General features: G+C 68.3%; 42 protein-coding genes (1 of these 42 only partly in view). 23 read left to right on the forward strand and 19 right to left on the reverse strand.

From position 1 onward, the window contains the following. The 14 genes from ABZ824_RS12450 to ABZ824_RS12515 all read left to right on the forward strand — a co-directional run. On the forward strand, positions 1-1,475 hold the 3' portion of the coding sequence (locus tag ABZ824_RS12450; RefSeq protein ID WP_356963503.1) for a glycosyltransferase. It extends 460 nt beyond the left edge of the window; 1,475 of the gene's 1,935 nt are visible here — the last part of the coding sequence; its start codon lies beyond the left edge, outside the window; it ends in the stop codon at positions 1,473-1,475. 74 nt (positions 1,476-1,549) lie between these two features. After that, positions 1,550-2,110, forward strand: a complete 561-nt coding sequence (locus tag ABZ824_RS12455) for a phosphatase PAP2 family protein (RefSeq protein WP_356963504.1) — start codon at positions 1,550-1,552, stop codon at positions 2,108-2,110. A 1-nt stretch (position 2,111) separates the two neighbouring features. Then, on the forward strand, positions 2,112-3,038 hold the full coding sequence (locus ABZ824_RS12460) for a decaprenyl-phosphate phosphoribosyltransferase (RefSeq protein ID WP_355073143.1): 927 nt from the start codon (positions 2,112-2,114) through the stop codon (positions 3,036-3,038). A gap of 4 nt (positions 3,039-3,042) precedes the next feature. After that, positions 3,043-4,983: a flagellar motor control protein ZomB gene (zomB, locus tag ABZ824_RS12465; RefSeq protein WP_356963505.1), complete on the forward strand. Its 1,941-nt coding sequence runs from the start codon at positions 3,043-3,045 to the stop codon at positions 4,981-4,983. A 229-nt stretch (positions 4,984-5,212) separates the two neighbouring features. Further along, positions 5,213-6,280, forward strand: a complete 1,068-nt coding sequence (locus ABZ824_RS12470) for an alpha/beta hydrolase family protein (protein WP_355073141.1) — start codon at positions 5,213-5,215, stop codon at positions 6,278-6,280. A gap of 305 nt (positions 6,281-6,585) precedes the next feature. Further along, positions 6,586-7,647, forward strand: coding sequence for an alpha/beta hydrolase family protein (locus ABZ824_RS12475; RefSeq protein ID WP_356963341.1), 1,062 nt, complete (start codon positions 6,586-6,588; stop codon positions 7,645-7,647). Between the two features lie 882 nt (positions 7,648-8,529). Further along, on the forward strand, positions 8,530-9,570 hold the full coding sequence (locus tag ABZ824_RS12480; RefSeq protein WP_356963342.1) for an alpha/beta hydrolase family protein: 1,041 nt from the start codon (positions 8,530-8,532) through the stop codon (positions 9,568-9,570). Positions 9,571-9,793: 223 nt separating this feature from the next. Further along, the gene (locus tag ABZ824_RS12485; RefSeq protein ID WP_356963506.1) at positions 9,794-11,593 is read left to right on the forward strand and encodes an alpha/beta hydrolase-fold protein; all 1,800 of its coding nucleotides are present in this window, start codon (positions 9,794-9,796) and stop codon (positions 11,591-11,593) included. A gap of 321 nt (positions 11,594-11,914) precedes the next feature. Continuing rightward, positions 11,915-12,412, forward strand: a complete 498-nt coding sequence (locus ABZ824_RS12490; protein WP_355073133.1) for a DUF732 domain-containing protein — start codon at positions 11,915-11,917, stop codon at positions 12,410-12,412. Then, positions 12,409-13,395, forward strand: coding sequence for a cutinase family protein (locus tag ABZ824_RS12495; protein ID WP_356963343.1), 987 nt, complete (start codon positions 12,409-12,411; stop codon positions 13,393-13,395). The genes ABZ824_RS12490 and ABZ824_RS12495 overlap by 4 nt, the downstream gene beginning before the upstream one ends. A gap of 170 nt (positions 13,396-13,565) precedes the next feature. After that, positions 13,566-14,609, forward strand: a complete 1,044-nt coding sequence (locus ABZ824_RS12500) for an LLM class F420-dependent oxidoreductase (RefSeq protein WP_356963344.1) — start codon at positions 13,566-13,568, stop codon at positions 14,607-14,609. 190 nt (positions 14,610-14,799) lie between these two features. Beyond that, positions 14,800-16,713, forward strand: coding sequence for a long-chain-fatty-acid--AMP ligase FadD32 (gene fadD32 / locus ABZ824_RS12505; protein WP_356963345.1), 1,914 nt, complete (start codon positions 14,800-14,802; stop codon positions 16,711-16,713). A 109-nt stretch (positions 16,714-16,822) separates the two neighbouring features. Then, on the forward strand, positions 16,823-22,084 hold the full coding sequence (gene pks13 / locus ABZ824_RS12510) for a polyketide synthase Pks13 (protein ID WP_356963346.1): 5,262 nt from the start codon (positions 16,823-16,825) through the stop codon (positions 22,082-22,084). After that, complete coding sequence (locus ABZ824_RS12515) at positions 22,081-23,625, forward strand: acyl-CoA carboxylase subunit beta (RefSeq protein WP_355073124.1); 1,545 nt, start codon at positions 22,081-22,083, stop codon at positions 23,623-23,625. Before pks13 ends, ABZ824_RS12515 begins: the two co-directional genes overlap by 4 nt. A 67-nt stretch (positions 23,626-23,692) precedes the next feature. Here the strand turns inward: ABZ824_RS12515 and ABZ824_RS12520 are convergent, their stop codons facing one another. After that, positions 23,693-24,190 carry a peptidylprolyl isomerase gene (locus ABZ824_RS12520; protein WP_356963347.1) on the reverse strand — a complete coding sequence of 166 codons (498 nt, stop codon included), beginning with the start codon at positions 24,188-24,190 and terminating at the stop codon, positions 23,693-23,695. Between the two features lie 232 nt (positions 24,191-24,422). Here ABZ824_RS12520 and ABZ824_RS12525 point away from each other — a divergent pair, with 232 nt between their 5' ends. Beyond that, entirely contained in the window at positions 24,423-27,740 is a 3,318-nt protein-coding gene (locus tag ABZ824_RS12525; protein WP_355073738.1) for an arabinosyltransferase domain-containing protein, read from the forward strand. Between the two features lie 209 nt (positions 27,741-27,949). On the opposite strand, the gene ABZ824_RS12530 is transcribed toward ABZ824_RS12525, so the two are convergent. Together ABZ824_RS12530 and ABZ824_RS12535 are read right to left on the reverse strand one after the other, a co-directional pair. Further along, positions 27,950-28,108, reverse strand: coding sequence for a hypothetical protein (locus tag ABZ824_RS12530; protein ID WP_169332658.1), 159 nt, complete (start codon positions 28,106-28,108; stop codon positions 27,950-27,952). A gap of 85 nt (positions 28,109-28,193) precedes the next feature. Further along, complete coding sequence (locus tag ABZ824_RS12535; protein ID WP_355073117.1) at positions 28,194-28,595, reverse strand: helix-turn-helix domain-containing protein; 402 nt, start codon at positions 28,593-28,595, stop codon at positions 28,194-28,196. A gap of 99 nt (positions 28,596-28,694) precedes the next feature. Here ABZ824_RS12535 and ABZ824_RS12540 point away from each other — a divergent pair, with 99 nt between their 5' ends. Then, the gene (locus ABZ824_RS12540) at positions 28,695-29,627 is read left to right on the forward strand and encodes an NADP-dependent oxidoreductase (protein WP_356963348.1); all 933 of its coding nucleotides are present in this window, start codon (positions 28,695-28,697) and stop codon (positions 29,625-29,627) included. 71 nt (positions 29,628-29,698) lie between these two features. Here ABZ824_RS12540 and ABZ824_RS12545 read toward each other — a convergent pair whose 3' ends face one another. The 5 genes from ABZ824_RS12545 to ABZ824_RS12565 all read right to left on the reverse strand — a co-directional run bounded on the left by ABZ824_RS12545 (position 29,699) and on the right by ABZ824_RS12565 (position 39,460). After that, a complete protein-coding gene (locus ABZ824_RS12545; protein ID WP_356963349.1) occupies positions 29,699-33,046 on the reverse strand; it encodes an arabinosyltransferase domain-containing protein in 3,348 nt (1,115 codons plus the stop codon). 11 nt (positions 33,047-33,057) lie between these two features. Beyond that, on the reverse strand, positions 33,058-34,956 hold the full coding sequence (locus ABZ824_RS12550) for a glycosyl transferase (protein ID WP_356963350.1): 1,899 nt from the start codon (positions 34,954-34,956) through the stop codon (positions 33,058-33,060). A gap of 102 nt (positions 34,957-35,058) precedes the next feature. After that, a complete protein-coding gene (locus ABZ824_RS12555; RefSeq protein WP_356963507.1) occupies positions 35,059-37,026 on the reverse strand; it encodes a galactan 5-O-arabinofuranosyltransferase in 1,968 nt (655 codons plus the stop codon). Positions 37,027-37,214: 188 nt separating this feature from the next. Beyond that, positions 37,215-37,976, reverse strand: coding sequence for a decaprenylphospho-beta-D-erythro-pentofuranosid-2-ulose 2-reductase (locus ABZ824_RS12560; protein ID WP_355073111.1), 762 nt, complete (start codon positions 37,974-37,976; stop codon positions 37,215-37,217). Further along, entirely contained in the window at positions 37,973-39,460 is a 1,488-nt protein-coding gene (locus tag ABZ824_RS12565; protein WP_355073109.1) for an FAD-binding oxidoreductase, read from the reverse strand. The genes ABZ824_RS12560 and ABZ824_RS12565 overlap by 4 nt, the downstream gene beginning before the upstream one ends. Before the next feature lie 119 nt (positions 39,461-39,579). Between ABZ824_RS12565 and ABZ824_RS12570 the strand changes: the two genes are divergently transcribed. Beyond that, on the forward strand, positions 39,580-40,035 hold the full coding sequence (locus ABZ824_RS12570; protein ID WP_355073107.1) for a GtrA family protein: 456 nt from the start codon (positions 39,580-39,582) through the stop codon (positions 40,033-40,035). Between the two features lies 1 nt (position 40,036). Here the strand turns inward: ABZ824_RS12570 and ABZ824_RS12575 are convergent, their stop codons facing one another. Both ABZ824_RS12575 and ABZ824_RS12580 read right to left on the reverse strand, forming a co-directional pair. Beyond that, a complete protein-coding gene (locus tag ABZ824_RS12575) occupies positions 40,037-40,876 on the reverse strand; it encodes an alpha/beta fold hydrolase (protein WP_356963351.1) in 840 nt (279 codons plus the stop codon). 307 nt (positions 40,877-41,183) lie between these two features. Continuing rightward, on the reverse strand, positions 41,184-41,399 hold the full coding sequence (locus tag ABZ824_RS12580) for a hypothetical protein (protein ID WP_355073102.1): 216 nt from the start codon (positions 41,397-41,399) through the stop codon (positions 41,184-41,186). Between the two features lie 222 nt (positions 41,400-41,621). On the opposite strand from ABZ824_RS12580, the gene ABZ824_RS12585 reads away from it, so the two are divergent. Continuing rightward, positions 41,622-42,062, forward strand: coding sequence for a MarR family transcriptional regulator (locus ABZ824_RS12585; protein WP_355073100.1), 441 nt, complete (start codon positions 41,622-41,624; stop codon positions 42,060-42,062). 70 nt (positions 42,063-42,132) lie between these two features. Here the strand turns inward: ABZ824_RS12585 and ABZ824_RS12590 are convergent, their stop codons facing one another. The 3 genes from ABZ824_RS12590 to ABZ824_RS12600 form a co-directional block, all read right to left on the reverse strand. Continuing rightward, a complete protein-coding gene (locus tag ABZ824_RS12590) occupies positions 42,133-42,765 on the reverse strand; it encodes a pyridoxamine 5'-phosphate oxidase family protein (protein WP_356963352.1) in 633 nt (210 codons plus the stop codon). Between the two features lie 232 nt (positions 42,766-42,997). Continuing rightward, positions 42,998-45,184 carry a molybdopterin-dependent oxidoreductase gene (locus tag ABZ824_RS12595; protein WP_356963353.1) on the reverse strand — a complete coding sequence of 729 codons (2,187 nt, stop codon included), beginning with the start codon at positions 45,182-45,184 and terminating at the stop codon, positions 42,998-43,000. A gap of 189 nt (positions 45,185-45,373) precedes the next feature. Then, positions 45,374-45,892: a hypothetical protein gene (locus ABZ824_RS12600; RefSeq protein WP_355073094.1), complete on the reverse strand. Its 519-nt coding sequence runs from the start codon at positions 45,890-45,892 to the stop codon at positions 45,374-45,376. Positions 45,893-46,216: 324 nt separating this feature from the next. Here ABZ824_RS12600 and ABZ824_RS12605 point away from each other — a divergent pair, with 324 nt between their 5' ends. Both ABZ824_RS12605 and ABZ824_RS12610 read left to right on the forward strand, forming a co-directional pair. Next, positions 46,217-46,780, forward strand: a complete 564-nt coding sequence (locus tag ABZ824_RS12605) for a DUF4282 domain-containing protein (protein WP_355073092.1) — start codon at positions 46,217-46,219, stop codon at positions 46,778-46,780. A gap of 202 nt (positions 46,781-46,982) precedes the next feature. Then, positions 46,983-47,858, forward strand: coding sequence for a helix-turn-helix transcriptional regulator (locus tag ABZ824_RS12610; protein ID WP_356963354.1), 876 nt, complete (start codon positions 46,983-46,985; stop codon positions 47,856-47,858). A gap of 24 nt (positions 47,859-47,882) precedes the next feature. Here the strand turns inward: ABZ824_RS12610 and ABZ824_RS12615 are convergent, their stop codons facing one another. Beyond that, positions 47,883-48,311, reverse strand: a complete 429-nt coding sequence (locus ABZ824_RS12615) for a MarR family transcriptional regulator (RefSeq protein WP_356963355.1) — start codon at positions 48,309-48,311, stop codon at positions 47,883-47,885. Positions 48,312-48,396: 85 nt separating this feature from the next. Here ABZ824_RS12615 and ABZ824_RS12620 point away from each other — a divergent pair, with 85 nt between their 5' ends. Next, positions 48,397-49,863: an MFS transporter gene (locus tag ABZ824_RS12620; RefSeq protein ID WP_356963356.1), complete on the forward strand. Its 1,467-nt coding sequence runs from the start codon at positions 48,397-48,399 to the stop codon at positions 49,861-49,863. Between the two features lie 171 nt (positions 49,864-50,034). Here ABZ824_RS12620 and rfbC read toward each other — a convergent pair whose 3' ends face one another. Next, entirely contained in the window at positions 50,035-50,583 is a 549-nt protein-coding gene (rfbC, locus tag ABZ824_RS12625; protein ID WP_355073734.1) for a dTDP-4-dehydrorhamnose 3,5-epimerase, read from the reverse strand. Between the two features lie 2 nt (positions 50,584-50,585). Further along, positions 50,586-51,458 carry a glucose-1-phosphate thymidylyltransferase RfbA gene (gene rfbA / locus ABZ824_RS12630; protein ID WP_355073084.1) on the reverse strand — a complete coding sequence of 291 codons (873 nt, stop codon included), beginning with the start codon at positions 51,456-51,458 and terminating at the stop codon, positions 50,586-50,588. 225 nt (positions 51,459-51,683) lie between these two features. Here rfbA and ABZ824_RS12635 point away from each other — a divergent pair, with 225 nt between their 5' ends. Beyond that, complete coding sequence (locus tag ABZ824_RS12635) at positions 51,684-52,673, forward strand: alpha/beta hydrolase (protein ID WP_355073082.1); 990 nt, start codon at positions 51,684-51,686, stop codon at positions 52,671-52,673. 273 nt (positions 52,674-52,946) lie between these two features. Here ABZ824_RS12635 and ABZ824_RS12640 read toward each other — a convergent pair whose 3' ends face one another. Next, entirely contained in the window at positions 52,947-53,654 is a 708-nt protein-coding gene (locus ABZ824_RS12640; protein WP_355073080.1) for a hypothetical protein, read from the reverse strand. A 307-nt stretch (positions 53,655-53,961) separates the two neighbouring features. Between ABZ824_RS12640 and rfbB the strand changes: the two genes are divergently transcribed. Beyond that, positions 53,962-54,978, forward strand: coding sequence for a dTDP-glucose 4,6-dehydratase (rfbB, locus tag ABZ824_RS12645; RefSeq protein ID WP_356963357.1), 1,017 nt, complete (start codon positions 53,962-53,964; stop codon positions 54,976-54,978). Between the two features lie 36 nt (positions 54,979-55,014). On the opposite strand, the gene ABZ824_RS12650 is transcribed toward rfbB, so the two are convergent. After that, the gene (locus ABZ824_RS12650; protein ID WP_356963358.1) at positions 55,015-56,607 is read right to left on the reverse strand and encodes a DUF2142 domain-containing protein; all 1,593 of its coding nucleotides are present in this window, start codon (positions 56,605-56,607) and stop codon (positions 55,015-55,017) included. Beyond that, positions 56,604-57,578, reverse strand: coding sequence for a glycosyltransferase (locus tag ABZ824_RS12655; protein ID WP_356963359.1), 975 nt, complete (start codon positions 57,576-57,578; stop codon positions 56,604-56,606). The genes ABZ824_RS12650 and ABZ824_RS12655 overlap by 4 nt, the downstream gene beginning before the upstream one ends. Positions 57,579-57,671 lie beyond the last annotated feature (93 nt).

Here is a 57,671-nt window from a genome sequence, read left to right on the forward strand (position 1 = left end):
CGGTCACGCTGCTGTCGGGCGGCTGGTACGCGCCGATCGAGGCGCCCGGAGAGGGCAGCATCGCGGTCGGCATGCCCACCTTCAACCGGCCCACCGACGCGGTGAAGACGCTCGCCGCACTCGGCTCCGACCCGCTGGTGCTGGAGAAGATCGCGGCCGTCATCATCCCGGACCAGGGCACGAAGAAGGTCGTCGACGAGCCCGGCTTCACGGAATCGGCGGCCGCGCTCGGGGATCGCCTTTCCATCCACGACCAGCCCAACCTCGGCGGGTCCGGCGGCTACAGCCGGGTCATGTACGAGGCACTGAAGACCACCGACGCCGAGTACATCGTCTACATGGACGACGACATCGAGATCGAGCCGGACTCCATCCTGCGCGCGCTGGCCTTCGCCCGCTTCGCGAAGTCGCCGGTGCTGGTCGGCGGCCAGATGCTCAACCTCCAGGAGCGCTCGCACCTGCACGTCATGGGCGAAGTGGTCGATCGCGGCATCTTCATGTGGACCGCGGCGCCGAACGTCGAGTACGACCACGATTTCTCGAAGTACCCACTCAAGGACCGGGACAACTCGAAGCTGTTGCACCGGCGCATCGACGTCGACTTCAACGGTTGGTGGACCTGTGTCATCCCGCGGCGCGTCGCCGAGGAGCTCGGCCAGCCGCTTCCGCTGTTCCTGAAGTGGGACGACGCGGAGTACGGCTTGCGTGCTCGCGCGGCCGGGTACCCGACCGTCACGCTGCCCGGCGCGGCGGTGTGGCACATGGCCTGGAGCGACAAGGACGACGCCATCGACTGGCAGGCGTACTTCCACTTGCGCAATCGCCTGGTCGTCGCCTCGCTGCACCTGCCGGGCAACGGGCGCGGCATGGTCGTCAACACGATCAAGGCGACGCTGAAGCATTTGCTGTGCCTGGAGTACTCGACGGTCGCGATCCAGAACCTCGCCATCCGCGATTTCCTCGCAGGCCCGGAACGGCTGTTCCAGCTACTGCCCAGCGCTCTGGGGGCGGTGCACGAGCTGCGCAAGCAGTATCCGGACGCGGTGATCCTGCCCTCGTCCACCGAACTGCCGCTGGCCAGCCACATCGGCGTCGGGGCGGTCGGTGAGCCGGCCAATCCGATCGCCAAGGTGGCGCGGCTGGCCAAGGGCGTGGTGCACAACTTCCGCTCCGCGCGCACCGAACACCACGAGACCCCGCAGCTGAACGTGCCGACGCTGGACGCGCGCTGGTTCCTGCTCTCGCAGGTCGACGGCGTCACCGTCACCACGGCCGACGGCCGCGGCGTCGTCTACCGCAAGCGCGACCCCCGCCAGGCGCTCGGCCTGTTCAAGGAAGCCATGCGCCTGCGCAAGGAGCTGGCCGCCCGTTTCCCGGAGATGCAGCAGCGCTACCGCGCCGCCCACCCGCAGCTGACCAGCACCGCGGCGTGGGAGAAGGTCTTCGGTATCGACACGAAGGATGAGCAGCAGTGAGTCTCGGAGCGAGCGCCGCCGACGACGCGGCGGTGCAGCCGCCGCTGCACAGCGCCAACGGTCACGGTGGCCCGGTGTCCGCGCACCCCGCGCCTGCCGGGCAGGCGCCGCCGGAGGTCGCGATCATCAACGCGGTGCAGGCCACCCTCGGTAGCAAGCCCGCCGTGGTGTCCGCCGCGCGTGGCCTGTCGCACTTCGGCGAGCACGCGCTCGGCTGGATCGGCATCGCCGCCGCAGGCTGGCTGGTGGACAAGCCGCGGCGCAGACAGTGGGCCGGGGTCGCGGTCGGCGCGGTCGGCGCGCACGCGGCCTCGATCGTCATCAAGCGCGTCGTTCGCCGTCCGCGCCCGAACGATCCGTCGGTGCAGGTCAACGTGGGGACGCCGAGCAAACTCAGTTTCCCGTCCTCGCACGCGACCTCGACGACGGCAGCGGCCGTGTTGCTCGGCAGATTGACCGGGCTACCCTTGCCTGCGGTGCTCGTCCCCCCGATGCTGCTTTCGCGGGTGGTCCTCGGGGTGCACTACCCCACCGACGTGCTCGCCGGTTCCGCGCTCGGCGCCGCGTCCGCCGCCGCCCTGCTCGCCGCCGAAAAGAGACTCGACAATGACCGCACAAGAAAGAGCTTTCGTTGACATGAGTGAAGAGCCGACCGGCGCCGACCTGGCCGAGGCGGTAGTCAAGGGCCCGCCCAAGACGCTGGCCGGCGGTCTGTTCAAGGCAGTCCGTCCGCGGCAGTGGGTCAAGAACGTATTGGTGCTCGCCGCTCCGCTGGCCGCGGGCACGGCGACCAACGTGGACGTGCTCGCGCACGTCGGCATCGCCTTCGTGGTGTTCTGCATGGCGGCATCGGGCATCTACCTGGTGAACGACGCGCTCGACGTGGAGGCCGACCGGGCGCATCCGACCAAGCGGTTCCGGCCGATCGCCGCGGGCGTCGTCCCGGTGAACCTGGCCTACCTGCTGTCGGCATTGCTGCTGGCCGGGTCGATCGCGGGCTCGTTCCTCGCCTCGTGGCATCTCGCCGTGGTGATGACGGTCTACATCGGCATCCAGCTGGCCTACTGCTTCGGACTCAAGCATCAAGCCGTGCTGGACATCTGCATCGTGTCCTCCGGCTTCCTGCTGCGCGCGGTCGCCGGTGGCGCGGCGGCCGACATCGAGCTGTCGCAGTGGTTCCTGTTGATCATGGCCTTCGGCTCGCTGTTCATGGCGGCGGGCAAGCGCTACGCGGAGCTGCAGATCGCGCTGGGCACCGGCGCCAAGATCCGCAAGTCGCTGGAGTACTACACGCCCACCTACCTGCGCTTCATCTGGACGCTGGCCGCGACGGCGGTGGTGGTTTTCTACGGGCTGTGGGCGTTCCAGCAGGACGGCATCAAGGACACCAACTGGTTCGCGATCTCGATGGTCCCGTTTACCATCGCAATCCTGCGTTACGCGGTCGACGTCGATGGGGGCGAGGCCGGGGAGCCGGAAGAGATCGCGCTGGGGGACCGCGTCCTGCAGTTCCTCGCAATCGCCTGGATCGGAGCGGTAGGTGTCGCTGTCTATCTCACCTGACGAGATGCTGGTGGCGGAGCGAACGGAATACGCGGCGGAGCGGTCGGCCGATGAGTCGTCCGGCTCCGCGTCGCGGTTCGCGCGTCTGTCCAAAGCCACGTTCGTCGGTGGGATCACGCTCACCGTTGTTCTTTTCGCGGTCGGGGGCTGGCAGCGGCGGTGGATCGCCGACGACGGTCTCATCGTGTTGCGCACGGTGCGCAACCTGCTGGCGGGCAACGGCCCCGTCTTCAACGAGGGTGAGCGCGTCGAAACCAACACCAGCACCGCGTGGACCTACCTGGTCTGGTTCTTCAGCTGGCTGACCCAGGCGCGGCTCGAGTACGTGGTGCTCGGCGTCGCGCTCACCGTCTCGCTGGCCGCGGTCGTGTTCGCCATGCTCGGCTCGGCGCGCCTGTGGGGCGGGACCCGCACCGGGCTGTTGCTGCCCGCGGGCGTGCTGGTCTACATCGCACTGCCCCCGGCCCGCGACTACGCCACCTCGGGTCTGGAAAGCGGCTTGGTGATCTGCTGGATCGGCCTGCTGTGGTGGCAGCTGATGCGCTGGAGCCAGGCCAAGTCGGTGCGCCTGCCCGGCCTGCTCGGACTGGTCTTCCTCGCCGGGCTGGGCCCCCTGATCCGGCCCGAGATGACCTTGGTCGGCGCGCTCGCGCTGCTGATGATCTTCTGCGCGCCCATGCCCGAGAGCAGGCTGCGGCCGATCGTGCTGCGCGCGGTGATCGTCGCGGTGGCCGGACTGGTGCCGCTGGGCTACCAGATCTGGCGGATGGGCTACTACGGCCTGCCCTACCCGAACACCGCCGTCGCGAAGGACGCGGGCGGCGCCAAGTGGGGGCAGGGCTTCACCTACCTCTGGGACCTCGTCGGTCCGTACTTCCTGTGGGCGCCGCTGCTGGTATTGCTGATCGCCGGTGTGCTCGCCGCTCGCACGGGTGCGACTCGGAACGCGCGTGCCGAAAACGAAGACGCGCGTGGCTGGTCGATCGGCCGGATCCGGGAGTGGTTGCGCTCGCCGGGCGCTGTGGTCGCTTCGGTTCTGGCCAGCGGGTTCCTCCTGACCATCTACGCGCTTCGGGTCGGTGGCGACTTCATGCACGGCCGAATGCTGTTGCCCCAGCTGTTCCTGTTCCTGCTCCCGGTCGCGGTCATTCCGATCCGGGCGCCGCAGGGCGGTGTGCGCGCGGCCACCGCCGCCGACTGGTCCTACGCGGCGCTGGCCGTGGCATTCGTCGGCGTCGCGGGGTGGGCGCTGTTCGCGGCGAACACCACCGCGATCAAGACCGGCACCAAGATCACTTCGACCGGCATCGTCGACGAGCGCGTCTACTACGTGCTCAACACCGGGCACGACCACCCGATCCTGGCCGAGGACTACTTGGACTACCCGCGCATCCGCGCGATGGTCAACGACATCACCGGCACTCCGGACGGCGGTCTGCTGCTCAACTCGCCGTCGTTCATGTTCTGGTACATCGCTCCGCCGCCCCAGCCGATTCCGGACGGCGGCGCCGGGCACACGGTCTACTTCCTGAATCTCGGCATGACCAGCATGAACGTTCCGCTGGACGTGCCCGTGATCGATCCGATGGGTCTGGCCTACCCGCTGGCCGCGCACACCGACCGGCTCACCGACGGCCGGATCGGCCACGACAAGAGCCTGTACCCGGACTGGGTCGTCGTCGATACCGGCATGGTGGACAAGAAACCGTGGATGCCCTGGTACCTGGACGAGAAGTGGGTTGCCCAGGCGCGCACCGCGATGTCCTGCCCGGACACCCAGGCGTTGTTGATCTCCTACCGCGATCCGCTCACCTTCGAGCGTTTCCGGCACAACCTGCGCAACGCGTTGCGGTTCGCGAAGTACCGCATCGATCGCGTCCCGAAGTACGAGATCCAGCGGTGCGGACTGGTCGATCCCTTCCCGCAACCGGTCGCGCAGCGCTGATCCCGTGAATCACATTGGGCCCATCGGGCACGGTGGGCCCAATGGCCCCATTGTGCGAGGTAGATAAAGTGGCGTACGCCGCTTTATCTCTTTTTGGTAACGCCACCGTGTCGATACCGATATACGCTACGACCGTATGCCCGGCCTGGCGTCCACCGGTCGTGGGCATCGACGGGTTACCGTGTGGACGGCTTGCCGCTGTCGCTGTGCAAACGAAAGGTTCAAACTGATGCGAGGCGTGATCGGGCGTCGTCTTAATTCTCGAAGAGCGGGTTCCTGGCTCAAGCGGTCCATGCTGGTTTCGCTGGCAGTTCTGCTACCGCTCGGGGTGTCGGTGGCAGGCCCTGCCGCCCCGGCGTCCGCCGCGTTCAATCCGGATGGCATGGATTTCTGGGTCGACTCCGAAATGGGGCCGATCAAGTCGCGCATCTTCCGCGCCGCCGATGGCAACACCGGCCGCGTGGTGTACGCGCTGGACGGCATGCGGGCGCGCAACGACCTCAGTGGCTGGGAGATCGATACCGAGGTCGCGCGCGAGCTGACCAAGTGGAACATCAACGTGGTCATGCCGGTCGGCGGCCAGTCCAGCTTCTATGCCGACTGGAACGGCCCGAGCGACTTCTTCGGCCTCGGCAGCGCGGGCTCGTCCTCCACCGGTTCGGCGAACTCCGGCTCCGGCCTGCTGACCGGTTCCGCCGGCGGACCGGGCAAGACCAGCACTTACAAGTGGGAAACCTTCCTCACCAACAACCTTCGCTGGGCGCTGCGCGACCGCCTCGGGTTCAACCCGAACGGCAACGGCATCTTCGGTCTCTCCATGGGCGGCAGCGCCGCGCTCACTCTCGCGGCCTACCACCCCGACCAGTTCCGTTACGCCGGTTCGTACTCCGGGTACCTGAACATCTCCGCGCCGGGTATGCGTGAGGCGCTGCGCGTGGCGATGCTGGACGCAGGCGGCTACAACATCGACGCGATGGCGCCGCCGTGGGGCCCGCAGTGGCTGCGGATGGACCCGTTCGTGTTCGCGCCGCGACTGAAGGCGAACAACACTCGCCTGTGGGTCTCCGCCGGTAGCGGTCTGCCCAGCGGGGCGGACGGCATCAGCTTCAACACGCTCAACGCGATGGGTCTGGAAACGCTGGCCCTGGCCAACACCCGCGCCTTCCAGGTTCGCATGCTCACCCTGGGTGCGAACAATGTCACCTACGACTTCCCGGCCGTGGGTGTGCACAACTGGAACTACTGGGCCGATGAGGTCTATCGGATGATCCCGGATCTGTCCGCGAACATCGGGTAGTAGCCCGGCCATAGCGAGGAAAGGCCGTTTCGCGCCATCGGCGCGGAGCGGCCTTTCGGCGTTTACCCGGGCGTCCGCGGGTACTTCGGCAACGAATACGAAGAGAAAACGGCTTCGGTAGTTGTGGTCTGGATCACCATCCAGCAACATGAAGGCATTCGTTTCCAATTGATACCCGAACAGCATGCACCAAGGTCGATTCGTCCGGTTTCTTGGTGGGCGTCTCGTCCTGGTGCCCGACGAGGGGCCGGTTGGGATTGCTAATAGTTTGCCAGACCGGGCCGCCTGAGGGAAAGGTCGATGTGATGCGTAGTGCGCGCGGGAAGCGCTGGCCCCAGAGGCCCCGAGTAGCCGGTTCGTGGTTGCGGCGGTCCGCCCTCGGCATCGCCGCGGCGATGCTGCTGCCGCTCGGGGCGACCGTCGCGGGCGTGGGCGCCACGGCGTCGGCGGCGTTCGACCCCGCGGCCTTCGATTTCTGGGTCGATTCCGGCATGGGTCCGATCAAGACCCGGATCCTGCGTGCCGCCGACGGCAACACCAATCGCGTCGCCTATGTGCTGGACGGCATGCGGGCGCCGGAGACGCTGAACGGCTGGGAGATCGAGACCAATATCCCGCAAGTCCTGGCGAGCCAGAACATCAATGTGGTCATGCCGGTCGGTGGCATGTCGAGCTTCTACGCCGACTGGATCGCGCCAAGCGAGTTCTTCGGCATCCCGGCAGGCGCGGGCTCCAGCACCGGTTCCGGCGGGCTGGACGGGTTCGCGGGCGGGCCCGGCAAGAGCTACCGGTATCAGTGGGAGACCTTCCTGACCAACAACCTGCGCTGGGCGCTGCGCGATCGGCTGGGGTTCAACCCCAACCGCAACGGCGCCTTCGGCTTGTCGATGGGCGGCAGCGCGGCGCTCACCCTGGCGGCCTACCACCCGGATCAGTTCAGTTTCGCGGGGTCGTTCTCCGGCTATTTGAACAACTCGGCGCCGGGTATGCGGGAGGCCATCCGCGCCGCCATGCTGGACGCGGGCGGCTACAACGTCGACGCGATGGCGCCGCCGTGGAGCCCGCAGTGGCTGCGGATGGACCCCTTCGTGTTCGCGCCCAACCTGATCCGCAACGGCACCCGCCTGTGGATCGCCGCGGCCAGCGGACTGCCCTCGGCCGGCGACCCGCCGAGCTTCGGCACCCTCAACGGCATGGGGCTGGAAAGCCTGGCGCTGGCGAACACTCGCGCGTTCCAGGTCCGGATGGCGACCTTGGGTGGCGGCAACGCCGTCTACTCCTTTCCGCCGTTCGGTATTCACGCCTGGAACAACTGGGCTGACGAGGCCATGCGAATGATCCCGGATATGTCGGCGAACATCGGCTGAATCTTTTGGCGGCGCCTGCGGCGCCGCGTGTTCGCGGCCCCCTATGGCTCGCGTCAGAGCGGACGAGACTCGCGCCTGCGGCGCATGCGCTTCGTCCACTCTGGCGCGAGCCGGGCCGCGAACGGCGCTCGTAAGACTCGCACCCGGGTGGGTTCGGTGTGTGGGGAACTTGCGCTTCCTGGTGTGCGGCGGGATTGGCGGGGGCATTTGTTCGCGGTTTGTGCAGTTGTCTTCCTGGCCGTTGGGGCTGCGTAGTGGTCCTTTTGAACAGGGAGGCGTTCTTGGGGTCGCCAGCTTGGGGGAGTGGGGGTAGGTGGTAGGGGGTTATGTGGGGGCGGTGCAGGGGGAAGTCCTGGCATTCCACCCAATGTTTGCTGCATGATCGCTGTCGTGCGGTCGTCGGTGCTCGGAGCTGTTTGCCCGAAGTCGCCTCTGTGGCTATCACGGCAGATCTCGGTTCCGATCACGGTTCGGCCACTGGTCTGGGAGGACTCTGCCCCGTCGCTCGGAGCCGCCGGGCCTGCGGCGAGGTCGCTGGAGGTGTCGGGATTGCGAAGATCTCGGGTCGGTGACAGTTCCCGCCAGGAGCGCGAATATCTTGCGTTCCAACACGACATCACCGCGAGAACGCGATAAGGTCACCGCACCATTACCTTGCGTGAACGGATGGATTTCGGCCAGTGGAAAGACCCGGATCTTGCTAAAGCGGGGGGCGTCGAATATCGTCCAGCGAGCGCAAGTGTGACCAGATCGTTGTAGCGCCGTCATGGGTATCGGATTGTCGGGACCATGTCCGTGACGCGCGTCTCGTTGGCAACACGGGTGCCGCTTCGCCCCTCGGGCGGCGAGTGGCACCACAACAGCAGAAAGAGAGCAGGATTCATGCGTTTCGGCAGGGCGGCCGCGCCGAAGAGAACACAGTCGGGACGGCGAGGCGCGGCTCGCGGTTGGCGTAATCGAATTCTGGCTGTCGGTGCCGCCGCGCTGGCGCTACCGATCGCCGCAGGCCTGGCAACCCCGACTCTCGCCGCAGCGGCGCCGTCGGTGCACACGCCGGTGTTGCGGGCGCCCGCGGGCGGCTTCGAGGACCTGATGGTCCCGTCCAGCATGGGCCCGATCAAGGTGCAGGTGCAGTGGGCCGCACGCGGCGGCAACGCGGCGCTGTACCTGCTCGACGGTCTGCGCGCCCGCGACGACCGTAACGCTTGGTCGTTCGAGACCAACGCGCTGCAGCAGTTCGGGAACGACAACATCACCCTGGTGATGCCGGTCGGCGGCCAGTCCAGCTTCTACACCGACTGGTACGCGCCGTCGAACACCAACGGCCAGAAGACCACCTACAAGTGGGAGACCTTCCTCACCAAAGAACTGCCCGCCTTCCTGGAGGGCTATGGCGTCTCGCGTACCAACAACGCGGTCGTCGGCCTGTCCATGGGCGGTAGCGCGGCGCTGGCTCTCGCGGCCTACCACCGCGACCAGTTCAAGTTCGCCGCCTCCTACTCGGGCTACCTGAACATCTCCGCGCCGGGTATGCGTGAGGCGATCCGCATCGCGATGCTGGACGCGGGCCGCTACAACGTCGACGCGATGGCCGCGCCGTGGAGCTCGCAGTGGCTGCGGATGGACCCGTTCGTTTTCGCGCCGCAGCTGCGCGGCCTGCCGATGTACATCTCGGCCGCCAGCGGTCTGCCGGGTCAGTTCGACCAGCCGAACTCGGCGGTCGGCGTGTTCAACACCGGCAACGGGATGGCGCTGGAAGCCCTCTCGCTGGTGAACACCCGCGCGTTCCAGGCTCGCCTGAACTCGCTGGGCATCCCCGCCCGGTACGACTTCCCGGCCGCGGGCACCCACTCCTGGAAGTACTGGGAGGGGGAGCTGTTCGCCTCGCGCAACATGATCCTGGACGCCACCGGCGCCTGGTGATCTGATCCGCCTCGTCGCAATTCAGGCCGCACCGATTCGGTGCGGCCTGAATTGCGTTCGGGGGCAGCTATGATCGCGTGACAGCGAACATTGTTTGCTGTGCAGCGCGTGTCTCCCGTAAACGTCGCTATAACGGGAGTACAAAGCTTTTGTGGCAGGGATTACGCGCGGTAGCTGTGGCATACGCGGGCGTCTCGTCGCGCGTTCGGCACGCGAGCGGCTCATGCTGCTCGCCGCCACGATGGTGATCCCGCTAGCCGCGAGCGTGTCCGTCGAGGCTCCCGCCGTCGCGGAGCCAACGGCGGCCGTGGCCGCGCCCGCGCTGGAGAAGGTCCAGTGGCTCAGCGACCGTCGCGTCGCGCTGTGGGTGACCTCGCCGTCCATGGGAGTGCCGATCCAGGTCCAGTTGCTGCTGGCCAGAGACTGGAACGCCCACCCGGAGGCCAGATTCCCCGTCCTGTTCCTGCTCGACGGTCTGCGCGCGACCGACGACGAGAGCGGCTGGACGAAGGAGGCTGGGGCGGTCGATTTCTTCGCCGACAAGAACGTCACCGTGGTGCTGCCGGTGGGTGGGCAGGCCAGCTTCTACGCCGACTGGCTCCAGCCGGACAACGGCCGTACCTACAAGTGGGAGACTTTTCTCACCAAGGAGCTTCCGCCGCTGCTGGAGAGTCATTGGCGTGCGACACCCGTGCGGGGCGTGGAAGGCCTCTCGATGGGTGGCACGGCCGCGATGTTCCTCGCCGCCCGCAATCCGGGCTTCGTACGGCACGCCGCGTCGTATTCGGGCTTCCTGACCACGACGACGCTGGGCATGCCGCAGGCCATCGAGTTCGCCATGCGGGATGCGGGCGGCTTCGACTCCGCCGCCATGTGGGGCAGGCAGACGGACCCGGAGTGGGAGGCGCACGACCCGTACGTGCTGGCCGACAAGCTGCGAGGAGTCAGTCTGTACGTCTCCAGCGGCAGCGGCGCGATCGGTCCCTACGACCACGCCCTCGGCATTCCCGGGGTGAGCACCAACATCGCGGGCATGGGATTGGAGATCCTCTCCCGGCTCACTTCGCAGAACTTCGTGACCAAGCTGTCCAAGCTGGCCATTCCCGCGCAGGTGAACTATCGCCCGTCCGGCACCCATTCCTGGCCGTACTGGGACTTCGAGATGCGTCAGTCCTGGACCCAGGCCGCGTCCGCGCTCGGCGTCGATCAGGGCAAGCCCGCCTGTCAGCCGGGCGGCGCGATCGGCCCGGTAGCAGCCGCGGCGGGCTGGCTCGGTGACTGCCTCACCGGGGAGTACGCCGTGGCAGGAGGCACCGCGCAGGACTTCAAGGGCGGCCGGGTGTTCTTCACGCCGGACAGTGGCGCTTACCCGGTCGGCGGCGTGATCGGGCCCGGTTACCAGGCGGCGGGAGGACCTACCGGACCGCTCGGGCTGCCGACGGGCGAGGAACGCGCGCTGGAAGACGGCCGCGGCCGGTTCCAGGCATTCCAACACGGCGCGCTGTACTGGACGCCGCAGACCGGAGCTCAAATGGTGCGTGGCGCAATTTACGACGAGTGGGGCAAGCAGGGGTTCGAACGCGGTCCCGCCGGTTACCCGACAGCGCCGGAGGCCAAGACACCGAGTCGCGACGGCGCCGTGCAAGCCTTCGAGAACGGTCCGTTCTACTACAGCCAGGCCACCGGCGTGCACCGCGTCCAAGGCCTGATCCTCGGCAAGTACGCCCAGCTGGGCTTCGAGAACAGTCCGCTCGGCTTCCCGGTCGCCGAAGAGCAGACGGTGAAGGACGCGGGCCGCTTCAGCCGATTCGAAGGCGGGACCATCTACTGGAGCCCGGTGTCCGGCGCTTGGGCGGTCCGCAACGGCCCGATACTGGATGCTTGGCGCGACGCCGGCTACGAGAACGGCAAACTCGGCTTCCCCACCGGCGACGAGTTCCCCATCTCCGACGGCGTGCAGCAGAACTTCCAGGGCGGATTCATCACCCTGCGCGACGGCAAAACGGAAGTACACGCCCTTTGAGCACGACCGATGCACGGCAGCCCGCAAGCTGTCACTCGACCGGCCCGACCGCGTCCCGCGCATCCCAGGCTGGGTGATGCGCCATGGTCGGCGGCGCTGAGCCTGTTCCGTTCGCGGCCCGGCTCGCGTCCGAGTGGCCGCCGCGTCCGCGACGAAGTCGCCAGCGGCGGTCGCTCGGACGCGAGCCATAAAGGGGCCGCGAACACGCCGCGCGAAGGCGCGGCAAATTCAACACCGCTAGCCTGGTGGGCGACCCGACCCCGCTCAGTGACAGATCGAGGACAAGAATTCATGCATCGGACCCGTGGAAAGGTATTCGGCGTGGTTGTGGCGATTGCCGCAACCGGCCTGCTCGCCGCGTGCGGCGACAATGATTCGACCGCGACGAGCACGCCATCGCCTACCCGCACCACGACGGCAGCGGCGGCGACCACGTCGCCGGTCGCTTCGACACCCGCCGAAACCGGCCAGCCCGCTCCCGCGCCGGAGCAGCCCACCACGACGGTGGCGCCCGAGCGTCCGCAGCCGGTGCCGACCGAAGCCGTCCCGCCCGCGGACACCTCGAAGCTCACCGACAAGGACAAGAAGTTCCTGGACGAGCTGGCCAAGCAGGGTGTCACCCCGTCAAGCCCGGACATCGCGCTGAGCATCGGCGCGTACGTCTGCCAGGGCACCGCCGCGGGCGCGTCCGATCAGGATCTGATGACCTTCGTCAACGCCATGGCAGGTTCGGATCCGTCCTTCGACCCGGCGAAGATGCCGGTGGAGAAGGCCGGGCAGATCTACATCTCCACCGCTCGCGCCACGTACTGCCAGTGAGTTCGCGCGTCCGTTCGACCTCCCGCCGGTCCAAGCCGGCGGGATGCCTGCTCGTGATCGGCGGCATCCTGCTGATCATCCTGGTGGTCCTGCTGCTGTGGTACCTGCTAGCAGGGCGTTTGCGCCCGCCCGGCCCCGGGCCGAAACCGCCGGAACGCCCGACGTCGCAGCCCGCGAGCTGTCCGGATGTGCAGATGATCTCGGTGCCCGGCACGTGGGAGTCGAACAGCGCCGACGATCCGCACAATCCGACCGCCAACCCGGTGTCGCTGATGCTCAACGTCTCCGGCCCGATCACCCAGCGGTTCCCGAGCGAGCGGGTGGACGTGTACACCGTTCCGTACGTCGCGCAGTTCTCCAATCCGATCGCGATCCCGCCGGACGGCCAGCAGTCGTACAACAACAGCCGATCCGAGGGCACCCAGCGGATGGTCGACGCCATGGCCGCGCGGCACCAGGAGTGCCCGCTGACCACCTACGTGCTCGCGGGGTTCTCCCAGGGCGCGGTGATCGCGGGTGACGTCGCCGCGCAGATCGGTGCGGGCGCGGGCCCGGTGCCCGCCGATCTGGTGCTGGGCGTGACGTTGATCGCCGACGGACGCCGTACCGGCGACAACGGCCCGGGCCAGGCGATCCAGATCGGCACCCCGCCGCCGGGTGTGGGTGCCGAAGTCGCGCTGAAGGGGTTGAACGTGCCCGGCATCACGATGACCGGTCCGCGTCAAGGGGGCTTCGGCACGCTGGCCGATCGCACCTACACCATGTGCGCGCCCGGCGATCTGATCTGTGACGCCCCCCGGGAGGCGCTGAGTCCGTGGAACATCGTGGGCAGCGTGAACACGCTGGTCCGGGCCGCGGGAAACCCGGTGCACACCCTCTACAACAGTTTCGTCGTCGACGGCGACGGCAACACCGCGACGCAGTGGACGGCGAACTGGGCGGCCGGACTCATCGAGACAGCGCCGCATCCGGCTCATTCGTGAAAATTCACAGCCCGTGAGATACCCCGCACCGGATTGGCGTGACAAGCGCAACTCGAGTTGGGTAGCACGCTGTAAAGTGCGCTGGTGATCGCGACGCCGGGCACCACCCCAGCGCGGACCCGAAGCGGGCGTCGCGCCCGTATTTTCCTTACAGCCAGGAGCATGAGTTCATGACAGAAGCCGCCGCACCGGCCACCACGGCGAGCCGTGACGCGGATGCTGCGTTGTCCGCGCTGGGCACTCCGTTGCGCCCGTTCCGCTTCGCGGCGGCCGGGGAAGGAAACAAGCAGGAGGGCGGCGCGCGGAAGTTCGTGCAGACCGCTCAGCAGGCCGAGGAGTACGGCTTCGACACCTTCGTGGTGCCCGACCACCTCGGTGAGCAGATCGGGCCGATCGCCGCGCTCGGCGCGCTGACCCAGGCCACCGAGAAGATCCGGCTCGGCACGTCGGTGCTGGCGAACGGTTTCCGCCACCCCGTCGTGCTGGCCAAGGATCTGGCGACCATCGACGTGCTGTCCAAGGGCAGGCTCGAGGTCGGCGTCGGCGCGGGCTGGATCAAGGAGGAGTTCGAGAACGCGGGCATCCCGTACGAGTCGCCCGGTGTCCGGCTGGAGAAGTTGGACGAGTCGTTGACCATTCTCGACGTGCTGCTGCGCGGCCAGGAGTGCACCTTCGAGGGCAAGCACTACCAGGTCCGCGGCGTCAAGGGGACCCCACGGCCGCGGCAGGGCCCACGCCCCCCGATCTGCACCGGCGGCGGCGGTCCGAAGATGCTGCGGCTGGCCGCCAAGCACGCCGACATCGTCTCCGTCGTTCCCGTGACCACCAAGAACGGCAAGGGCCTGCTCTCCGGTATCACCATCGAGAAGGCCGTGGAAAAGGTGAATCTGATCAAGGAGGCCGCCGGTGACCGGTTCGCCGACATCGAGCTGAACTGGGCCATCACCGCCATCGTGATCACCGACGATCGCGAGAAGACCGCGGAGATGGCGCTGTCGGCGTTGGACCGGGGACTGCACCCGAACCTGGAGGTCGATGTGCAGCTGTCCGTCGAGGACATCCTCAACTCGCCCTACGTGGCGATCGGAACATTCGAGGAGATCGCCGAGCAGATCCGCCGTGTGCGGCAGCTCACCTCGATGTCCTATGTCGGTGTATTCCCCACCCAGATGGACGCGTTCGCCCCCGTTATTCCCCTGCTGCGGGACGAGTGAGCCGGTCTTCTCTGTAACATGACTCTGGTTTGAGTACATCTAGCCGATAAGCGGTCACCGCGCAGACCGCACAAAATCTGCAGGCTGGCTCTGCACTTGGAGCACCCGCGGGCGAAAGCGAGTCGGGGCCTCACAGGTAAAAGCGGCGATCTCGCCGTCTTGCTGCGTGTGCCTCGGAGGAGAAGAAGGAATGGAAGAGACTTTCGACGACTACCTGGACGAAACCGGGAACATCCGCATTCCCGAGGATCACACCCTGGTTGATCACGTCGAGAAGCACACCCGGAACGACGCGAACACCCTGGCGTATCGCTACATCGACTACTCGCGCGAGCGCGACGGTGAGGCGCAGGAGTTGACGTGGCGTGAGTTCGGTATTCGGCTGCGCGCGGTGGCCGCTCGACTGCAGCAGGTGACCAACCCGGGTGACCGGGTCGCGATCCTCGCGCCGCAGGGCTTGGATTACGTGATCTCCTTCTTCGCCGCGATCTACGCGGGCACCATCTCGGTCCCGCTGTTCGACCCGGACGAGCCGGGCCACACCGATCGCCTGCACGCGGTGCTCGGCGACTGTGAGCCCTCGGCCATCCTGACCGCGAGCTCCTCCGCGGCCGGGGTCCGGCAGTTCTTCCGCTCGCTGCCCGCCGCCCAGCGCCCGCGCATCATCGCGGTGGACGCGATTCCCGACAGCGTCGGCGAGAGCTGGGTGCGCCCGGACATCGCGATCGACGACATCGCCTACCTGCAGTACACCTCGGGGTCCACCCGGGTGCCCGCGGGTGTGGAGATCACGCACCGCGCGGTGGGCACCAACCTGCTGCAGATGGTCGACGCGATCAACCTGGACTGGAACTCGCGCGGCGTCACCTGGCTGCCGCTGTTCCACGACATGGGCCTGCTGACGGTGATCCTGCCCGCGGTGGGCGGCAAGTACATCACCATCATGTCGCCGAGCGCGTTCGTGCGCCGTCCCTACCGGTGGATCAAGGAGTTGGCCGCGGTTTCCGACGGCGCCGGAACCTTCGCCGCCGCACCGAACTTCGCCTTCGAGCACGCCGCGGCGCGCGGTCTGCCGAAGAACGGCGAGTCGCTGGATCTGTCGAACGTCATCGGCCTGATCAACGGCAGTGAGCCGGTGACCACCTCGTCGATGAAGAAGTTCAACGAGGCGTTCGCCCCCTACGGGCTGCCCAAGACCGCCATCAAGCCCTGCTACGGCATGGCCGAGGCCACGCTGTTCGTCTCCGCCACCAAGGCCGAGGACGAGGCCAAGGTCACCTACGTCGACCGCAGGGAACTCAACGCGGGCCGCATGGTGAAGGTCGACCCCGGTCACGAGAACGCGATCGCGCAGGTGTCCTGCGGCTACATCGCGCTCTCGCAGTGGGCGACGATCATCGATCCGAAGTCGGTGGAGTCGGGCGGCGGTCGCGAGGTGCCCGACGGGCACGTCGGCGAGATCTGGCTGCACGGCAACAACATGGGCATCGGCTACTGGGGCCGTCCCGACGAGACGGCGGCGACGTTCCAGAACAAGGTCACCGAGCGCCTGTCCGAGGGCAGCCACGCCGAGGGCACCGAGCCGGACGCGAACTGGATGCGCACCGGCGACTACGGCGTGTACTTCGAGGGCGAGCTCTACATCACCGGCCGGGTCAAGGACCTGGTGATCGTGGACGGTCGCAACCACTACCCGCAGGACCTCGAGTTCTCGGCGCAGGAGGCCAGCACCGCGCTGCGTCCCGGGTTCGTGGCGGCGTTCTCGGTGCCCGCCAACCAGCTCCCGGCCGAGGTGTTCGAGCAGGGCAGCCACTCCGGCCTGCAGTTCGACGCCGACGACGCGTCCGAGCAGCTGGTCATCGTGGGTGAGCGCGGTCCCGGTGCGGGCAAGGCCGATCCGCTGCCGATCGCCGACGCGGTGCGCGCGGCGATCTCCCAGCGCCACGGCGTGACCGTTCGAGACGTGCTGCTGGTGCCGGCGGGATCGATCCCGCGCACCTCCAGCGGCAAGATCGCCCGCCGCGCCTGCCGGGCGGCCTATCTGGAGGGAACGCTGCGGGGTGGTTACACCCAGCAGGCTTTCCCCGATGCACCAGAAGAGTAATTGCCAGGGGCGGCCTCGGACCGACCATCGACGCTCGGCGCCGAGCTTCTCGAGCGCCGAGCGTCAAAGACGGTACGCCCGGTACGCAGACAGGTAGCTTGAGGAATTGATGGCTGACAACGAGGGCACGCCCACCCAGACGACCGACGCCCCACCCGTGGAGACCGTCGCCGACGCGGCGGCCCCGGCCGAGTCCGCGAAGGGCGGCGCGCAGACCGACATGTCGGTGGCGGAGCTGCGTGAGTGGCTGCGGCGCTGGGTCTCCGAGGCGACCGGGCAACCGATCGAGCAGATCACCGTGGACCGGCCGATGGAGGAGTTCGGGCTCGCCTCGCGGGACGCCATCGCCCTCGGCGGGGACATCGAGGAACTGACCGGCGTGATGCTGAACGCGACGATCGTGTACCAGCATCCGACCATTGCCTCGCTGGCCGAGCGGATCATCAACGGCGAGCCGGAGCTGCCCGCGGAGTCGTCCGACGACGCCTTCTACACGGCGGGCTACGCGCCGGGTGAGGCACACGACATCGCGATCGTGGGTCTGTCGACGCGGCTGCCCGGTGCGGGCGACACTCCGGAGTCGACGTGGGAATTTCTCATCGGACGCGGTGACGGCATCCGGGAGCGGCCCGAAGGGCGCTGGTCGGAGTTCCTGGCCGAGCCGCAGTTGGCGGAAGCGGTCGAGAACGCCAACACCAGGGGTGGCTATCTCGATCAGGACGTCGTCAAGGGTTTCGACGCCGAGTTCTTCGCCATGTCGCCGGTCGAGGTCGAGCGGGTCGATCCGCAGCAGCGCCTGATGATGGAGTTGACCTGGGAGGCGTTGGAGCACGCCAGGATTCCGGCCAGCGAACTCAAGGGCGAGCCGGTCGGCGTGTTCATCGGCTCGTCGGGCAACGACTTCATGCTGCTCGCGGCGCTCGGCCTTGGCAGCGAGCGCGATCCGAACGTGCCGGTATCGGCCGAGGCCTACGCGATCATGGGCAGCGTCACGTCCATCATCCCCAACCGGGTTTCCTACTTCTTCGACTTCCGCGGTCCGTCGGTGGCCGTCGACACCGCCTGCTCCTCGACGCTGGTTGCGGTGCACGAGGCGGTGCAGGCGCTGCGCAGCGGTGACGCCGATCTGGCGCTCGCCGGTGGCGTGAACATGTTGCTCGCGCCGATGGCCACGCTCGGTTTCGACGCCAATGGCGGCGTCGCCAAGGACGGGCACATCAAGGCATTCTCCAGCGACGCCGACGGCATGGTCCGCTCCGAGGGCGGCGGTCTGGTGGTGCTGAAGCGGCTCGCCGACGCGGAACGCGACGGCGACACGATCTACGCCGTGATCAAGGGCTCCGCGGTCAACAACGACGGGCGGTCCAACGGTCTGCTCGCCCCGAATCCCGACGCCCAGGCAGAAGTGCTGCGTCGCGCCTACCGGGACGCGGGCATCGCGCCGTCGGCGGTGGATTACATCGAGGCGCACGGAACCGGCACCCTGATCGGCGACCCGATCGAGGCCGACGCGCTCGGCCGGGTGGTCGGCCGGGGACGTGCAGCCGACAAGCCCGCGTTGCTCGGTTCGGCCAAGACCAACTTCGGTCACCTGGAATCCGGCGCCGGTGCGGCGAGCCTGGCGAAGGTGATCATGTCGTTGCAGCACAACGTCATTCCGCCGAACATCAACTACGCCGGACCGAACCCGTACATCCCGTGGGATCAGGCGCGCCTGAAGATCGTCGACGAGCCCACCGAGTTCCCCCGCTACAGCGGCAAGGCGACCATCGGCATCTCCGGCTTCGGATTCGGCGGTACCAACGCGCACGTCGTCGTCCAGGAGTACGTGCCGACCGCGACCGAGACCGAGGCCCCGTTCTCCGAACTCGAGGCCCGGCTGGACGAGGACGCGGTGGCGGAGAGCGCCGACGCGGAGACGGAATCCGCGGCAGGCGACGCCGTGGCCGAGGCGGCCGAAGCCGACGCGGAATGGACCGCCGAGCGCACCGAGCCGCTGCCGCAGATCCTGCCCGTGTCGGGTTACCTGCCCTCGCGCCGCCGTCGTGCCGCCGCCGAGCTGGCCGACTGGCTGGAATCCGAGGCGGGCGCGCAGACTCCGCTCGCCGATGTGGCGCGGTCGCTGGCCAAGCGCAGCCACTGGCGTTCGCGCGGCGTGGTGCTGGCGAAGACGCACGAAGAGGCGATCGCCGGACTGCGCGCCATCGCGGCGGGCAAGCCGGGGACCGGCGTCTTCACCGCCGACGCGCCCGCGGCCATGGGCCCGATGTGGGTGCTGGCCGGTTTCGGCGCGCAGCACCGCAAGATGGGCAAGCAGCTGTACCTGGAGAACTCGATCTTCGCGAAGGCCGTCGACGAGGTCGACGAGCTGGTGCAGGACGAGGCCGGATACTCGGTGCGCGAACTGTTCCTCGACGACAGCCAGGACTATAACGTCGGCACCTCGCAGGTCGGCATCTTCACCATCCAGGTCGGCCTGGCGGCGCTGCTGCGCGCGCACGGCGCGGAACCCGATGCGGTGGTGGGTCATTCCATGGGCGAGGTCGCCGGCGCGTACATCGCCGGTGGTCTCTCGCTCGAGGACGCGGTGCGCGTGATCTGCGCCCGCTCCCGCCTCATGGGCGAGGGCGAGCAGATGATCAGCGACGACGACGTGCGCAACATGGCGCTCATCGAGTACAGCGCCGAGGACGTCGCGAACCTGCTGCCGGAATACCCGGACGTCGAGGTCGCGGTGTACGCCGCGCCGACGAACACGGTGATCGGCGGTCCGCAGGACCAGGTCGCGGCGATCGTCGCCCGGGTGGAGGCGGCGGGCAAGTTCGCCCGGGTGCTGCAGACCCGCGGTGCGGGCCACACCTCGCAGATGGATCCGCTGCTCGGCGAGCTGGCCGCGGAGCTGGCCGGTATCGAGCCGACCAAGCTGAAGACCGGCCTGTACTCGACGGTGCACAAGGAAGAGTTCTTCCGCTCCGGTCACGACCCGATCCACGACGAGGACTACTGGGTCAAGAACATGCGCCACAGCGTGTACTTCACCAACGCGGTGAAGCTCGCCGTGGACGCGGGGCACACGACCTTCCTGGAGCTGGCGCCGAATTCCGTCGCGCTGATGCAGGTGCTGGGCACCACCTTCGCCGCGGGCGTGCACGACGCGCAGCTCATCCCCACGCTCAAGCGCAAAGAAGACGAGTCCGCCGGTGTGATCGCCGCGCTCGCCCAGCTCTACGTACACGGGCACAAGGTGGATCTGTTCTCGCTGCTCGGTGCAGGCGAGTACGCCGACGTTCCGCGTACCACGTTCGTGCGCAAGGAGTACTGGCCGAAGGTCCAGCTGTCCTCGGGCGGCAACGGCCGGGTTCCCGGTGCGCACGTGGCGCTGCCGGACGGCAGGCACGTCTGGGAGGTCCAGGCCTCCTCGGTGACCGATCTCGCCGGACTCGTGCGCGCCGCGGCGGCGCAGGTGCTCAGCGACGTGTCGCTGGGCGCGTCCATCCCGCACGCGCCGATCCCGGCCGCGGGCACGCTCACCACCACGCTCACCCCGCATCCCGGCGGCGCCTCGGTGCAGGTGCATGCCAAGGAGGGCAGCGCCTTCCGCCTGGTGTTCGACGCCGTGGTCACCTCGGGTGCTCCGCTGCCGGAACCTGTTGCGACCGAAACGGTCCCGGTGCCCGCCGCGCAGCCCCAGGGCGACGCCGACATCGAGGTCGTGGAAACCTTCGGCGACCGGTGGGATCCGAACGGCACGCAGACCGTCGAGGAGCGGCTCGCGCTGATCGTCGCGGAGTCCATGGGTTACGCGGTCGAGGATCTTCCGATGGAGATCCCGCTGATGGAACTCGGTCTGGACTCGCTGATGGCGATGCGCATCAAGAACCGGGTCGAGTACGAGTTCGACATCCCGCAGTTGCAGGTACAGGCTGTGCGGGACGCGAGCCTGCACGAGGTCGGCAAGGTGCTGCGGTACGCGATCGAGCACCGCGACGAGGTGCAGGCGATGGCGGATCAGCAGGCCGCAGACAAGGCCGCGGGCGGTACCGGCGAGCTGGCCGTCGACTCCGATTTCATCGCCACGGCCCGCGCGGCGCTGGCCACCGGGGCCGACCCGGTCGCGGCGGTCACCGGCAAGACGACCGACGCGCCCGAGGCAGCACCGGCTGACGCGCCGACGGATTCCGTGACACCGGAAAGCGCTGTGCCCGAAGCTGTTGCGCCCGCCCCCGAGCCTGCTGCCGCGCCCGCAGCCGTGTTCGGCGGCGCTGCCGAGCAGCCCGCCGACGAGGACGACGTCCCGCCGCGCGACGCCGCCGAGCGCCTTACCTTCGCCACCTGGGCGGTGGTCACCGGTAAGTCGGCCGGAGGCATCTTCAACACGCTGCCGATCCTCGACGAGGACACCGCGGAGAAGCTGGCCGCGCGCCTGACCGAGCGGGTCAAGGCCGAGGTCACCGTGGACGACGTACTCGATTGCGAGACCATCGAGCAGCTCTCCGACATCGTTCGCAACCTGCAGGACAGCGGCGCGGATGTGGACGGTTTCGTGCGTCCGCTTCGGGCTCGCGCGGAGGGCTCGAACGCGGTTCCGGTATTCGTGTTCCATCCGTCCGGTGGAAACACGCTGGTGTACGAGCCTCTGCTGAAGCGTCTGCCCGCCGACACGCCGATGTACGGCTTGGAACGGGTCGACGGTTCCATCGAGGAACGAGCCCGCCAATACCTGCCCGAGCTGCGCAAGCTCCAGGGTGACGGGCCGTTCGTGCTGTACGGCTGGTCGCTGGGCGCGGTGCTTGCCATGCAGACCGCGCAACTGCTGCGGGCCGAGGGCGCGGACGTGCGCGTGGTCGGCCTGATCGATCTGGCCATTCCGACGCAGGGCGAGGACAACAGCCCCGAGGAGCGGGTGCGGCGGATCGAGCGCTACCAAACCTTCGCCAAGAAGACTTACGGCGTCGACGGCGAATTGGACCGCGAGCAGTTGGAGACACTGGCCGCGGCATCCGACGAAGAGCAGTTCAAGATGATCAGCGACCTGATCAAGATCAGTGGCGCGAAGATTCCCGGTGGCGTGCTCGAGCATCAGCGCACCTCGTGGATCGATAGTCGCCACCTCGCCCGTACCCAACCGTCCCACTACGACGGCAACGTCGTGCTCTACCTCGCCGATCGCTACCACGACGGGATGATCGAGCTCGAGCCACGCTTCGCCGACCGGGTGCCGAACGGCGGCTGGGACGAGTACATCCCGAATTTGGAGGTCGTCCACATCGCGGGCGACCACCTGCAGATCATCGACGAACCGCGGATCGGCAAGATCGGAGCCGACCTGACCGCGAAGCTCGCCGCGATCGAGGCGAAAGGGGCCAAGTGAGCACTACTGCCGAGAAACTCGCCGACCTGCGCAAGCGCCTGGATTTAGCGCAGGAGCCGGCGGGTGAAGCGGGCGTGGCCAAGCGGGCGAAGAAGGGTATTCCCAGCGCCCGCGACCGGATCAACATGCTGCTCGATCCGGGAACCTTCGTGGAAATCGGCGCGCTGGTCCGCAAACCGGGCGACTCCGCCGCGCTCTACGGCGACGGCGTCGTCACCGGGCACGGTTTGGTCGAAGGCAGGCCCGTGGCGGTGTTCTCGCACGACCAGACCGTCTACGGCGGTTCGGTGGGCGAGATGTTCGGCCGCAAGGTGGCCGGGATCCTGGAGTACGCCGCCAAGGTGGGGTGCCCGGTGGTCGGCATCAACGACTCCGGCGGCGCGCGCGTGCAGGAGGCGGTGACCTCACTGGCCTGGTACGCCGAGCTGGGGCGGCGGCAGGAGCCGCTGTCCGGGCTGGTCCCGCAGATCTCGATGATCCTCGGCAAATGCGCCGGTGGCGCCGTCTACGCCCCGATCAACACCGACGTGGTGGTGGCGACCGAAGAGGCGTACATGTTCGTCACCGGGCCGAAGGTGATCCGTGAGGTCACCGGCGAGGACGTGAGTCTCGAGGAACTCGGCGGCGCGCGCAGCCAGGCGGAGTACGGCAACATCCACCACGTGGCCAAGGACGAATCGGCCGCGTTCGAGTGGGTGCGCGACTACCTGAGCTACCTGCCGACCAGCTGCCAGGAGCTGGCGCCGATCGTGAATCCCGGCTTGGAGCCGGAGATCACCGACACCGACCTGGAGCTGAACTCGATCGTCCCGGACTCCGACAACTCCGGGTACGACATGCACGAGATCCTGCTGCGCATCTTCGACGACGGCGCCTTCCACGAATTCGGCGCTTCGGCGGGGCGCAACGTCATCACCGGCTTCGCCCGCGTGGACGGCCGCAGCGTCGGCGTGGTGGCCAACCAGCCGATGGTGTACGCGGGCGCGCTGGACGCCCGCGCATCGGACAAGGCGGCGCATTTCGTGCGTCTGTGCGACGCGTTCGAGATCCCGCTGGTGTTCGTCGTGGACACGCCCGGGTTCCTGCCCGGTGTGGAACAGGAGAAGATCGGCGTCATCAAGCGCGGTGGACGGTTCCTGTTCTCCTACGTGGAGGCGTCGGTGCCGAAGGTCACCGTGGTGATCCGCAAGTCCTATGGCGGCGGTTACGCCGTGATGGGCTCCAAGCAGCTGGGCGCCGACGTGAACCTGGCCTGGCCGACGGCGCGGATCGCGGTCATGGGCGCCGAGAGCGCGGTCAGCTTGATCGGAGCCAAGCAGATCGACGCCGCGCCCGAGGACCAGCGGGCGGCGATTCGCCAGCAGATGATCGATTTCTACAACGCCACCGTGGCGACGCCGTGGGTGGCCGCCGAACGCGGATACGTCGACGCGGTCATCGAGCCGTCGACGACCCGACTGGAAATCCGTCGTGCGCTACAGCTTTTGCGGGACAAGTCCGTTGCCCGCAATCCGCGCAAGCATCACCTGCTGCCGCTGTAGCAACCGGTACACGATCGGGCCGCACCCCTTGGGGCGCGGCCCGATTCGCGTCTGGCGTCTCGAATGATCAGCTGACGGTGACGGATTCGATGACGACGTCGTCGACCGGCACGTCCTGATGCATGCCCGCCGAGGAGGTGCGGACACCCGCGATCTTGTCGACCACGTCGGAGCCCTCGGTCACCTCGCCGAAGACGGCGTAGCCCCAACCCGCCGCGGTGGGAGCGGAGTGGTTGAGGAAGTCGTTGTCGGAGACATTGATGAAGAACTGCGCGGTGGCCGAGTGCGGGTCGTTGGTGCGCGCCATCGCGACGGTGTACTTGTTGTTCTTCAGGCCGTTGTTCGCTTCGTTCTGGATCGGGGCTTTGGTGCCCTTCTGACGCAACCCGGGCTCGAACCCGCCGCCCTGGATCATGAAGCCGGGGATGACGCGGTGGAAGATGGTGCCGTTGTAGTGGCCCGCGTTCGCGTAGTCCACGAAATTGCGCACCGTGTTCGGCGCTTTCTGATCGTCCAGCTCGAGCACGATCGATCCGTAGTTCGTCGAGATATTCACCTTGGTCATACACCCACCTTTCCATTGTGGTCGGCGCCGGTCAGCAGTACGGGGTCGATTGGCCGCCCGGCGCGATTTTTGCCGCTGGTCGGCACAACAATCTGGCAGTCGGCTCCGAACATACTGAGGACGCGCGATTTCTCCCGGCGGCGCGACGCCCGCGCGGACAGACGGGGAGCTAGCATTGCCAACCGTGCCCGACGCCGCAACCGCTGTACTCACGAAACCTCCCGCCGCCCCGGTGGTGACCCCGAACGATTTCCGGACCGCCCGGCTCATCGCGCTGGTGGCCGGAGTGCTCGGCGCGTTGTTCGCGCTGGCGACGCCGTTCCTGCCGGTCACGCAGACGACCGCGGTGCTGAACTGGCCGCAGGGCGGGACGCTCGGCAACGTGCAGGCGCCGCTGATGTCGCAGGTCCCGATCGACCTGAAGGCGACGATCCCGTGCGAGACGATCGCCCAGCTACCCGAGCGCGGTGGCATGCTGCTGGCCACCGCGCCGCCGCAGGGCGACCGGGCCGCGCTGGAGGCGCTGTTCGTGCGGGTGTCGGAGACCTCGGTGGACGTCGTCGACCGCAACGCGGTGGTGGTGTCGGCCGACCGCAGCCGCATGGGCGAGTGCACGTCGTTGAGCATCGCCTCGGACAGCGACAGCACCTACGGCGTGTTCAACGGGCTCACCAGGCAGGTGGAGCGGCCGATCGAGGGCGGGGCGCCCGGGGCGAACGAGTCGGTCACCGTGCCGGTGGAGGGGCAGCTCGGCGGCGATCTGCGGCCCCAGGTGGTCGGGGTTTTCTCCGATCTGAAGGGCGCGGCGCCGACCGGTTTGTCGTTCACCATGACGGTGGACACCCGCTTCTCCTCCAGCCCGACGGCGATCAAGCTGGTCGCGATGATCGCGGCGGTGCTGTGCACGCTGATCGCCCTGGCGGCGCTGGCCCGGCTCGACAGCAGTGACGGGCGTGGGCACCGCCGGTTCCTGCCCGCGAACTGGCTGAAGCCGACCTGGGCGGACGGCGCGGTGGTCGGCACGCTGCTGCTGTGGCATTTCGCGGGCGCGAACACCTCCGACGACGGCTACATCCTCAGCATGGTGCGGGTGGCCCCGCACGCGGGGTACATGGCCAACTACTTCCGCTGGTACGGCGTGCCGGAGGCGCCGTTCGGCTGGTACTACTACGTCATCCAGGTCTTCTCGGAGATCTCCACCGCCAGTGCCTGGGTGCGGTTGCCCGCGCTGGCCTGCGCGATCCTGTGCTGGCTGGTGATCAGCCGCGAGGTGGTGCCCCGGCTGGGTCGCGGGGTGCGCACCAGCAAGGTGGCGCTGTGGACCGGCGGGCTGGTGTTCCTGGCGTTCTGGCTGCCGTTCGACAACGGCCTGCGCTCCGAGCCGATCGTCGCGCTCGGTGCGCTGCTGACCTGGGTGTCGATCGAGCGGGCCATCGCGACCGGGCGGCTGCTGCCCGCCGCGGTGGCCGTCCTGGTGGCGGCGTTCACTCTCGCCGCCGCGCCGACGGGCCTGATGTGCGTCGCCGCGCTGCTGGCCGGTATCCGTCCGATGCTGCGCATCGTGGTGCGCAAGCACCGGCAGTTCGCCGCGCTCGGCGCCGGTCGGTGGGGCTCGACGCTGCCGCTGCTCGCACCGATCGCCGCGGCGGGCGTGCTCGTGCTGACGGCCGTCTACACCGACCAGACCTTCGCGGGCATCCAGGAGGCCAACCGGGTTCGCCAGGTGACCGGGCCGAACCTGGCCTGGTACGAGGACTACCTGCGCTACTACTACCTGTTCGTGGAGACTGTCGACGGCTCACTGTCGCGGCGCTTCGCCTTCCTGGTGATGCTGCTGTGCCTGTTCACCACCATGCTGGTGCTGCTGCGCCGCAGGCGGGTGCCGGGTATCTCCAGCGGTCCGACCTGGCGGTTGATGGGCGTGGTCTTCGGGACGATCTTCTTCATGATGTTCAACCCGACCAAGTGGACCCACCACTTCGGCGCGTACGCGGGCATCGCGGGTTCGCTGGCGGCGGTCACCGCGGTCGCGGTCTCGGCGAGCGCCCTGCGAGCCCGCAAGAACCGGGCCATCTTCCTGGCCGGGTTGCTGTTCGTGCTCGCGATCGCGTTCTCCGGCATCAACGGCTACTGGTACGTGTCCAGCTTCGGTGTGCCGTGGTTCGACAAGCGCGTCTCGCTGCACGGCTACCAGTCGAACACCCTCATGCTCGTGCTGTTCGGCGTGGCGCTGGCATTGGTCGGTTGGTACGCGCTGCGGGAGGACTACACCGCGCCGCAGCCGTCGGCCAAGACGGCACGTGGCAGGCGGATCCGCCGGTTCGCGGCGATCCCGCTGACCGTGGTCGCCGCGCTGATGGTCGCGCTCGAGGTGCTCTCGCTGGTGAAGGGCGCGGTCTCGCAGTATCCGGCGTACTCGCTGGCCCGGTCGAACATCGACGCGCTCAGCGGCAGCACCTGCGGCCTGGCCAATGACGTGCTGGTCGAGCCGGACCCGAACGCGGGCAAGTTGCAGCCGATCATGGATCCGGCGCACCCGCCGACGAATCCGTCCGATCCGCTCGCCGGTGTCGATCCGGTCGGTTTCGACCCCAACGGCGTGCCCAATGATCTGTCCGCCGACAGCGTCGAGGTGAAGCCGGGCACCGGGAACACTTCCACGCAGTCGGTCGGCGCGGCGTTCGCGGAGGGGCAGAGCGCGGGCACCGGCGGCGGTCAGGGCGCGCGCGGCGTCAACGGCTCCACCGTCGCCCTCCCGTTCGGCCTGGATCCGGCGACCACACCGATCCTCGGCAGCTACCAGAACGGCGTGCAGCAGCCCGCGAACGTCACCTCGAGCTGGTACCAGTTGCCCGCGCGTTCGGCGGACAAGCCGCTGGTGGTGATCTCGGCCGCCGGTCGCATCCTCTCCTTCGACGACACCGGCGCGATGAAGTACGGCCAGTCGCTGACCGTCGACTACGGCAAGCGGCAGCCCGACGGCAGCGTGCAGAAGCTCGGCACCTACCTGCCGCGTGACATCGGCCCGTTCCCGTCCTGGCGCAACCTGCGGGTGCCGCTGGACGAGATCGCGCCCGACGCCGACGCGGTGCGCATCGTCGCCAACGACCCGATCCTGATCGGGGACCAGTGGCTGGCCTTCACGCCGCCGCGGATGCCGAAGTTGCAGACGCTCAACAGCCTGCTGGGTTCCCAGCAGCCGATCCTGCTGGACTGGGCGGTGGGCTTGCAGTTCCCGTGCCAGCGTCCGTTCGACCACCGCAACGGCGTGGCCGAGGCGCCCGGCTACCGCATCCTGCCGGACCGCCCGCTGGCCATCAGCTCGACGAATACCTGGCAGGCCGAGGAGTTCGGCGGCGTGCTCGGCTTCACGCAGATGCTGGCCAGGTCCATCTCCGTGCCCACCTACCTGAAGGACGACTGGGCGCGGGACTGGGGCTCCCTGGAGCGCTACGAGCAGTACGACCGCAGCGCCGTCCCGGCGAAGCTGGACACCGGCACCGCGACGCGCTCGGGCCTCTGGTCGCCGGGCAGTATGCGGGTGTTCTGATCGGGTGAACCACCCGAAACCAGGGCCGCCGCGCAGGGCACCGATCCTGCGCGGCGGCCCTTTCATGAAGGCAGGCCGGTTGGACGTGCCGATATCCGACGTCGCGTTCAGCGAGCTGGCACGGGCTAGGTGCCCAGAACACAGGGCCGCCGCGCAGGTGAATCCTGCGCGGCGGCCCTGCCGTATGTCGCCGGTGCGTTACCGGGCGCTCAGACCTTCAGCCGAAGGCCGAGCTCGCGCCGGAGCACCTCTTGCGAAGGGAGGCGGCCGAGCACGCGCAGCACCGCAGGCCGCAGCTCCCGTTGTTCCTCTTCGTTGAGCAGTCCGACAAGATCGCGCAGATCCATTTCATCGAATGCCGTTGTCATGGATTCAGATTAAGGCCAGCGGCCCGATTCGTCCTGCGATGCATAGCCACAGGTGGGAGCATATTTTTCAGACCGGACAACCGGTTTATTGGACGGTGCGGTCGTAGCGCGCCCGCGCGGCGATCACGTCGTCCATACGTGTCTCCGCCCATGCTTTGACCGCGCTCATGACCGGCTGAAGACTGTGGCCGAGCGGGGTGAGTTCGTAGTCGACGCGGACCGGGACTTCCGCGGTGATCCGTCGCTCCACCAGGCCGTCGCGTTCCAGTCCGCGCAGCGTTTGCGTGAGCATCTTAGGACTCACGCCCGCGATGATCCGGTTCAGTTCGCCGTAGCGCAACGGCCCGTCGGCGAGGGCGGCCAACACGAGGCTCACCCATTTGTCGCTGATCCGGTCCAGGAGTTGCCGGGTCGGGCACTCGGCGATGTACGCGTCGTACCGCTGTTTTGCCAGCTCACGGCGCTGCGCCGCGGTCTTCGTCGCCATCGGGAGCACCTCGCTGCCTCTAACGCACTCTCGGGTAACTACTACCCATTGGATAGTAACCGTTCCTACATTGGTCGGCAGCAGACAGGAAGGAACATCATGCGTGCAGTGGTAGTCCGCCGGCCGGGACCGGAAGCCGTGGTGGAGATCGTGGAAGTGCCGACTCCGCAGCCCGGCCCGGGTACGGTTCGCATCGCGGTCGCGGCGGCGGCAGTGAACCCCGTGGATCTGATGGTGCGGGCGGGCGTGGGCGGCACGCCGTTCGCCGCGCAGCGCGATCAGTGGGGCGTCGGCTGGGATGTCGCGGGCACGGTCGACGCGCTCGGCGCGGGCGTCACGGAGTTCACGGTGGGGCAAGCGGTGATCGGCATCAGCGACCGGCTCGACGTCTCGCTCGGTGCGCAGGCCGACTACGTGGTGCTGGAGGTCGGGAACGTCGCGCCCGCTCCGGTTTCCGTGTCGCCGGTGCAAGCGGCGACCCTCCCGCTCAACGGTCTCACCGCGCTCCAGGCGCTCGACGCGCTGGATCTCGTGTCCACCGACACGCTCCTGGTCACCGGCGCGGCGGGGGCTGTCGGCGGCTTCGCGGTCGAACTCGCGGCGGCGCAGGGTATCCGGGTGATCGCCGCGGCCGCACCCGCCGACGAGGACGCGGTGCGCGCCTTGGGCGCCACCGATTTCGTTCCGCGCCAGGCATCCTTGCCGGATGCCGTCCGCGCCATCGTCCCCGGCGGCGTCGACGCCGCCCTGGACGCGGCCGCCCTCGGCCCGGCGACGCTCGCCGCGGTGCGCGGCGGCGGGCGATTCGCGTCGATCAGCGTTCCCGACACCCCGATCCCGTTGCGCGGCACCAAGGTCCACACAGTCCTGGTCCGCGCCGACCGCACCCGACTCGACCACCTCGTAACTCGAGTAGACGCGGGCAAACTAACCCTCCGCGTAGCGGCGACCCACCCCCTCACCGCCGTCCGAGAAGCCCAATCCCGCCTATCCCTCGGCGGCCTCCGCGGCCGCCTCGTCCTCACCCCCTGACACCCTCCACGAGTGGCACACGGCTGCGGCGAATCGCGAGAAGCCCGCTCCACCATGTGCCACTCGCGGAGTCAGCGGATGCGGATGGGGTCGTCGGTGGAGAGGCCGGTGCGGGTTCGGGTTGTGGTGGTGATGGGGGCAGGAATGGCGGTGGGGTCGTAGGGGGTGAAGCGTTCGAGGGAGCCCCAGTCGCGAGCCCAGTCGCGGTCGAGGTATGCGGGGACGGTTTGGGATTTCAGCAGCAGGCCGGTCCAGCCGAGTGGGCCGCCGCCGATGTCGTCTTGCCAGGCGTTCGAGGCGTCGGAGCCGACCCGGTCGGGCAGAATGCGCCACTGCGGAATCTCGCCCACGCCGTCCTTGTGGTCGAACGGCCGCTGGCACGGGAAGGCGAGGCCGACGTGCCAGTCGAGTAGCACGGGAGCCTGCGATCCGACCACGGAATTCAGCGTGGCCAGCTTGGGCAGCCGGGGCGGGGTGACGGCCAGCCACTGCTTGGGCGTGATGTCGTTGTCGATCGCGACCAGTCGCACCGCGTTGACTTCCGCCGGCAGCCGGTCCAGCGGCACCCGCAGGTTGCGCCAGGACGGCGCGGGGCCGATGTCCAGCGGATCGATCGAGCCGAGCGTGCGCACCTCGCCGTCCGCGCCACGGACGCCGTACTCCAGGTGCAGTTCCTGTCCGTAGGTGAGCACACCGTCGGCGTCCACCGAGCGGATCCGGCCCGCCGCTGTGATCGCGAGCACCTGGTAGGCGGGGTCGTTGCGCATGCTGTCGGTCAGGTCGAGCCGGTACCACTGGGTGGTCAGCTTCGCCTGCTGTTGCTCGCCCTCCTGGTAGCTGCCCAGCACCGGGGTTCTCGCCGGGTCGAGACCGAACGGCAGCGCGACGGTGCTGCCGTTGATGCCCGCCTGCTCGGTGGTGCCGCCGCCGGTGCCCGCGCCGGTGGTGTTGGTGGTCTTGTTCTCCGAATCCTTGTCCACGGAGTTCGCGCCGCCGGTGACCGTCTCCTCCGCGTCCGCGGTGAGGTCACGCGCCACCCCGTTCGGGGTGAATCCTTTGTTCTGCGCGGCCAAGCCGTCCGCAGGCGATCCGGTGAAGGGCTGCAGCAGCGAATCGGCGGTGTCGGTCTCGACGAGCACTTCGTTCGCCAGCGCGCACGAATCCCCGCCGACCGATTGCACGTTCGACTTGGTGATCGAGTACGCGGGGTACTGCGTGGCCGCGGCCTTGGCGAGCGAGGCGACCTCGAAGATCACCAGTAGCGCGGCGGCCACGGTCAGCGGCGCGGAGGCCCACCGGTCGAATCGCCGTGGCGCTCCAGGCCGCTCACGCCGGTACGGCTCGCGATAGTGCTGCCATATCGCGACCAGCAGCGCGAGGACACTCAGCCCGAGGAACAACGTGGACAGCCCCTTGCCCGCGATCAACGGCGCCTTGTCCCACCACGGGACACCGTAGCTGGACACGTACCACCACCCGTTCGAGCCGGTGAACGTCACGGCGAGCAGGAAGAGCACGGCGGCGGCGAACAACGCGCGGTTGCGCGGCGAGCGAATACCGGTGGTGCCCACCGCGACCGCCGCGAGCGCGGCCAGCGATCCGGCCAGTCCGGCGTACACGCCGAAGTGGTGCGTCCACTTGGTGGGGGTGAACATCATCAGGAACAGCGATGCGAACACGATGCCGAGAATGCGCACCGAGGGGCCGCGCGAGGTGCCCGGAATCCGGCCCTTGCGCAGAACTTGCAGCACGCACACGAGCAGGCACAGCAGCATCACCAGCACGCCGAACCGCCGCGCCAGCGAACCGTCCGGCGAGAGCATGAGCAACGAGTCCCAGCGGGTGCGCTCGTCGAACCACGCGACGTTCGGGCCGACGATCGTGCGCACCCGGGTGGCTTCCAGCACCGTCGCCAAGGTCTGGTCGGCGAAGATCACCACCAGCACCAGCGTGCCCGCGGCGAGGCCGGGGGCCACCAGCGCGGCGAACCGGAACACCGCGCCCGCCCGGGACGGCTCGCGCACCTTCGCGGGGGCGTTCACCGCGGCCGCGGCTTCGGCGGAACCGGCGGCGGCCGCGTCGGCGTCGGGCCCGGTCCGCGCCGGGACGGCGCCGCGAGCGCGCTTGATGATGATCAGCAGCACCGGCCGTGAACCGGCGATCAGCGCCGCGATGCAGATCAGGCCGGTGGGGCCCGCCGCGAGGGAGAACGCGGCGATCAGGACGGCCACCGCGGCGGGCAGCAGCCGTCCGGTCGCGATGGCGCGCTCGATCGAGCACCAAGTGAGCAGCGCGCCCGCCGCGATCAGCGGTTCGGGGCGCAGGCCGTTGTCGTAGGGCAGCCAGAACGCGAGGAAGACCAGGCCGGCCGTCCACAGCGCCACTTTGTTGCGGCGCACCCGCGCGCCGAGGCGGGGCAGCACCTCGCGGCTGATCACCAGCCAGCAGATCACGCCCGCCAGCAGCGTGGGCAGTCGCATCCAGAGACTGGCGTCGGAGATCCGCGACATCCACGCCAGCACCTCGTACGACCACCCGAACGGGGCCTCGGGGACCGCGAACCACCGGTAGTAGTTCGCCATGTAGCCCGCGTGCCCGGAGACGCGCGCCATGTTCAAGATGTAGCCGTCGTCGGACGTGTTCGCCCCGATGACGTGCCACAGCGCCAGCGTGCCCAGCACGACGCCGTCCGCGGGGGTGACCCGCCACCAGTGCGCGGGCAGGAACCGGCGCGGTCGGCGCCCGTCGGCGGTGTCCAGCAGATGCAGTGCGACGAGTGCGATCAGCGTGAACACGGCGGCGGCGATCATGGCGGCCAGCTTCAACGGCGTCGGCGTGGAGGAGAAACGCGAGTCGATGTCCGCGTGCACCTGCGCTCCGGCGAGCCGATCGGCCTTCAGATCGGTGAACACGCCCACCAGCTGCGGCCGGATGTCCCGGCCGACCGTGGACTGGAACGGCGTGCCGTCCTGCCGGGTGACGCCGGTGAGTTCAGTCGTCGTCGCGGCGGCGGTCGACTCGATGCGGATCGTCGCGCAGGACCCGACCTCGGCCAGCGGCGCGGACAACAGCGGGATGTCGCGTTGCACCACCGAGAGGACGCCGTCGGCGACCGAGACCACCAGGCCCTTGGTAGCCGCCCGCCCGGAGGCCACGGGGGCGGTGGACAGCAGCGTGCCGCCCGATCCCAGCTCTCCGGTCAGCGAGCACGGCAGCGTCGCACTGAACCGCAGCGGCTCGTAGGACACCAGCGGCGCCGCCACGCTCCTGGCGCCGGACTCGGGCCAGTCCAGGCTCGCCCGATCCTGCCGCACCGGCAGCAGCGGGGTCAGCAAGGCCAGCAGGAATCCGAGAAGCCCGGAGAGGAGGGCGATCAAGCGGATACGGGTGAACGCTGGAGAAGATCGGTCCGGTCGCACGGTGGTTGATGCTAGCTACCGCCCGGTGTGATGCCGACTGCCCCCGACGCGCGCAGCGAATGAACGTCCCACAGCCAGACGTCCTCGACTCGCGTCGGCGTGAATCCGAGCAGCTGGGTCACGGTCTCCCGCAACACTTCGCCGTTCTTCGTCGCGGGCAGCACCAAGACGTCGGCTTGCCAGAACCGCAGATCGTCCAGCGCACGGGTACGCACGCCCGCGTCGATCGGCGGTACGACTCCAGTGTCCTGGGCCTGTACCAGCAGAGCGGTGGTCGGACGGGCCTCGGGACCGTAGATGCCTTTCTTGCTGGTACCGGTAGGGCCGACGAAGTAGCCGCCCGCCAGCGGGAAGGTGAAACCCGCGTCGGCCTGCCAACGTAGCGCCCGTGCGTCGGGTGGCCGGGGCGGCGGCACCAGGACCACCGATCCGTCGCCGACGTAACGGCGGACGGCGCCGTCGGCGAAGAAGTCCGGTGTCGGCGGTCGCTCGACCACCGGCAGGATGGTCGGGATCAGCGGCAGCAGCGCACCGGTGAGCGCCGCGAACCAGGCCAGGGGCTTCCAGTCCACCGCCGATTGCGTCCATGTCCCCACCGCGCGGTCGCTGGCCAGCGCGAGCACCACCGCGATGGCCGGGATCGCGGCCATGCTCATCCTGCTCTCCAGCACGGTGTTCAGCAGCGGAACATGTTCGGCCCAGCGCCACGGCAGATCGATGCCGGTCGGCTGTTTACCGATCGTGGCGACCGCGCCCAGCGACAGCAGGCCGAAGACCGCGATCACCACGCCCGCGGCCCGCACCACGCGGTCGCGCCACAGCATTCCCACCGTGAACACGACCAACAGCAGCAGCGGCCAGCCGAAGTACGCGTTCTGCTCGGTCGGATTGATCGCCACGTTCGCGCCGGGCGCGAACACGCCGCCCAGCGATTCGGACGGAAACTGCACCAGCGCTTCGAGGTCGTTGCCCATCGGGCCGTGGTCGATCGATCGATAGCTCTGCGGGCCGAAGAATTGCCACCACAGCGGAATCTCGGCGAGTGCCAACGTGATCACCGCGGCCAGCGCGAAAGTCGGGGCGACCACTCGCGTCACGCGCAGCGCGGTGCGCGGAGCATGCGCGTAATACACGATCCCGAACAGGCCGAACGCGAGGGCGAAGATCAACAGCGGTTCCTCGCCGAGCGCGATCTGCGTCGCGACCAGAAGTCCGAGAACGGCGGCATCCCGTACCCGCCCGCCCGGCCGTTCCCGTTCCGCCGCGGCCGCTCGCCGCGCCATCCGGATCAGCAGGCCCGCGATGAGCGGAAGCAACAGCAGCACGACGAAATTCGGGTGGGCGTTGGCGTGCGAGATCATTCCGGGCGCGAATCCGCAGAACAGTCCGCCGATCACCGCCGCGACCCGGGACCGGACGAGCTCGCGGACGAACAGGCGATACCACGCGAACGCTGTTCCGGCCAGACCGAGGGTGAGCACGAGTACGAACGTGACGGTCGGCCCGAAAAGCAAGGTGACCGGTGTCAGCGGCACGCCGACACCGAACATGGCCGTGTTGGCCATCATGTTGACCCCGGCCGGGAAATTCTGCAGATCGGTACCGAGCGGGTTGTGCAGGGCGGCCACCGAATGCGCGGTGACGGCGAAGAACCACTCCCACATCGTCTGGTCCTGACCGCTCTTGATCAGGTATCCGTTGTCGGTATCGCGCCACTGGCCCGACAGCACCGTCGCGGCCAGCGCCAGGTAACCGGCGCATACGAGCAGATCGGCGAGCGGAAGTCGGGGCAGCCGCCGGGTACGCGCGGGAGTGGTGAGCACTCCGGTCGCCGTCGCCTCTTTCGTCGCGATCGCGACCGTCGCCGATTCCGCCGGTAGGTCGGTCTCGGCGTCTTGTGCCTGTGTCACCTGCGCATCACTCCTCGCCAGCGCCCTCCGTTGCGACCACGCTGTGCGTGGACCGACAAACGAGAGGGGTATCCACTGCGCGCGAGTTCAACCGCCGCGATTTCAGCGGTGGACGGTGACCAGCGTGAACGGTCCGATGTCGGTGGTGGTGAAACGCGGGTCGGCGAACAGTTCCTTGGGGAAGCTCACCGAATAGCGCGCCACGTTCGGGTCGTTCGGGTAGACGTCCTTGGCCAGCCGCAGCGTGTAGGTGTCGCCGCTGCGCCGGAACAGGAACGCGTCCGGTGCGCGCCACGGGCTCGCCGCGAGCGCGTCGATCAATTCCTGCGGCGTCTTCAGCTTGCTCCAGCTCTCGATGGTCGCCGCCCGGCCCGCGAAGTCGGCGAGCGGGTTGGCGTAGTGGGAGGTGAGCGCCTGGAAGCCGAAGTAGGGATAGAAGGACAGGAAGCTGGTGTCGGCGGTGAGTACCACCGTGTCCGAGCGTGGCCGCCCGGTCTGCGCGGTGAGCGCCGCATCCACTTCGTCATAGAAAGACACGGCCGACACAGGCCGTTTGTCGGCTCGCTTTCCGTCTCCGTCGGTGTCTGTGTAGGCAGTCGTGATCTCCGGAGTCAGCACGTGCGGGATGTCTTGGGCGAACGCCGACGCGCCGATCGTCGCGACGACGATCGCCACCAGCCGGAACCGGGCGGGCTCGTTCAACGCCTGGTAGATCGCCCGCGCGCCCTCCACGAACCCGAACGCGCCCGCGACCGACAGCAGCACCAACAGCACCGGCTCCAGACGGAACGACAGCAACGTGGTGCCCGCCGCGGTCGCGGCCATGGACAGCAGCGCCCACAGGTAGATCGCCGCCACCCCGATGCCCAGCGCCTGCGCCCGTCGCGACGACGCGCCGCGCAGCACCAGCCAGATGATGCCGACCAGGCACAACGCCCCGAGCAGGGAGAACTGGAACATCGGCAACGGCAGTTCCGCTCCCGCTTCCGGCAGATAGTGCTGGGCGGTCCCGGAGCTCGCCGTCGCGCTGCGCAGCGCCTTCGCCAGGTACGGCGCCCACACGACGAGCGCGAACAGCCCGGCGATCACCGCGATCACCACGAGCCGCACCAGCGGCGGCGCCGCCGCGCGCCACGCGGGACGGGTCGGCCCGGTCGCCGCGGGTGCGCGGCGCGGACGGTCGGCGCGCCGCGCACGCATCGCGAGCAAGGCGGCCACCAGACCCATCAGGGCCACCGCGAAGGCCGCCACGAGGAAGTAGAGGGTGTAGAACGTGGCCGCCCAGCCGAGGAACAGCCCGGTGCCGACGACCGCGCCCCAGCCACCGGCCGTGCGATGCTCCTCCGTCTCGCCCTCCAGCGGGCGATACAGCGCTCCCCAGGCGAGCACCAGCGCGGGCGGCAGCAGCAGCACGATGACGGCGCTGTAGGCCTCGGGGGCGGCGTAGGCCAGGGTGACCGCCGTGCTCGCCGCCGCGACGCCCACCGCCCAGTCCGCGCGGATCAGCTTCGACCACAACACCAGCGCGACCACCGCGGCCACGGCGAGGAACGTGATCGCGTACGGCTTGAATACTTCCCAGCCGTCCATTCCGAGCAGATTCGCCACCCGCCCGCCGATCCAGAACCAGCCCGCGGGGTAGAACGACGGCAGATCCGCGTACGTCATGTCGCGCAGCGCGGCGGAATCGGTGAGCCGGGTGAGGAACTCGGTGCGGAACTCCTGATCCACCGAGACGCCGAACAGATACAGCTTCGTCGCCGCCAGCGGCATGCCGAGCGTGAACGTGACGAACGTCGAAAGACCCACCCAGGACAGCAGTTTCGCTATCCAGGGCCACTTGCGCAGCCGCAGCAGCGCGATCGCGACCGCGAGCACGACCGCAGCGCCGACCTGCCCGACCGTGGTCAGCGCCCGCGTCACGTTGGAGGAGTTGAACGCGGGCCACTGCACCAGCGAGAACGCGACGAGCCCGACGACGGCCACCACGGCGGCGACCACCGCGGCGAGCGCGGCCTCGCCGACGCCGGCCGCGATCTGACGTGCCACGAGTGACCCGCGCCCCGGCACGGGGGCCGGATCGACGGGACGCGGCGGCGCTTCGTCCGCCGCGGTCACCGTGCTCAACGGACCGCTCCGCGCTCGTCGCACTGGATTACTCGCATGGCGCCTCCGGGTTCACAGGGTCACTCCGTCAGACGATAGGTGCCCGCGCGATCACTGATCACGCGGGCACCATGTCCGAGTTCGGTCGCCGATCAGATCGGCAGTCTGCGGAAGATCGAGCGCGGGATGTGCCGCAGCACCATCATCACGTAGCGGAAGGTTCCCGGCGCCCAGACCAGTTCCTTGCCTCGCTGCGATGCCGCGACCGCCAGCGCCGCGACGTCTTCCTTGTCGACGGTGAGCGGAGCCTCTTTGACGTGCGCGGAGAACTGGGTCCGCACCATGCCGGGCCGGATCACCAGTACACGCGGGCCGTGCGGCCGCAGCGCTTCGCCGAGCCCGAGGTAGAAGCCGTCCAGACCGGCCTTGGTCGATCCGTAGACGAAGTTCGAGCGGCGCACCCGTTCGCCGGCGACGGAGGACATCGCGATGATCCGGCCGAAGCCCTGCGCCTTCATCTTCTCGCCGACCAGCACGCCGACGGAGACCGCGGCGGTGTAGTTGATCTGGGCGACTCGCACGGCCTTGGCCTGGTTCTGCCACAGCTCTTCGGGATCGCCGTCGAGGGCGAAGGCGACGATCGCGACGTCCACGTCGCCCGCGTCCCAGGCGGCGTCGATCACCTTGGCGTGCCCATCGGTGTCGAGCGCGTCGAAGTCGATGACCTCGACCTGGCTCGCGCCCGCGGCCTTCATCTGGGCGACCGCGCCCTCGCGCAGCGGATCACCGGGCAGCGCCGCAAGGGTGATGCGCGCGGGCCCCTTCTTCAGGTACTCCGCGCAGATTGCCAAGCCGATCTCCGACGTGCCACCCAGCAGCAGAATCGACTGCGGGTTACCAACGGCATTGATCACTGCAGCTCCAGCCTTCTCGCCATATCGGACATGAAAACGCCTGTGGGGTCGACGCTACGGCGGACCTTGATCCACTCGTCGATCCGGGGATACATCTTGTGGAAGGTCTCGGCGGTGGTCCGCGAATCCTTCGCGGTGTACAGCCGCCCGCCGAACTCCAGCACGCGCCGGTCCAGCTCGCCGACCAGCTCGTTGAGACCGGGCTTGATCGGGAAGTCGACGCAGATGTTCCAGCCCGGCATCGGGAAGCTCAGCGGAGCCTGGTTGCCCGGGCCGAACAGCTTGAACACGTTCAGCGCCGAGTAGTGCCCGGAGGCCTGGATGTCGACGATGATCCGCTTGAACTCCTCGACCGCCTCGGTCGGCACCACGAACTGGTACTGGAGGAAGCCGTTGGAGCCGTAGCCGCGGTTCCACTCCGCGATCATGTCCAGCGGGTGGTAGAACTGCGTCAGGTTCTGCACCTTGCCGGTGTAGTTGCCGCCCATCCGGTAGTAGGCCTCGCCGATGGACATCAGCGTCAGCTTGTTCATCGTCCAGTTCGGGAAGATGTCCGGGACGGTCATCAGCTGCGGCGCGTCGAACTTCAGCGGCTTGCTGCGCAGCCGCTTGGGCAGCTCGTCGAGCTTCGCCAGCCTGCCCCGGGTGATGGTGGCCCGGCCCAGCTTGGGCAGCGGGCTGATCACGTCGAACCAGGCGCTCGAGTAGGTGTAGTCGGCCTCGCTGCCGTCGCTGTGCGCGGCGATGGTCTCGTCGAGGGTCGTGGTCTTCACGCCGTCGTTGAGGAAGTAGGCCGTCTCCGTCGGCACCATCTCGATGGTGGCGCGCAGGATGATGCCGGTGAGCCCGTTGCCGCCGACGGTCGCCCAGAACAGCTTGGCGTTGCGCTTCGGCGTGATGTGCTGCACCTGCCCGTCGGCGGTGAGCAGATCGATCGAGCGCACGTGATTGCCGAAGCTGCCTTCGCTGTGGTGGTTCTTGCCGTGGATGTCGGAGGCGATCGCGCCGCCGATGGTCACCTGGCGGGTGCCGGGGAGCACCGGGACCCAGAGGCCGAACGGCAGCGCGGCCTTCATGAGCTGGTCCAGGCTGACGCCGCCGTCCACGTCCACGATGCGGGTGTCGCGGTCGATCCGGTGGATGTTGTTCAGCGCGGTCATGTCGACGACCAGACCGCCCGCGTTCTGCGCGTGGTCGCCGTAGGAGCGGCCGAGGCCGCGCGCGATCACGCCGCGCCGCAGGTGGGCGGGCTTGCCGTCGTTGTCCTCGGCGACCATGGCGACTGCCTTGGCGATCAGTTCGGGATCGCTGGTCGAGAGCACTTCGGAGGAGGTGGGTGCGGTGCGACCCCACCCGGTCAACGTGCGGGTGCGCGTCGGAAGAGTGAACGCGGTGCCCGCGGCCGGGCCGTCGTTCGCGACGCCGGCGCCTTTGTCGTTCCCGGTTGTCTTGGTGGCGGTCGGAGCTTTCGTGGACATCGGCATAGAGGCTACAGGTATGACGGCAGATGGGGACGCGGTCGCTCTACCCATGGGTAGTGACGAACGCGTCGGTTTAGAACCGAAATGAGTGCCCAACCCGGTCCGGCGCTACGCTCGTCGGCGTGCAAGCCGAACCCCAACTGCCGCTTCCGGCCGAGTTGCCCCTGGTCGACGAGCCCGGCGGCACCGAGGTCGACCTCAAGACGCAGATCATCCGGTTCACCCTCACCGGCGGGTTCTCGGCCGTCGTCGACTACGGGCTCTACAGCCTGCTGCTGAACCTGGTCGGTCTCCCGGTCGGCGTCGCCAAGTCGATCAGCTTCGTGGCGGGCACCACAACGGCTTACCTGATCAACCGCCGCTGGACCTTCCAGGCTCCGCCCAGCCGCATCCGCTTCCTCGCGGTGGTCGTTCTCTACGCGGTGACCTTCGCGGTGCAGGTCGGCATCAACAACCTGCTGTACTTCTCGCTGGCCGACGAGTGGTGGCGCCAGCCGCTTGCCTTCGTCGTCGCCCAGGGCACCGCGACCGTCATCAACTTCATCGTCCAACGCTTGGTGATCTTCAAGCTCCGCTGAGTTATCCGCTCGTCGCGGCGTGGTCGGCCAGGAAGGCGCCGACCAGACGATTCACTTCGTCGGGGACCTCCGCGGCCGCGAGGTGTGCGGCTCCGTCGAGGACCACGAGCCGCGAGCCGGGGATGGCGTCGGCCATGACCTCGATCTCGGGCACGGGGAAGGTGCGGTCCTCGCGACCTCCGATGACCAGCGTGGGGCAGGTGATCGAGGAGAAGAGGCGCCGCTGGTCCGGGCGGTCGGTCACCACGGATCGGACGGCGTGCACGAGCGACGCCGGATCATTGCGGCGGGCGACGTCGAGAACCTGTCGGACGACCTGCGGGCGCGTGCGTTCGGTCGTCGGACCGAGAAATGCCCGGACCACCGATCCGGTGAGCGGCGGGCGAATCCCGCCGAGTATCCGGACCGCCATCAGCAGCATCCGGTACTGCGCCCGCTGAGCGAGCGGGGCCGATGACGCCGTGCCGTTCATCAGGATCGCGGATTCGACGCGGTCAGGGAAACCGGCGGCGAAGGTGCCGCCGATCATGGCGCCCCAGGAGTTCCCGAGGAAATGGGTCTTCGGTAGTTCCAGCTGATCGAGGATGTCGGCGACGCACGCCGCGCACTCGTCGAAGGTGAAGGGTCGTTCGAGGCGGCTGGACCGCCCGTGCCCGGGCGGGTCGACCGCGATGGTCAGGAAATCCCGGGCCAAATGGTTCACTTGGGCGTCCCAGAGGGCAGCGTCCATGAGAAGGCTCGGCCACATCACGATCGGATCGCCGCTGCCGGTCAGGACGACATGCAGCAGCCCCAGCCGAGTCGGTAGATGAATATGCCTGCGGTCCATGACTGTGCTCATTCCTTGTAGTGAGCGGGCGGCCGATCTGCGTCGCATGTTCCCGCACACGGTGAAACGCCGGTGTCCTGGTCTGTGATCTGTACGATCGGGACTCACGTTAAGCGTGGACCGCTGCGCGCTCGACCTGATCCGTGCACGGGTCTGACGGAAACGCGCACGTCGGTCTGGGAGGTTGCTGGTGTCGGTCGCCGAGCCGTATTTCGTGGGGCGGGTCGATACCGGCGCGGATCCGCGGAGCGGTGGCCCAAGGCTCGCCCCGAATTGATCAGTCGAGAGAGGTTCGAGTCGAGGAATCGCGCTCAGCCGGTCAGAACGAGCAGTCGGTGGGACGGCCTGCCCAGCCGCCCTTCAGGAATTTGATGACGGCGCAGAACAGATCCTCCGACCAGGAACCCACCGGGGTCACGGCCGAGATCGTGGCAACGGGTGTGGAGACAGGTGCGGCGACAGGTTCCGCGGCGGCCGAGCCCACCGGAACGACGAGTCCTGCGATCACGGCGGTGACGACGACAAGCTTCTTCATCAGGTGGCCTCTTTCCGTGGTTCTGGATGGCGGTTCGTAAGGCCGCACAACCGACTGATCGGTAGCAATCACCCCGACGTTACGAAGTATGTTGCGCACCAAGCAATTAGACCCTGCTGTCGTCCAGGCACACGGCTGTGGCATTGCCCGAGAGGTCTCGATGACGTGCCGCTCGCGGGCAGGCTGATTGATTGGCAGTGCCAACGATGTATGGTGGCTGTTGTGGAGGAGACACCCGCGCGCCTGGCCGCGAAGCCGAGTTGGCTGGTCACCCAGTTGGCCGTGCACGCCCACCGGTTGGCGTCCGACAGCTTCGGCGAGGTGGGTGCGCGTGGGTACCACTACCGCATTCTGGCCGCGCTGGACGAGTTCGGGGCGGCGAGCCAGGCCGAGCTCGGGCGCCGGTGCAACATGGACCGCAGCGACGTGGTGGCGGCGATCAACGAACTGGCCGGCCAGGGTTTCGTCGAGCGGACGCCGGACCCGGACGACCGAAGGCGCAATATCGTGACCCTCACCGAGGCGGGCAAAGGGCAACTGCGGCGCATGGATCAAGCGCTCGAGAAGGTGCAAGACGACCTGCTCGGACCGCTATCGGCCGAGGACAGAAACGATCTGACCCGCCTGCTCACCCGTCTGCTCGCGCACCATCAGCGGGGTTGACGGGCCTGGTCCACCGCTGGCGGCGCCCGGCACGCCTCGCCGCAGCCGGTGATCCGCCGCGCCACGCCCTTCAGGAGCCGCTGATCGTCGTGTCGGCCAGCTCGCGTTTCTCCGCCTTCGCCCCGAAGTAGTCGCCGCCTTTGGCGCGAATGTTGTCGGTGCCCCACTCGCGTTGTTCGCGCGGGGCGGGGATCAGGTGTGGGATGTGCTTGCGGCAGTGGATGTATGCCTCTTGCACATCGACCACCACCCACTGCTCCGCGGCGCGGCCTTTGTGGTTGACGGGCAGGTCGGGCACGGTGGTGCGAAGTGCCGGGTCGGAGACGATGCGGGCCGAGCCGTTGATGTGCAGTCCGATGAGGTCGCGCACGAAATCGATGAGCAGAATCCCGACGTGCGGATTCTCCAGGATATTGCCGAGGCTCGCCATGACGCCGTTGCCGCGGTATTCCGGATAGGCGATCGTGCGGTCGTCTATCACATGGAGGAAACCGGGCAGTCCGGCGCGGAAACTCGAGTCGCATTCGCCGTGTTCGTCGGCTGTGGCGATGAACGCCATATCCATCCGGCCGATGAAATCTATCATCGTCGGATTGAGCCGGTCGAGCACCTGATCGTCGTAGAAGCGCTGTGCTCGATCTTCTGTTCCGTACCGTTCTTGCAGCTCACGCTCTCCGTCGCTGCCACTGTGTCCACCGGGCATCGCAGCCCCCTCCGGTCGCCGGAATGCGGGTTACACCAGGCTCGACGTTGAACCGCGGTCGTCTCGAGATCGCGTCCATTTTAGATGAGATCCACGCGGCAAAACGTCGAAATCCCCGTCGAGAATGCCCCTGATTCGGCTGCGGCGCAAGTATTTCCGACGGTTAGCTAAATGCCGACCGGCCGGAATAATATCCGGCCGGTCGGGATTTGCGGGATCGGTTGGAGAGATGTCAGGCCGGAGTCAGTGTCACCGGGACGCCGTTGAACACGGCGTTGCCGGAGGGCGCGTCGACCACCGAATCATCGGTGAGCACATTGGCATTGACGCCCGCGTGCGTGCGGGCCACGGTCTGCGCGCTGTCGGCGTGGCCCCACCCGTGCGGCAGGCTGACCACCCCGGGCATGATGGCCTCGGTCGGCTCCAGCGGGACCGTCAGCGTTCCGGCGGCCGATTTCACCACCGCCTCGTCCCCTAGCCCCAGTCGCTCCACATCGGCCGGATTGATATGCAACGTGCACCGATTCGATCCGCTCACCAGCGTCGAGATGTTGTGCATCCAGCTGTTGTTCGACCGCAGCTGCCGCCGTCCGATCAGCACGATCTCCGGCGCGGCGTCGGCCAGGCGCGCCCGCATCCGTGCCACGTCGTCCAGCAGCGGCTGCGGGGCCAGGTCCACCCGCCCGCTCGCCGTACGCAGCGCGCCCGGCAGGCGCGACTGCAACGGACCCAGGTCGATACCGTGCGGGTTGTCCAAGAGCACTCGCAGATTGAGTGTGCCGCCGTTCCATTCGCCGTACGGCCCGAGGCGCAGCATCAGGTCGATGCGCTGCTCGGTGCTGTTCTCGCCGATCAGGTCGCCGCGCCGTTCGGGGAAACCGGCCTTGTGCAGCATCCCCGCGATGACGAGTTCGTCCACGGCGGTGAGCGGATCGATCCCGTCGGAGCCGTCGTGCGGCCTGCCGGTCAGCGCGGCGGCGAGGCGAGCCAGGACGGCGGGTTCGGAAGGCCGGTCACCCAGCGGCACCAGCGGGCGCGAGTAGCGCGTGTAGTTGCGCACGGCGAATTGCAGCAGCGCGAAGTCGTAGTGCGGGGATTGCGTCGGACGCGGGGGAGGCAAGATCACATCCGCGTGCCTGGTGGTCTCGTTCACGTACCGGTCCACGCTCACCATGAACTCGAGCTGGGCGAACGCCTCGTCCAGGCGCGCCCCGCTCGGCGCGGACAGCACCGGATTGCCCGCGACCGTCACCAGGGCACGGATCTGCCCTTCGCCCGGCGTGGTGATCTCGTCGGCGAGCGTCGCGACGGGCAGCTCGCCCATCGCCTCGGGCAGCCCGCGGACTCGACTGGTCCAGCGCCCGGCACGGAACGGCTTGGTGCGGGGGATGCCGCCGGCCGCGGCGGTGGCGAACATCGCGCCGCCGGGGGAGTCGAGGTTGCCGGTGAGCGCGTTGATCGCGTCGACGAGCCACTGCGTGATGGTGCCGAATTCGGCGGTGCACGTGCCGATACGGGCGTACACCGCGGCGGTCGGCGCCGCCGCGAGCTCACGGGCGAGCCGCACGACCGTGGACGCCGGTACGCCGGTGCGGGCCGCGACCGTCTCCGGGTCGAACGTGGCGGCGGCGGTGCGCAATTCGTCCAGGCCGGTCACCTCGACGCGCAGATCGGTCAATTGCTCGGCGAAGAGCGTGTGCACGATGCCGAACAGCAGGTACGCATCGCTGCCCGGCCGGATGAACAGGTGCTCGTCGGCGAGTTTCGCGGTGCGGGTGACCCGCGGATCGACCACCACGAAGCGGCCGCCTCTGCCACGCAGCGCCTTCAGCCTGCCCGGGAAATCCGGTGCGGTGCACAGCGAACCGTTCGATTCCAGCGGATTGGCCCCCAGCATCAGCAGGTAATCGGTGCGGTCGAGGTCGGGCACCGGCACGGTGAGCGGATCGCCGAACATCAGCCCACTGGCCACCTGCTTGGGCATTTGATCGGCGGTGCTGGCGGAGTAGATGTTCTTGGTGCCCAGCGCGCGTAGCAACGCCGGTACGTACAGCGTGCCCGCCACGGTGTGCGCGTTGGGATTGCCCAAGTAGGCCGCTGCCGACTGGGTTCCGTGCTCGGCCACGACGGCGGGGAACCGCTCGGCGATGTAATCGAAGGCTTCGTCCCAGGTCACGGTGCGCCAGGCACCGGTAGCGCGGTCACGAATCAGCGGGTCGGTCACCCGGTCCGGGTCCTCGTCGAGATGACCGAAGCTGGCTCCCTTCGGGCAGATGAAGCCTTTGCTGAAGGGATCACTGCGGTCGCCGCGGACCGAGGTCACGTGGTCGTCGGGATCCAGGGTGATTTCCAGGCCGCAGACCGCCTCACAGAGCGGGCAGGTCCGCAGCAGATTGCGCGATTGCGTGATCGGGGCCATACCCCATCTTCGCGTTCGGCAGTGGAACTGAAAAGAGAACGCTTGATATCGGCGACGCCGAACGACCGGTACCCGGCAGCGCTCCGGGGTGGGGATCCGGAGCGCCGGGACGGATACCGGTCGCAAACAGGCCGGGTAGCGCGGGCCCGGCCCGCGATCAGCAGGTGAACTCGCTCAGGGGTGCGTTGCTCAGCAGGCGATGGTCAGCTTGGCGCGGCGCGACGTGGTGGCGGCGCGCACGGCCGCGGCGATCGCGACGACCGGCGGAACCCAGCGGGCCTCGCCGGGCGCGACGCCCCAGCAAGCCGAACCGGCCGAGAGGTGGGTGGGCGGCAGCGGGATGCCCGCGCCGTCGGTGTACACGGTCGCTCCGGCCTCGCGCAGCGCCTCGAGCGCCATCGCCGCCTTGCGGACGCCCGTGACCAGGTGAATCTCGCGACGCTCCGTGCCCGGGATCTCGATAACCGCACCCGACAGGTTGTTCGCCCGCAGGAAGCGGCGGACCTCGCCGGCCAGCTCGCCGGTGACCTCGATGCCGGACAGGTCGTCGTCGGTGATCAGGCTCAGACCGTTGGCCGTTTCGGCGACCGTCCACCCGCGCTGGTTGTAGTCCTGCGCAGCGGCGGTCAGCTCGGCCGCCGTGACGGAAGTCGGAAACGTGGTGCGCACTGTCTTCTCCATTCCCCGGTAGATCTCTGGGTCCTGCATTCATGGGTCGTATCGGCGGGGGACGCCGTGGGCGTTACGGGTTCTCCGAAAGAATTTCCAGAGTGTCGCCTACGTCTCATTTCCGGAAGGTTCGTCCGGGTATCGCCGGGCATCCCGAGGTGGCTCGCCATGCTTGCCACGCAGCTACTTTCGGCCGTGGACCTGGCCACTCGCTGCGCCGGAGCTGTGAGATCGCTGTGGGGTGGGCGTGATGGGTGTTGCGGGTGCGAAAACATACCGGGGGCGTGTGTTTCCGGCTGGATCCCCCCGCCCCGGACAGGGAGGATTCTCGGCATGAGCGTCAGGCTCGAAGGAGGACCCGGCATGAGTGACGAAGCCAACGGACCCGGCGCGCCCGCGGACGCCGACGAGTACGAGGCCGAATCGCGCTGGATCACGTGGAAAGAGTCGGCGGCCGAGCGGTTCTCCAGGTCCGCTCCCGACGAAGAGCAGCCCGCCGAGCCGTTCCGCAGCCCGCGCGCGTTCGCGCAGTGGAGCGCCGCGGCCGCGCGCGCCCTGCTCGACGTGCAGTTCCACCGTCCGGCCACCGGCACTCTCTTGCCGCTGGCCTACATCCTGGGACTGGTGTTCGCCTTCGCCGTGCCCATCACGTTGACGGTATCGGCGTGGCGGGTGTCCGCGGTGCTCGGCGTGCTCGCCGCGGTGCTGGGCGTGCCGCTCGGCCTGACCATCGCCGCCGCCGTGCGCCTGATGCTCGAGTTCCTGGTGAACGCCTCGCGTCTGGCGACCAGGGTGGAGCACATCAGCGAGTTGGCCGACGACCTGTTCCAGGCGTTGTCGGACGTGGCCGAGCCGGTCAACCAGCTGTCCGAAGACGTTCGGGCGGTGCAATTCTGGCGCTTCCGCAAGCGAAACCCGCGCAGGTAGGGACGAAATCGCGTCGTGCGGAAGTAGTTTGACTCGCAGGGGCCACCGGCCTGGCTGGGACACGCGCCGTGACCGCTGCGAGCTTCACTGTGAACAATGCTGTTCGGATACCCGGCATCCACCTCGGGTGTCCGAGGGCGTGCCGCGTCGCAGACCGAGGATGGTTCACGGGCGCGCGGTGCAGGGCGAACAGGGGGGAAGCATGGCTTTACCGCAGGGAACGACCGGATCGACCATGCCGCGGCGGCAGCTCGGCAGGCATTTGCGTGATCTGCGCAACCGGGCCGGGATGACCACGCGGGTGGCCGCGCAGCAGTTGGAGTGGTCGGAGGCGAAGATCTGGCGGATCGAGACCGGGCAGACCTCGCTGCGCGGCCTCGATGTCGAGGCGATGTGCAAGGTCTACGGCGCGCCGCCCGACCTGCTCGAACCGCTGCGCGCGTTGGCGCGCGACACGAAGGCCAAGGGCTGGTGGACCACCTACGGCGACGTGATCGCGGAGGGCTTCGACGTCTATATCGGGCTGGAAGAGGCGGCCACCAGGCTGTCCACCTACGAGAACGAACTCCTACCCGGCCTGCTGCAAACCGAGGGCTACACTCGCGCGCTGTGCACGGCGGCGCACCCGGAGTTGGCCGCGCACGAGATCGACCGCCGGGTGCGCTTGCGCCAGGCCAGGCAGACCCTGGTCACCCGGGCCGACGCGCCGCTGCGGCTGGACGCGCTGATCGATGAGGCGGTGCTGCGGCGGCGCATCGGCGGCCCGGCGGTGACCGCCGAGCAACTCGACCATCTGCTCCGCATGGCGCAGCTGCCGAACGTCCGGATCCGGCTGGTGCCCGCGGATTGCGGCTATCACGACGGCATGGCGTCGGGTCGTTTCGTGCTGTTGGAGTTCGCCGAGGCGGGTTCCGGCGAGCGGCCGGAACCGCCGGTGGTCTACCTGGAGACGTTCACCGGACCCGTCTACGTGGACAAGGAACACGAGATCGCGCGCTTCCGAGCGGCGTTCGCGAGCATCGAGGCGGCGACGATCGACGCGCGTGAGCACATCGAGGACGCACGGAAAGCGCTCTGAGTAAAACGCTTCAGGCCGCGCTGATCAGCACTTCGGCGGCCCCGGCAATTCCCAGGTGTCGCTCAATACCGCCCGGTGGGTGGGCAGGGCCCGGTCGTAGACCTCGCGGCCCTTCTCGGTGAGGCAGACGAACACGGCGCGGCGGTCTTCCGCACACATGGTGCGCTGAACGAGGCCGTCGCGCTCCAGCCGTGCCACGGCCCGCGACAGCGCGCTCTGGCTGAGGTAGATGTCGTTGGCGAGGTCGCTCATCCGGTAGTCGCCACAGTTCGCGTCGATCAGCCGGTCCAGCGTCTCGAATTCGCTGAGCCCGATGTTATGACCGTTCTGGAGCGCTTTCTCGAGCGCACAACTCACCGCCGCGTGCCGGTCGAGCAGCTCGCGCCACTCTCCAACCAGCCCGGCCGGCGCGGGAGCGCGCCGGGCTGTGCTCACGGTGGTCGGCTTCGACATGGCCCCATCTTAGTGGGCACGGCATGTACATGCAACCGCATTAAATGTGTTGGCATTTAATGCGTGCGCATGTAATGTTCCCCGCATGACTTCACCAGCAACGCTCTCGGCCGCTCAGGCGACCGATCCGACCAGATGGTCAGCCCGGCTCTGGGGCATGCTGATCACGCTGTGCATCGTGTTGTTCCTCGACGGTCTCGACGTCTCGATGATCGGCGTCGCGCTGCCGTCCATCGGCACGGAACTCGATCTGTCCACCTCGACCCTGCAATGGCTGGTCAGCGGTTACGTCCTCGGGTACGGCGGTCTGCTGCTGCTCGGCGGCCGCACCGCCGACCTGCTCGGGCGGCGCAAGGTCTTCCTGATCGCGCTCGCCGTCTTCGCGGTCGCCTCGCTGGCAGGCGGTCTGGTCAGCTCCGGTCCGCTGCTGATCCTCACCCGCTTCGTCAAGGGCCTCGCCGCCGCGTTCACCGCACCGACCGGCCTTTCGATCATCACCACCAACTTCGCCGAGGGCCCCGCCCGCAACAAGGCGCTGTCCATCTACACGGTGTTCGGCGCGGGCGGCTACTCCATGGGCCTGCTGTTCGGCGGTCTGATGACGGGCGTCGGCTGGCGCTGGACGTTCCTGCTCCCGGTGCCGATCGCGCTCGCCGCGCTGGCCTCGGCCTACGTGCTGGTGCCCAAGGACAAGCCGGCCGAGGAAGGCGGACACGACCTGTTCGGGGCGCTGCTGTCCACCGCCGCCATGCTGCTGCTGGTCTACACCGTGGTCGCCGCGCCGGAAGCCGGGTGGGCGTCCGCGCGCACCATCGGTTCGTTCGTCGCGGTCGCCGCGCTGTTCGCCGGATTCGTCGCGGTGGAGAAGCGGGTGCGCTACCCGCTGGTGCGCCTCGGGATCCTGCGCAAGTCCTCGCTGGTCCGGGCCAGTCTCGCGATCGTGGCGGTGGCGGGCTCCTACTTCAGCTGGCAGTTCATCGTGACCCTGTACATGCAGGACACTCTCGGTTGGTCTCCGCTGAAGCTGGCCATGGCGCTGCTGCCGGTCGGTCTGCTGGTCGTGCTGTCGGCCTTCTTCTCCGACCGACTCGTCGATCGTTTCGGCACCGGGCCGGTGATCGCGGTGACCATGACCGTGATGGCCGTCGGTTACCTGCTGTTCCTGCGGTTGGACACCGCACCCTCCTACCTGACCATGCTGCTGCCCGCGGTGCTGCTCATCGGCATCGGGTGGGTCGGCTTCCCCGCCATCAACATCCAGGCCACCAACGGCATCGATGACGAGGAGCAGGGTCTCGCCGCCGGCGTGCTGCAGACGTCCATGCAGGTCGGCGCGGCCATCGTGCTCGCGGTGACCACGGCGATCATCGCCTCCGGCGCACACGCCGACATCTCGGCCGCCGGGATGCTCGACACCTACCGTCCCGGTCTGGAGTTCGCCGCGGGCGTGTCCATCGTCGGCGCGCTGGTCGCCCTGCTGGCCTTCGTGCCGCGATTCCGCGGCCGGGAGCAGGCGGCGGACGAGGTGAAGGAACTGGAACTCGTCGCCTGACTGCCGTGCCGCCGAGCGCTGTCACCCGGATCGGGTGGCGGCGCTCGGCGCTATGCGGCCTCGCTGAGCCCGGACTTCCGGACTGCCTTCGCGCCGCTCGGCTCGGCGCGGACCGCGTCTGCTGCGCGTCTCACCACGCTCGGCTCGGCGCGGGCGATATCCTCATGCGGCTCATGAGAACGGCGGGGCCGCGGTGTCTTTCGCGGAGCGGACGAAAGTGAGTTCCCGGCCGTCGCGCCCCACCCGCGGCCACTCGATGCCGAGCGTGGGATCGAACGCGTCGATATCGTGGTCGAACTCCGGCTGATACTCCAGGGAGCACAGATACGTGACCGTCGAGCCGTCCTCCAGCGAGAGGATCGCGTGGCCGAGCCCTTCGGACAGGAACACCGAGCGCCGGTCGACGTCGTCGAGCAGCACGCTGTCCCAGCGGCCATAGGTCGGCGAGCCGGGGCGCAGGTCGACGACCACGTCGAGGAAGGCGCCGCGCACGCAGGTCACGTACTTGGCCTGTCCGGGCGGGTCCTCGGTGTAGTGGATCCCGCGCAGCACCCCCGCGGCCGACACCGAGCAGTTGACCTGTCGCAGGTCGAACGGCCGCCCGGTCACCTTCTCGAACTCCGAGGCTTTGAACCCCTCGAGGAACATGCCGCGACTGTCGCCGTGCTGGCGCGGCGTGATCACCCACGCGCCCGGCACCGCGAGTTCCCGGAACTCCATGCTCACCAGTCCCGTCCGCGTTCGAGCAGATCGAGCAGGTAGCGGCCGTAGCCGGAGCGGACCAGCGGCTCGGCCAGCGCGCACAACCGCTCGTCATCGATGAAGCCCATTCGCCAGGCCACCTCCTCGGGGACGCCGATCTTGAGGCCCTGCCGTTCCTCGATGGTGCGTACGTAATTGGCGGCGTCGAGCAGGGAATCGAAGGTACCCGTGTCCAGCCAGGCGGTACCGCGGGCGAGCACGTCCACGCTCAGACGATCCTGTTCCAGGTAGGCGCGATTGATGTCGGTGATCTCGTACTCGCCACGGGCGGACGGACGCAGCGACCGGGCGATCTCCACCACGTCGTTGTCGTAGAAGTACAGCCCTGGAATGGCGTAGTTCGACCGCGGCGTCTTGGGCTTCTCCTCGATGGACACCGCGCGTCCCTCGGTGAACTCCACCACGCCGTAGGCGGTCGGGTCGGACACCCAGTAGGCGAACACCGCGCCGCCGTCGATTCCGTGGAAGCGATTGAGGCTGGTGCCGAGGCCGGGGCCGTGAAAGATGTTGTCGCCGAGCACCAGTGCGGCGCAATCGCCGCCGATGTGGTCGGCGCCGAGGACGAAGGCCCTGGCCAGGCCGTCCGGCTCCGGCTGGACCACGTAGCTCAGGGACAGCCCGAACTGCGTGCCGTCGCCCAGCAGCCGCCGGAACGCCGCCGCGTCCTCGGGCGTGGTGATCACCAAGATGTCCCTGATCCCCGCGAGCATCAGCGTGGAAAGGGGGTAGTAGACCATGGGTTTGTCGTAGACCGGGACCAGCTGCTTGCTCACCCCGCGCGTGATCGGGTGCAACCGGGAGCCGGTGCCGCCCGCCAGAATGATTCCGCGCATGCCTTGGAGTCTGCCAGTTTCGCGGCTCCGGGATTCGGTGAGGTTCCGAGTAGTCCTCGATTCGGTTACGGGCGTTCCGCGGCGGCGGGCTTCGAGCGATTCTGTTGCGTAGGTCACGATGCGCATGGTGTTCTGAAAAGACACTGTGTGAGATGTCAGCGCCGACAGCTCGCCTGGGCACGGTCCGGTCGTGATTCGGCGCGCCAGTTGTGAGGTAGGTGCGCGATGTCGACCAGAGACGGCGAGCCCGGTGCGGTGATGAATCCGAACGGCCCAAGCGCGCAATCGCGTCTGCTGCTGGCCACTTGCATGGGCGTGGTCCGCCCGGTGCTGCGAACCTTCCCGGTGACGAGGACGACCATCCCGGTCGGCGCGGCCACCGTCGACGGGCTGGCGCGGCTGCGTCCCCGACCGCAGGGGATCGATCGAGAGCAGGTGTCGCTGCACGGCATCCGCCTGGAGATCATCCGCCCGGCCGGTGCGTCGCGTGCGTTGCGCCACGGCGCGGTGCTGTACATGCACGGCGGTGGCTTCGCGATCTGCAGTACCCGTAGTCATCGCCCGGTCGCGGCGAGCCTGGCCCGCCGCACCGGCCTGCCCGTGATCAACGTCGAGTACCGCCAGTTGCCCCGGACGCGGATCAGCGATTCGGTGGGGGACTGCCTCGCGGCCTATCGCTGGCTGCTGCGCCATGGCGCGGATCCAGGGCGGATCATCTTCGCGGGTGATTCGGCGGGTGGATACCTCACCTTCGCGACCGCCCTGCTGGCACTGGAGTCGGGGCTGCCCGCACCGGCCGGGTTGGTCGGCTTGAGCGCGCTGCTCGACCTGGACTACGCGGCGAAGCGGGACTACGTGAACGTCGCGCGCGATCCGTATATCCCGCTGTCGGCGCTGGAAGCGGTGGTGCGCATCGGCGCGGAGGTCGACGGGACGCTGGATCCGAGCCTGTCGCCGGTCAACGCGGTGCTGTCCGCGCTTCCGCCCGTGCTGCTGGTCGCGGCCGAGGACGAGGTGCTGCGCTTCGACTCCGAACTGATGGCGCAGCGGCTCACCGCGGCGGGCGTGCCGAACGCCTTGGAGTTGTGGCGCGGCCAGGTCCACGCCTTCATGAGCATCGCGCCGAATCTGCCGGAGAGCAGGGCGGCGCTGGCGCGGGTCGCGCGGTTCGTGCGGGCCAGGATCGAAGGGGACCAGCGGGCTCGGACGGCGTAACCGGTCGGGCCCTGCCCAGGCGAGCCCCGCCCCGCATCAGACGGGACGGGGCTCGCGTCTGTGCGGGGGTGGTGCGCTGCTCCGGGCGAAATTATTTCCGAATCGAAGTTATCTCTCCTTGATAGCCGAGGTCACGACGTCGCAATCTTGGCGCTTCACTTTTTGTTCAGGATTAGTTAACTTTCGTTCGCGGCGGCAATGAATGAAGCCCCGTCCGCGTGGACAGCGCGGAGGGGGCTTCGATTCGTTTTCAGTTGTCCGTACGGTCGCGGATTACTTCGGGGCGACGAACGGCTGGTTGATGGTGGTGAAGTACTGGATCGCAGCACCGATGGCGACCGGGGCGGTGATCAGCAGCTGGCCCGCGAGGGTGCCCAGCGCGCCGACGGCGATGATGCCGCCGAGGCAGCCGATGGCCGCGGCCGGGATGAACGCGCCGAACAGGCCGACGATGGCCGCCGAGGCGACGGTCGCGCCGGCGATGCCGCCGAGGACGCAGCCGACGGCGCCGCCGCCGATGCCGCCGACCAGGGTGCCGATGGTGGCGCCGGTCGAGATGGTGTCCTTCATGCGGTTGAAGGCGGCCTGCTCACGGTCGTACTCGGACTTCCAGGGCGCCTTGTCCTCGAACGGCAGGGCGACGGGCTTGTAGGTCGCGTGCGCCATGTCGAACTGGGGGGTCAGGGTGGCGGTGTGGTCCGCGATCTCGGCAGCGATCGGGAACTCGAAGTCATCCACCCGGAAGGTCATCGGCATGCCGGTCAGCACGTTGCCGTTGGCCGCCTTGACCTTGAAAACGCCATCCTCGACGACCATGGAACCGGCATCGGTCGTGATGATGGACTGGGTGTCGGTCGCGTGAGCGGTGAAGTTCACCGCGTCATCGGCCTCGGCGGCCGGAGCCGCGTTCACGGTGCCGGCGGTGACGCCGAGGGCGGCGATCAGCAGTGCCGACGTCGCGGCGAATTTCCTCATCAGCATTTTGTTTGGAACCTCGATTGAAGCGTTCGGAGGGGACTAGACGAGCAAAATCTAGACCAGCTAACGCGTGGTGAACCCCTTGTGACTGTTTATTCAAATTTTGTTCACCATCGAGACCCATGGCTTGGTGGGGTCGCGGAAATAGGGGCGCTGACCGGGCTTTTCCGTGCAATATCAATCTGAGGGTTCCAATCGATGGGAAGTCAATGAGACGAATGTCACAGATCGAAAACCTGGGAGTTCGGTTTGGCCGCACCGGGTTTCGAGTCCGTCGCCGGTGTGGCGGGCTCCCACGTACAGTCATGGGGTGCGATTGCTCGTCACCGGTGGCGCCGGATTCATCGGCGCGAACTTCGTCCAGCAGACCGTGTCCGCCCACCCGGATACGGCCGTCACCGTCCTCGACGCCCTGACCTATGCCGGGAACCGAGCCTCGCTCGACCCGGTGGCCGATCGTATCGAGTTCGTGCACGGCGACATCGCCGATCTCGACCTGGTCGACGAACTGGTCAGCGGCATGGACGCGGTGGTGCACTTCGCCGCGGAGTCGCACAACGACAACTCCCTCGCCGAGCCGTGGCCGTTCGTGCAGACCAATATCGTCGGCACCTATTCCCTCCTGCAGGCCGTGCGCAGGCACGACGTGCGCTACCACCACGTGTCGACCGACGAGGTCTACGGCGACCTCGCCCCGGACGATCCGGCCTTCACCGAGACCACCCCCTACAACCCGTCCAGCCCGTACTCGGCCACCAAGGCCTCGAGCGATCTGCTGGTGCGCGCGTGGACCCGCTCGTTCGGCGTACGCGCCACGATCTCCAACTGCAGTAACAATTACGGGCCCTACCAGCACGTGGAGAAATTCATCCCGCGTCAGATCACCAATCTGATCGATGGGGTCCGTCCCCGGCTCTACGGGGCGGGACACCAGGTACGCGACTGGATCCATGTCGACGACCACAACCGCGCCGTGTGGGAGATCCTGCGCCGGGGCCGGATCGGGCAGACCTACCTGATCGGCGCCGACGGCGAACTCGACAACAAGTCCGTGGTGCAGATGATCCTCGCGGAGTTCGGCCGCGACCCCGACGATTTCGACCACGTGTCCGACCGGCCCGGCCACGACCAGCGCTACGCGATCGACGCGACGTTGCTGCGTTCCGAACTCGATTGGCGCCCCCGTTACGCGGACTTCCGCGCCGGACTGGCCGCGACGATTCAGTGGTACCGGGACAACGAGAACTGGTGGCGCCCGTACAAGGCCGCCACCGAGCACGCCTACCTCGCAGCGGGCGAGCGGACTCTCAGCGCGGCGGGCGACTGAAAGGCGCCCCGGGAGATACCCGAGACGCCGCGCCGCTCAGCCCCAGACGATGGTGTAGTACTTCGCCGCCGCCGCGATCAGCGCCACGCTCGTCGCCACCAGCACGGTGACGGCCGGGCCCACCGTCGGGGTCTTCCCCGCGGAGTCCGTGAGCCGCAGCGGCATCCAGCGCAGCAGCACCGCGAGCGTCACGATCGCCAGCGGCACGAAATAGCGGCCCTGCACGCCGTCGATGATGTAGTAGCCGACCGGCGTGAACGACATGTACAGCGTCACGTAGATCATCGCGACGCTCGCGGCCATGGTGAGCGCGACGATCAGGGTGCGGCGGAAGGCCGGGACGGTCATCCGTTCCGCGATGCCGATGCTCACCGCGAACGCGAGCAGGCAGGCCAGCATGGCGATGGCGGGCACGTCGACGTAGGCGAATCCGAGTTCGCCGAAGAACTGGCTGAACCAGCGCTGGTCGCGCAGGGCGATGCTCTCGCCGAACACGTGCACGAACTCCGGTGGATCGCGCAGGATGCCGCTGAGCTGGTCGCCGGGACGCACCGAGTGCCACTGGTGCGGCGGCCGCATCAGGCCCATGCCGTCGCCGGTCGGCGCCGCGATCTTCATCCACACCGCGAACGCGAGCGCGCCCGCCGCGGCGAACACCCACGGAATCCCGCGCCGCCACCCGCTGAATCCGAATCGGTCGGCGGGCACCAGGGCGACCAGCAGCGCGAGCAACACATAGGTGGGCTTGCTCACCGGCAGCAGGATCGTCGCGGCCAGCAGCGCGCCGATCTCCACCCGGCCCAGTCGCATGCCGAGGAACATGGCCTTCACCAGCAGCGCGGAGACCAAGATGGCCAGCGCGTTGGTCATGGTGTCGGCGGTCACCGTGCCCGCCTGGAACACCGCGATCGGCAGCACGGCGACGGTGAACGCCAGCCACTGCACCCGGTGCGCGCGCAAGGCGTACAGGCCGAACCCGACCACAGCGAGATAGGCCACCAGTCCGGCGAACCGGGTGAGCAGGAGCAGGCCACCCACGTTCAGCCCGAAGAGTTCGCCGAGGCGGATGCCGATCGCGGCCGGAATGTAGGGGATCGGCGAGTAAGCCGCGGTATTGGTGAACCACACCGGTTCGGTGGCGTCCGAGACCGCGGCGCCGGTCAGTTGGTCGTAGCGGGCCGGGTCGGCCACCATGGGATCCGGCTCGTCCGGGTTGGTGGAGTAGTCCCGCAGCGCGTAGCCCATCAGCTCGGTGATGCTGGACGGGACGTCGCCGCCGTAGGCGATGCCGCGATCGTCGTGGATCCGCTGCGGCAGGAACCCGCCGTGCGCGACCTGGTAGGCGCGACCGAACTGGGTGATCTCGTCATGACCCCAGAACGGCGGGGTGAGAACGGTGAACAGCGCACCGAAGATCGTCGCCAGCAGGGTGAAGGCGATCGTCGCCGCGCCCAGGCGCGTCACCACTCGCTCCGCGAGACCTTTCGCCGACCGGTCCGTGCCGGTGGTCGCCGCCTCGGCGTCCACAGCCGGTAGCGGGGCGGTGTCGGTTGCGGGTAGCGGCGCGGTGTCCGAACGCTCGCCCAGATTCTCCTCCGGCGTCGCGGCCCGATCCGCCGAGGTCGTCAACGCCCGGCTCCGCCGTTGCCCGCGCTGCGCGGGTCCTCCGCGCCCACCGCGGTGTAGCGCAGGTAGACCAGGCGCGCGGCCTCGTGGCGGGAGCGCCGGATGCCGTCGAGGATCAGTCCCGCGGTCCAGGCGAGGCTGCCGAGCAGCAGCAGCGTGAAGGCGAGGAACAGCGTCGGGAACCGCGGCACCGTGTGGGTGTTGTAGAACTCGACGACGATCGGAATGGTCAGGACGATCGAGACCAGCCAGCTCAGCGTGCCGAACAGGCCGTAGAACGCGACCGGCCGCTCGTGCCGGGCCAGCCCGATGATCAGGGCGAGGATCTTGAATCCGTCGTGATAGGTGCGCAGCTTGCTCTCGCTGCCCGCCGGGCGATCACGGAAGCCGACCGGCACCGCCGTCCGCGGCACCCGCAGGTGCAGGGAATGCACCGTGAGCTCGGTCTCGATCTCGAACTCCCGAGACACCGCCGGAAAGCTCTTCACGAACCGGCGGGAGAACACCCGGAAACCGGAGAGCATGTCCTCGACGTTCTCGCCGAACACCTTCCCGACCACGCCGTTGAGCACCTTGTTACCGGTCTCGTGGCCCGCGCGGTAGGCCGAGGCGCCCTCGTCCTGCTTGCGCACGCCGAGCACATGGTCGTAGGGGCCGTCGAGCAACGTCTTGATCATCAGCGGCGCGGCGGACGCCTCATAGGTGTCGTCGCCGTCGACCATCAAGTACACGTCCGCCTCGATGTCGGCGAAGGCGCGGCGCACCACGTTGCCCTTGCCCTTGGTGTGCTCGTGGCGCACGATCGCTCCGGCCTCGCGTGCGCGCTCGGCGGTTTTGTCCGTGCTCAGATTGTCGTAGACGTAGACGACGATTCCCGGCACGGCGGCCTGCAGATCGGCCACGACCTTGGCGATCGAGGCCTCTTCGTTGTGACACGGAACCACGGCGGCAATACGGAGCTCGGTGGAGTCCACCCGGGTCAATCCTCGCGATCGGTGGTGAATGTGGGAACACGGGGAGGGTACAGGGAACTCACAGTTTGCGCGTGGCCGACCTCACCGTGTGCG

This window comes from Nocardia sp. NPDC047038 (genome assembly GCF_040644075.1).
GTDB classification, from domain to species: Bacteria; Actinomycetota; Actinomycetes; order Mycobacteriales; family Mycobacteriaceae; genus Nocardia; species Nocardia sichangensis.

Bases quoted from the DNA above. Each gene is read 5' to 3' on its own strand.
- ABZ824_RS12460 (WP_355073143.1), top strand. From the start codon at position 2,112: ATGAGTGAAGAGCCGACCGGCGCCGACCTGGCCGAGGCGGTAGTCAAG.
- zomB (WP_356963505.1), top strand. From the start codon at position 3,043: ATGCTGGTGGCGGAGCGAACGGAATACGCGGCGGAGCGGTCGGCCGAT.
- ABZ824_RS12470 (WP_355073141.1), top strand. From the start codon at position 5,213: ATGCGAGGCGTGATCGGGCGTCGTCTTAATTCTCGAAGAGCGGGTTCC.
- ABZ824_RS12475 (WP_356963341.1), top strand. From the start codon at position 6,586: ATGCGTAGTGCGCGCGGGAAGCGCTGGCCCCAGAGGCCCCGAGTAGCC.
- ABZ824_RS12480 (WP_356963342.1), top strand. From the start codon at position 8,530: ATGCGTTTCGGCAGGGCGGCCGCGCCGAAGAGAACACAGTCGGGACGG.
- ABZ824_RS12485 (WP_356963506.1), top strand. From the start codon at position 9,794: ATGCTGCTCGCCGCCACGATGGTGATCCCGCTAGCCGCGAGCGTGTCC.
- ABZ824_RS12500 (WP_356963344.1), top strand. From the start codon at position 13,566: ATGACAGAAGCCGCCGCACCGGCCACCACGGCGAGCCGTGACGCGGAT.
- fadD32 (WP_356963345.1), top strand. From the start codon at position 14,800: ATGGAAGAGACTTTCGACGACTACCTGGACGAAACCGGGAACATCCGC.
- pks13 (WP_356963346.1), top strand. From the start codon at position 16,823: ATGGCTGACAACGAGGGCACGCCCACCCAGACGACCGACGCCCCACCC.
- ABZ824_RS12520 (WP_356963347.1), bottom strand. From the start codon at position 24,190: ATGACCAAGGTGAATATCTCGACGAACTACGGATCGATCGTGCTCGAG.
- ABZ824_RS12530 (WP_169332658.1), bottom strand. From the start codon at position 28,108: ATGACAACGGCATTCGATGAAATGGATCTGCGCGATCTTGTCGGACTG.
- ABZ824_RS12535 (WP_355073117.1), bottom strand. From the start codon at position 28,595: ATGGCGACGAAGACCGCGGCGCAGCGCCGTGAGCTGGCAAAACAGCGG.
- ABZ824_RS12540 (WP_356963348.1), top strand. From the start codon at position 28,695: ATGCGTGCAGTGGTAGTCCGCCGGCCGGGACCGGAAGCCGTGGTGGAG.
- ABZ824_RS12565 (WP_355073109.1), bottom strand. From the start codon at position 39,460: ATGCCGATGTCCACGAAAGCTCCGACCGCCACCAAGACAACCGGGAAC.
- ABZ824_RS12575 (WP_356963351.1), bottom strand. From the start codon at position 40,876: ATGAGCACAGTCATGGACCGCAGGCATATTCATCTACCGACTCGGCTG.
- ABZ824_RS12580 (WP_355073102.1), bottom strand. From the start codon at position 41,399: ATGAAGAAGCTTGTCGTCGTCACCGCCGTGATCGCAGGACTCGTCGTT.
- ABZ824_RS12590 (WP_356963352.1), bottom strand. From the start codon at position 42,765: ATGCCCGGTGGACACAGTGGCAGCGACGGAGAGCGTGAGCTGCAAGAA.
- ABZ824_RS12595 (WP_356963353.1), bottom strand. From the start codon at position 45,184: ATGGCCCCGATCACGCAATCGCGCAATCTGCTGCGGACCTGCCCGCTC.
- ABZ824_RS12600 (WP_355073094.1), bottom strand. From the start codon at position 45,892: ATGCAGGACCCAGAGATCTACCGGGGAATGGAGAAGACAGTGCGCACC.
- ABZ824_RS12605 (WP_355073092.1), top strand. From the start codon at position 46,217: ATGAGTGACGAAGCCAACGGACCCGGCGCGCCCGCGGACGCCGACGAG.
- ABZ824_RS12610 (WP_356963354.1), top strand. From the start codon at position 46,983: ATGGCTTTACCGCAGGGAACGACCGGATCGACCATGCCGCGGCGGCAG.
- ABZ824_RS12615 (WP_356963355.1), bottom strand. From the start codon at position 48,311: ATGTCGAAGCCGACCACCGTGAGCACAGCCCGGCGCGCTCCCGCGCCG.
- ABZ824_RS12620 (WP_356963356.1), top strand. From the start codon at position 48,397: ATGACTTCACCAGCAACGCTCTCGGCCGCTCAGGCGACCGATCCGACC.
- rfbC (WP_355073734.1), bottom strand. From the start codon at position 50,583: ATGGAGTTCCGGGAACTCGCGGTGCCGGGCGCGTGGGTGATCACGCCG.
- rfbA (WP_355073084.1), bottom strand. From the start codon at position 51,458: ATGCGCGGAATCATTCTGGCGGGCGGCACCGGCTCCCGGTTGCACCCG.
- ABZ824_RS12635 (WP_355073082.1), top strand. From the start codon at position 51,684: ATGTCGACCAGAGACGGCGAGCCCGGTGCGGTGATGAATCCGAACGGC.
- ABZ824_RS12640 (WP_355073080.1), bottom strand. From the start codon at position 53,654: ATGCTGATGAGGAAATTCGCCGCGACGTCGGCACTGCTGATCGCCGCC.